Below are 57,671 nucleotides of genomic sequence, written 5' to 3' on the forward strand. Positions count from 1 at the left end.
TTAGAGAAAAGGTAATCGAATTCTTAGAAAGTCACTCTTGGAAAAATGAGGAATTCAAAAATATCCTAACAGATAATTTTCAAATTATTAAACCTAATTTTTCGGGATCCTATTTGTAATGAGTATATTAACAAATTAAAACAAGTGGCAGAAATCTCAAGCTCTGCAAATGATATGAGAGAAAATGTATTGATTGATTATTCTAAAACATTGCCACCAACAGAAACTGCTATTGCTTTTATCAAAAATGAAGTAAAAAAGTTATTGTAAAAAAAAGACTCCTAATAAGGAGTCTTTTCTTCTTTTTCAATGTGACTTTCCCAATTAAAAATTGAGTAACAACTCAATTTTATACTTTATAAACTTAATTAAAATATATTTTAGAAGCGCCTAAACCTACTGGTGAAGTATAAATTTCTTGCTTTGAAGACAAATCTGTAACAATTAATTTACTTAAAGAAGTAAAATTATAGCTTACTGTGTATAAGTTATTATCTTTTACTGCCATACCATAAATACTTCCTGTAGAAATACCATCCGTTGCAAGCATAGTGTCAGATTCATTGATCGAAAAAACAGTTTTTTCTGATCCCATATAATAATAAACGTTTCCATTATTATAAGAAAGCTGGGTGGCTCTCTCATTATCATTAAAAGTAATTTCTTTAGTTACCGTATTATCATTTACATTGATAAATGAAATTGAAGAAGTAGTACTTGTTAAGACAGCATAATCTGGAGCACCTCCATAGGATAAAGGTCTTCCTTCAGAAAGTACAATTAAGTTTCCTGCAACATCAAATAACAACTCATCTGGATTGTCTTTTACTATAATTTTTGCTACTGCATTATTTGCTGATACATCTACTACAGAAATAATGTTATTAGAAGTAAAAGCACCTTTATGAGAAACATATAACTTGCTATTTTTAGCAACAATTCGTTCTACTCCGTTATCTAAAGAAATCTTTGTACTTTCTATTGTGTTGGTTGATACATCAATCACAGCCAAATAATCATCTGTTGTATCTGAACCACTTCCCCAATTTGTTACATATCCTTTGCCATTCGCAAATGCCATATACCTAGGGTTGCTTAATCCAGTTCTAATCTCCGTTACCTTCTTAAAAGTAAATCTATCTACCACTACAATTGTGTTTACATCGTTTAAAACAACATACGCTTCTGTATCTGTAAAAGCGATAGATTGCACTAAACCACCCAATTGTGCATTGTTAACACCTGTATACATAAAATTTGTTGCCAGCCTGTTTAAATCATTATTTACATAAGAAATAGAGCCATCTTTATTACCAAAAGCACCTTCTGCGCTTACAATAAGACCGTTATCGTATCTACCAGATACTTCAGGTATTTCTGCTGTTTCATCATTACATGCAGTAAAAACTAAACTCAATAAGAATAGTTTAAAAATTGATTTTGTAATCTTCATTCGTTTTAAAATTTATAGTTTATGTTCATATTAAAATTGCTACCTGGCATAGGTCGTAAATTCGAAAAATAATACACTTCGTTAAAAATGTTATTTACTTTTATGCCGATTAGTAGTTTTTTGTGATTGTGCTGATAGACTTCAAAATCTGCACCTATATTGGTTACGCTTAAAGCGTTTAATGAATAAAAGTCAATATTAATTTCGTTTGTGTATACTTTACTTTGATATAAGTTTTGCACAAAAAAAGTTGCTTTCTTATAGGTATAATCTAAATTAAAGTTCATCAGCTGTTTAGGCGCAAAAGGTAAAAAGGTATCCGTTTCTTTGTTTTTTGCGAGTGTAAATGTGTAGTTCATTGTAAAATTAAAAAAATGCGCCCCAATTTCTTTTGATAAATTCATGAAAGTTTCAATTCCTTGATGCACAACATCACCAACATTTCTAGGTCTCCATAAATTTGATGCTGCAGTTGGTAACCATAAAATTTTATCGTTCAAATGAATATAAAAAAGAGAGGTTGTTATTTCTATATTTTTTTTCTTGTAGCTTGCTCCTATTTCCCCTTGAATAGAACTTTCTGGTTTTAAGTCTAAATTACCCACTATTGGCCAGTACAATTCATTAAAAGTAGGCACCCTATAATTGGTAGATATATTTGTTTTTAAAATAAGATTATCTGTAATTTCTTGCTCCGCAGCTGCAGATACTACTAAAGGTACTTTAAAATCTGAATTTAATTCTTTTCTAACACTCGTTGCAATTGTTAATCTCTCTGATGGCTTGTAGGTAACTTTTGCTAAAGCAGCAAAAAAGGTTCTTTCTCTGGCTATAATTTCATTGGTTGTTCCGTTATTACTGTCATAAATAAAGGATGAAGAAATTTTTAAGTAATTAGAAAAACGATATTTTAAATTATAATTTATGTTATAATTTTTAGATTTTCCGAATGTAAATTCTTCTGCATTTTTATCATCATAATACCGATACTCTTGCATTAAATAAGCTACATTTAATGTTTGTGTAAAATTGGAGAAAGAATATTTCCATTTTAATAAGTTTCTTTGATTAAAATCTTCATTTCTTTCGCTACCAGCCGCAGGGTTTGGTAATCCGTCAGAGAACAAACGATCTCCGTAATATCCTGTTGAATAAAAATAAAGCTTGTTTTTGTGAGAAAATTGGTACCCTAGGCTAAAGTTTAATCCGTAATTTTTATAAACACCATTATCGTTTTTTAATAAACTACCATCATTATTCTTATATCTCTGGTCTATAAACGTGTAATCATTATCAGAATAATTTACAGTAGAAGCAAATTTTAGAGCCCATTTACCTGTACCAATATTCGTTTTAAAAAAATTAGAGGTTGTATTAAAACTTCCATAAGATGAAAAAAGATGAAAATCTTTGTGTTCATTAAAAGTCAGATTATCTTTTAATTCTACAGTTCCGCCAATTGCTCCAGAACCAGATTCAACACTATCACCCCCACTGTTTACAATGATTTCATCAGAAATACTTGCAGACAAAGAATTAAAGTCCGTTTGCCCGCTACCGATAGCGTTTATAGAAATTCCGTTCCATAGAACAGCAGTATTAGATGCAGATGTTCCTCTAAAACGTGCAGTGCTTATGCCGCCGTTTCCATAATCTCTTAAAGCAATGGGACTGTTATATCTTAATAAATCTGTAAGGTTTGTAGGATTTTTAATAATTTGACTAGTGCCAATTTTTACCTGTTTTTTTCCAATAAAATTATGTTGTTGCTTTTTAGCACCAATAATGACTACTTCTTTTAATTGATTTGAAAGCGAATCTTTTTGAATCATTTTCTTCTGCGCAAAAACATTGTTTGCACAGAAAATAATAGACAAAATAAAGATGATAATATACCTCATAATCATATAAACTTTTTTCCCGAAAGTTTTATTAGATTTATAATTGAGGCAGGTCTCCTGGCTTGTTTTCTGTTATTAGACCTTCCCATTCTTACTAAACTTACTGTAGTAATTGAACAGTGGTAAAAGAATTAATAACAGCTCTTAAAAGAGGTTTCGAAAACATATCGAAACAAACTTACAGTTGCGGGAACAGCTTTGGTTTTTAACCAAATTCCCTTTTAATCTGTTCTAAAATAAAACAGAACCTTAATTATCGGCAAATGTAATTTTAAAAATTACTTTACGACTACTAATTCATTATAATTTGTGAATTTCTTATTTAAATCTTCAGAAACTTCAAAATAATCAGGATGAATCATTTTAGCCAAACATTCTATTCCGTTTACCAAAGTATCTGCAGAAGACTGTGTAAACATGTCAAAATCGGCAAGATACACTTGGCCGTTTTGAACTGCTTTTAAAGCGCTCCATTCTGGTTTTTCTTCTAGAAACTTCATATCTTCTAAAGTTCTAGAGATTTCATAACCACAGGGTGCAATAATCAATATTTCTGGATTGTATTTAACAATTTTATCCCAAGGAATTACAATACTATTGCCAGAAGGATGCGATAATAAATCAATACCACCCGCATATCCTATTTGATGAGGAATCCAATGACCACAGTTAAATAACGGATCAATCCACTCTAACATCAACACACTTTTAGGCTGAATTCTTTTGGCTCTCTGAATATCTATTATTGAATAAATTCGTGCTTTTAGGCTTTCTACGTAAGCAATCCCTACTTCTTTTTTTCCGAGTGCATCGGCTATCGTAATTGCATTCTCAAAAACATCTTCTAAAGAACTGGGTGTAATAGAAATTAACTTGGGTACTTTTGGCAATTTATACGCCGAAGTTGCTACACAAGCTGTATCAATTTGGCAAACATCACAAACATCTTGTGTAAAAATAACATCCGGAGCAATACTTTCTAAAACTGGCTCATCAATATAATAGAGAGTACCACCTTCTGCTTTTGTTTTAGAAAAAATAGTATTGATCTCTTCGCTTGTTAAAACTTGTCCTTCTAGTTTATAACGAACGGCAACCTGTTTTTCTGCCAAAGCAATTTTTGGGCATTCAAAAGTAATTCCGTGTAAATATTCTTGTAAACCCATATCATAAATCATTTGGGTTACTGCAGGCATAAAAGAAGAAACAATCATTTTAATTTATTTTGAATTGCAAATTTACATCCTTTTAAGATATTCTTTCCTTTTTAAAAAAATGTTTCTAATCTTTGTTCCTTATTTAAAAAGTTATGATTCATTATATTTCTGGAGGAGAAAGATCTGGTAAAAGTAGTTATGCGCAGAAAATAGCAGAAGCTATTTCTGAAAACCCTATTTATTTAGCAACTTCTAGAATTTGGGATGCTGATTTTCAGAAAAGAGTTGACAGACATATTTCTGATAGAGATGAGCGTTGGACGACGATTGAAGAGGAAAAAAATATCAGTGGTGTTATTTCTGATAAATCTACGGTAGTGATTGATTGCGTAACATTATGGATTACAAATTTCTTTGTAGATACAAAATATGACACAAAAATAGCTTTAGAATTAGCCAAAAAAGAGATAGAAAAGCTAATAAAGATTGACGCAAATATAATCATTATTTCAAACGAAATAGGAATGGGATTGCACGCAACAACAGAATCTGGAAGAAAGTTCACAGAACTACAAGGTTGGATCAATCAATTTATTGCAAAAAAAGCAGATAAAGCCACGTTTATGGTTTCTGGATTACCTCTAAAATTAAAATAAATATATGATTTCGAAAATCACTCCGTTAAATAAAAAATTAGAAGCAGCCCTTCAAAAAAAAATAGATTTTAAAACAAAACCTTTGGGTTCTTTAGGAATGCTAGAAACTATTGCAATACAAATTGGAAGGATTCAAAATACGTTATCACCAAAAATTATAGCACCAACAATTGTTGTTTTTGCAGGCGATCATGGTATTGTAAATTCTAAAGCTGTTAGTCCGTATCCGCAAAAAGTTACACAGCAAATGGTATTTAATTTTTTAAATGGCGGCGCTGCAATTAATGTTTTTTGTAAACAAAACAACATCAATTTAAAAATTGTAGATGCTGGCGTAAATGGCGATTTTGAAAAAAAAGAAAAATTAATTCAGGCTAAAATAGCAAAAGGAACAAAAGATTTTTATGTAAAAAAAGCAATGACACTTTTAGAGTGTACTTCTGCTCTAGAGAAAGGAAAAGAAATTGTGAAAACCCTGTTTGATAAAAAATGTAATACCATTGGTTTTGGCGAAATGGGGATTGGAAATACTTCTTCCGCAGCACTTTTAATGAGTTATTTTACCAATATTACGATTGAAGATTGTGTAGGGAAAGGAACTGGTTTAGATAATAAGGGACTAGAACAAAAAAAGTTAATTTTAAAAGAAGTGTATGAAAAACATATCATATCTATAAATTCTCCAAAAGATGCTTTAACTGCTTTTGGTGGTTTCGAAATTGTGATGATTACAGGTGCTATTTTAGAGGCTGCTGCTTTAAAAATGACGATTTTAATAGATGGTTTTATTGTAACTGCGGCATTGTTGGCTGCGAATGCTATGGATAAAAATGTATTAGATTATTGTATTTTTACACATACTTCTGGAGAACAAGGGCATCAAAAAATAATAAATTTTTTAAACGTACAACCCGTTTTAAATTTAGGTTTACGTTTAGGTGAAGGAACTGGTGCAGCAGTTGCATTACCTATTATACAATCTGCAACTCAATTTTTAAATGAAATGGCTACTTTTGAAAGTGCTAATGTAAGCGAGGCTTAACTCTATGAAAAAAGAAATTCATTATTTTTTAACAGCACTGTTATTCTTTACAAGAATACCATGCCCAAAATGGATAAATCATTCCGCTGAAATTTTAAATAAAAGCAATCGATATTTTTCTTTAATAGGTATTTTAGTAGGGGCTATTTCTGCGCTTGTTTACTATCTATCTGCGTTTATTTTTACGCTAGAAATTTCTATTATTTTAAGTATGATTGCTTCTGTTTTAACAACTGGTGCTTTTCATGAAGATGGTTTAGCAGATAGTTGTGATGGTTTTGGTGGCGGTTGGACTAAAGAAAAAATTCTATTTATCATGAAGGATTCTCGATTGGGAACTTTTGGTGTTATAGGATTATTTTCAATTCTTATTTTAAAATTTTCAGCTTTACAAACCCTCGCAATTTCAGATATAAATTTTCCGTTACTTCTAATTTCTGGTCACGCTATTAGTCGTTTTATTGCCACGATTCTGCTCTATACGCAACCTTATGTTAGAGACCTAGAGAGTTCTAAAATAAAACCAACAACAACTCAAATGAGTACAAAATCTTTGATCATTTCATTCATTTTTGGAGTTTTACCTCTTTTCTTTTTCCAAAATTATTGGGTATTTCTTTCTCTCATTCCTTTATTATTTACCTATTGGTATTTGGCTCGTTTTTTCAAAAAATGGATTGGCGGTCAAACAGGCGATTGTGCCGGCGCTTTGCAACAAGTTGCAGAAGTTATTTTTTATCTCTCTTTACTTATTTTATGGAAATTACATTAATTAGACACACCACACCCAAAATAGCAAAAGGAATTTGCTACGGGCAATCTGATATTGATATTATTGACACTTTTTTAGAAGAAATTAAACCTATTTTAAAAGAGGTTCCTATAAATAATTTAGAAACTACGTATTATAGTAGTCCGCTTTTGAGATGCAAAAAACTAGCAGAAAAACTTTCTGACACGGTTATTTATGATAATCGATTAAAAGAGTTAGATTTTGGTGATTGGGAATTAAAAAACTGGGATGCTATCAACAAAGTAGAATTAGATATTTGGATGACTGATTTTGTAAATGTTTCTGCCACAAATGGCGAATCTTATATAGGTTTACATGCAAGAACAACAGACTTTTTATCAGAAATAGTGGTACAAAACCATCAAAAAATAGTTATTGTAGCGCATGCAGGAGTTATTAGAAGTTTGAACGCTTTTATCAAAAAAATTCCGTTAGAAAAATCCTTTGATTTAAAACTACAATACGGTGAGATTTTAAAACTAAATTATTAAAATGAGATACTTTTTATCAACCTTAATTATTAGTGTTTTTTTTATTTCTTGTAAAGAAAAACCAACATCTAAAGAGCCTTTAATAGGAGGTAAAAGTTCGGTAAAATACGCCACTGGTTTTGATATCATTACCGAAGGAAATCAAAAGAAATTAATTATTAAAAAACCGTATCAAAACTCAGACAAATCTTTTGTGTATGTACTTGCGAATGCAACAGATGTACTTAATAATATAATTAAAGTTCCTGTAAAAAATATTGTAGTAACAAGTACCACGCACATTGCGATGCTTGAGCTTCTTGGGGCAGAAAATCTTTTAACGGGTTTTCCTCAAACTAGATTTATTTCTTCAGAAAAAACTAGAAAACGGGTTGATAATGGCGATATCATAGAACTAGGAAGCGAGCAAACAATGAACACCGAAAAACTGATAGAACTAGCCCCAGAACTTGTTATTGGCTTTAGTTTAAACGGAAATAATAAAGTGTATAATACGGTTGAAAGAACTGGAATTCCCGTTTTATATAACGGAGATTGGTTAGAAGAAACACCTTTAGGACGCGCTGAATGGATTAAGTTTTTCGGTGTTTTATTTAACAAAGAAAAAGAAGCAGACAGTATTTTCAAATCCATTGAAACTAGTTATTTGAAAGTAAAAGAATTGGCTTTGAAAGCAAAAAAAGTTCCGACAATTATTTCTGGCAATTTGTTTAAAGACGTTTGGTATATGCCGGCCGGAGAAAGTTTTATTGCCAATTATTTTAAAGACGCAAATACCAACTATATATGGAAAAACACCAAAGGAAATGGTAGTTTGCCTTTAAGTATAGAAAGTGTTTTAGATAAGGCACAAGATGCTACTTATTGGATTGGTTGCGGATTATTTGAGAACAAAGAAGACATGTTAAAATCGAATCAATATTATAATTCTTTTACAGCTTTTAATCAAAGTAACATTTATACCTACGCTACAAACAAGGGCAAAACTGGTGGACTTGTTTATTTTGAAAAATCACCAACAAGACCCGATTTAGTTTTAAAAGACATTATAAAAATTACAAATCCTGATTTGCTGCCTGATTATGAACTAGTGTTTTTTGAAAAAATGGAATAAAAAAACCTTCAGCTTAGAGCTGAAGGTTTCATATACTAAATTGGGGGAACTTATTTTATAATACAAAATTAAGTTTTATTTCACTTAAATGAAGGGTTGTAACGGGTAGTTTAAGGGTAGTTTTAAGCTTTTAGCTCCCTAATGAATAGATTCCTCTAGCTTTATAGCCTCTTTTCTACTTTTGATATCTAATTTTTCGTAAATATTTTTTACATGAAATTTAACGGTATTTACAGATATATTTAAAGTGTTGGCTATCTCTTTGTTTGATTCTTGTGAAGTGATAAAGTCGAAAACTTCTCTTTCCCTTATACTTAAATTTTTTAAGATATCTTTTTTTATTTCATCTTTGGTAACAATAGAAATTTGTGCTTGTTCGGTAGCGTATTTTATAATTTCATTTTTCATGAAATAATTAGCGTATCGCAATTCTTTTTCTCTACATAAAACAGCTATCGATATGACGATAATTTGAATCAATCCTCCTATTTTCATATTTGCCGGATTTGTTTCGAATAAGCTATATCCAAAATTTTTCAATACAAAAAAGTCAATTCCAGAAAATAATAACGTCACATAAGCAAATACAAATATTTTGGTATAAATATTATTTTTAAAAAGTAGAATTCCTGTAAACCAATAAATAAAAAGTATTAGAAACACTAAAACATTAATAAATATAAAAATAGTATGAATCCTTAAAAAGAAAAATAATATTGCAAGCAAAGCAAGTAGCAATACTAAAAGATACATGTACCGCTTTAGCTTTGGGTAATAATAATCTAATCTTAAAAAACTGCTTACAAATTTTGATGAAAAAAAAGCTAAAAAAATAATATTCAAAAGAATTATAAAATCAATTATTTGATCATTAATATTAAAAAAATGCCACATACCATCCATTACCGAAAAGCCTGACGATAAAACTGACAATAACAAAGCATAATACAGGTATGCATCGTCTTTAAAAAAATAAGAATAAAAAAAGCAATATATAATTACTAAAAAAGCAAAACCGTAATAAAAACTATTTATTATAAGCTGTATTTTTTCTGAATAATTAGCAACAGACTCTTTTTCTAAACTAAAAGGGTAATAAGCAGCAAATTCAGAATTTACACGAACATAAACTGGTGCGGTTCTATCTAATTTAAAAGCAACATATCTTTCGTTTGGCATTTCTTTGATCTCTTTTGAGTTTTGAAACGCTCTAGATTTATTAATTCTAATATTATTAATCCTAAAAATATACTTTAATTCTGTTTGATATGCAGGTATTTTAAACCAAAAAGTAGCATCAGTCTGTTTTTCTAGAATTACTTTTTCTACAAGTTTAAAATTAACACTTGCTATTGTACTTTCTGAATATTCGTTTTTTATGTCTTTAAAAAAATAGACTTCATTTTGAGCGTGTATAAATGTTGTAAGAAATAAAAAAAATAAGAGTAGTTTATAGCTCATCTAGTCTTTTTTCTAGAGCAACTTCTCTCATATATAAAAACAACGGAAATGTAAAAGCAATGGCAATTAAAAACGTAAACGGAATTAAAACCCACCAATATTTTATTTTTAAGCGTAAAGATTCAGGAATCATAAACGCAAAAAAAGTAAACACAACAACTGTTAAATCTGCTCCAAAAGATTTGCCTGCAAAATTAGATTGTGCATCATTCATAAAATTTAAAAATGAAGGATTCTCTGTAGTTTGAAACCATTGAATATTGTAATACCAAGTATAACAAATTCCTAAAATTGATAATGCTATGTATAGATATTTTAATTTCATAATTCTTTATATAGGTGCCTGCAAGGATAGCAATGCTGTGTTTACTTCAGTATTACTAACCTTGAGGAAGTTTATTTAAAATAGTTTCGTCTGGTTTTCATCATCTATTTTCTTCTGTTCTGCTTTCTTTTTCAAGATGGATTTATACAAAGCAATTTTAGCTTTTTCTTCGGCAGAAAGTTCTTCGTAAACTGGTTTCTTTATTTCTGAAGTTATTATTTCAGTGGGTAATTTATCTTCAATGACTTCTTCTTCTACCACTTCGATTTCTTCTACCGTTTCTTCTTTGGGGGGCAAAAACGGTAAAGACTCTAATAGGTTTACTTGTTTAATTTTTTCAGAAGTAAATTGATTTCCCAGCGCTTTTATTCCTTTAACCGCAATAAACTCCTCTAAATTAACTACTTCATTTTCTAAACTTCTTTTTGAAAATAGCACCTCTGCTATAGGTCTGTAATCGGTTGCTAGAATTACCAATCTACTTTTTGGATGTTCTGATATAAAAATCTCTTCTTTTTCTGTCGTTTCAATTAAAAAACGTTTTATATAATAGCGCTCTTTTTCACCCTCAAAATAAATCGCAGAAATCGGCTTATTTGGTTGCCATTTTTCTAAAACAATCATATCATCTTCAAAATGCATTGTTAAATTTGGTTTTACTGCTTTTACTTTTCCACTTTGTGCAATAATTAATAATTTATCTTCCGCTTTAAATTCTCCTAATAACGCACCTCTGCCATCAACATTTAGACGCTGCACAGCTTCATCAAACCAAATTTTACGTGGTTTTAAAGTTGAGACTCCTTCAGATTTAAAATCGACACTTCTAACTACATATTTCGTAATTATATTACCACGCACGGCTCTACCTTTTACGCCTAAATCTGCAAAATCAATATCCCATTTCAACTTTTTTATACTTCCTACAGAACGTAAATTAATCGTCACAACTTCTGCCTCTCCATTTAAATTTGCAGAAAAATAATGCACCAAAGAACCTTTATTTCCGTTTGTTAAATCGTATTCTTTATCTCTTGTAACAGAGGTAACGTTAAAACGCTTCATATAACTTGGTCCTTTTACACCATCTCGATAGATATAATTGTAAACCGTACGCCTATCTTTCTTTTTAAACACGGCAACATATAAAATATCTTTACCTACAAAAGTTTTAGAATCAATTTTTGAAACCATCATCACTCCATCTTTTCTAAAAATAATAATATCATCTATATCAGAACAATCGGTCACAAACTCATCTCTTTTTAAAGAAGTTCCAATAAAACCTTCTGCCCTATTTACATATAACTTTGCATTATTCATAGCCACTTTTGATGCCTCAATGTCATCAAAAATTCTAATTTCCGTTTTACGCTCTTTTCCTTTTCCGTAGGTTTCTTTTAGACGCTTAAAATAATCAATTGCATATTCAATTAATTTTGACAAATGCTCTTTAACAATCGCTATTTTGGCTTCTAAACCTTCAATAAATTGTTTGGCTTTATCAATATCAAATTTTGATATTTTTTTAATTCTAATTTCTGTTAATCGTGCAATATCTTCATCTGTCACTGCACGTTTTAAATGTTTTATGTGTGGTTGCAAACCTAAATCAATGGCTCTAATTACGCCTTCCCAAGTTTCTTGTTCTTCAATATCTCGATAGATTCTGTTTTCAATAAAAATTCTTTCTAAAGATGAAAAATGCCATTGTTCTTCTAATTCGTTTAACTGAATTTCTAATTCCTTTTTCAGCAAATCGACCGTTAAATCAGTAGAGTGTTTCAACATTTCTGAAACGCCAACAAAAACTGGTTTGTTATTTTCAATGGTACACGCTAAGGGAGAAATTGAATTTTCACAATTTGTAAACGCATATAAAGCATCAATACTTTTATCTGGCGAGACATTTGGTGGCAAATGCACTAAAATTTCTACCTCGGCAGCAGTATTGTCTTCAATCTTTTTAATCTTTATTTTTCCTTTTTCATTCGCTTTTATAATGCTATCAATTAACGATGTTGTGGTTGTTCCAAAAGGAATTTCATTAATAACTAATGTTTTTTTATCAAGTTGTGCAATTTTTGCTCTCACACGCACTTTTCCTCCACGCTTTCCATCTTTATAACCTGTGAAATCTGCAATTCCGCCTGTTAAAAAATCTGGAAAAATAGTAAAACTTCTTCCTTTTAAATACTTGATAGAAGCATCAATCAGTTCAATAAAATTATGCGGTACTATTTTTGTTGATAAACCAACGGCAATTCCCTCTGCACCTTGAGCCAGCAACAATGGGAATTTTACGGGTAAATCTATGGGTTCTTTTCTTCTGCCATCATAAGACATTTTCCAATCTGTTGTTTTCGGATTAAAAACAACATCCAACGCAAATTTAGATAAGCGAGCTTCAATATAACGAGAAGCCGCAGCACGATCTCCTGTTAGGATATTTCCCCAGTTTCCTTGCATATCAATCAGCAATTCTTTCTGACCAATTTGCACCATCGCATCGGCAATAGAGGCATCTCCATGCGGATGGTATTGCATGGTATGCCCAACAATATTCGCTACTTTATTGTAACGACCATCATCTAAATCTTTCATAGAATGCATAATTCTACGTTGTACAGGTTTTAATCCGTCTTCTAAAGAGGGCACTGCTCTTTCTAAAATTACATAAGAAGCATAATCTAAAAACCACTCCTTATACATTCCTGTAACTTTGGTAATGGTTTCTACAGAATCTATCTCATGATTTAACTCATCTGATTGTTCCTCTTGATTATTTAATTCCTCTTCGTGCTCGTTATCGTTTATTTCTTCACTCATTATTGTTAAACGTTTATTCGTTTAAGAGTTTATTGGTTCATTCTAATAAAATCAATTCTAATCGTTCTTTTTTTTGGGCGTTACTTTATCCTGAAGGCATTCAGGGCCAAGTCGGGCTTTCCGTGATATCTTTTTTTCTACCGATAAAAAATCGGAAGAAAAAAAGGATGCCACTCCAATCCCTAACGCAGACATACTTATTAACTATTTTCGTTAATTATGATCATTTTAATATCCTATTTTATTTCTGTCTGTTAAGTTTTCTTTCTTCTCAACCAATTCATCTAAATAAGAAAACACCAGCTCTATATTTTTATCGTGATTATTTAGCTTCTTTTTAATCTCTTCTACCTCCAATCGTAAGCTCAAATTATCACTTAATAAATCTCGCATTTTAGTAAATATTCTAATAATTTTAATATTTACTGCAATTGCGCTGTCACTGTTTAATACACTTGATAACATAGCAACTCCTTGTTCGGTAAAGACCATTGGTGCATAACGTAAACCCATAGTTTCAGAATTGGAGGTGCCAAATTGGCTCCTCCAATTTTGTAATTCGTTTTCAGTCATTTCAAACATAAAATCAGTTGGAAATCTTTCTATATTTCTGCGAACTTGACGTTTTAATTGTTTTGTTTCAACTTTATACAAATCCGCTAAATCCCTATCTAATAGTACCTTTTGATTTCGAATCAAATAAATTTTGTTTGATATAGTTTCATCTGGAATTATACTTTTCTCTTCTTCTTTCATTTTTTATACTCTTGAGAAGATAAATTAAAACCTCAAGATTTTCTTTTTTCAGATCTCATAGGTTTTTAAAACCTGTGAGATCTATATTCAAATCCAATTTTTTTTCATAAACTTTCTAAAAGTCATTTCGAAAACTTGTATTAAGCCTTACCAAATCAAAAGATTTAGGATACGCTTTCTTCCTCTTCTAAAGTATCCAACTCAACCTTTAAATTCTCAATAATAAACTTCTGTCTATCGGGTGTGTTTTTCCCCATATAAAACTGCAACATATTTTCTATAGACATTTCTTTGTCTAACATTATAGGATCTAAACGAATATCATCGCCAATAAAATGCACAAATTCATTTGGCGAAATCTCACCCAAACCTTTAAATCGAGTTATTTCTGGTTTCCCTCTTAATTTACCAATCGCGTCTTGTTTTTCTTCTTGAGAGTAACAATAATAGGTTTCTTTTTTATTACGAACTCTAAATAGCGGCGTTTCTAAAATATATAAATGTCCTTCTTTGATCAACTCTGGAAAAAATTGCAGGAAAAATGTGATTAGTAAAAGTCTAATATGCATCCCGTCTACATCGGCATCTGTTGCAATTACGATGTTGTTATACCGCAAATCTTCTAAACCATCTTCTATATTTAAAGCAGCTTGTAATAAATTAAATTCCTCATTTTCGTACACAATTTTTTTACTCAACCCAAAAGAGTTTAAAGGCTTTCCTTTTAAGCTAAAAACAGCTTGAGTATTTACATTTCGAGATTTTGTAATAGAACCAGAAGCGGAGTCTCCCTCTGTAATAAATAACGTAGACTCTAAATAATTATCTTTTTTAACATCTCCTAGATGAACTCTACAATCCCGTAATTTTTTGTTATGTAAACTAGATTTCTTTGCTCTATCTCTCGCTAATTTTCTAATGCCAGAAAGCTCTTTTCGTTCTTTTTCTGCCTGAACAATTTTTTTCTGAAGCTTGTCTGCAACGTCTGTATTTCTATGTAAAAAATTATCTAATTTTGTTTTTACAAAATCATTAATGTAGGTTCTAACGGTAGATAATTCGCCACCCATTTCTGTAGATCCTAATTTTGTCTTTGTCTGACTCTCAAAAATAGGTTCCATTACTTTAATAGCAATTGCAGAAATAATTGATTTCCGAACATCAGAAGCTTCAAAGTTTTTTCCGTAAAAATCACGAATTGTTTTTACAATAGCTTCTCTAAATGCCGATTGATGCGTTCCTCCTTGCGTTGTGTATTGTCCGTTAACAAAAGAATGATATTCTTCTGAATATTGCGTTTTACTATGTGTAATAGCAATTTCAATATCGTTGCCTTTTAAGTGAATAATAGGATATAACATATCTTCTATATTGTTATTATCTTCTAACAGATCTTTCAATCCATTTTCTGAAAAAAACTTTTCACCGTTAAAAATAATCGTTAAACCGGGGTTTAAATACACGTAATATTTGAGCATTTTTGCTACATACTCATTTCTATATTTGTATTTCTTAAAGATTTCCTCATCCGGTATAAAAGAAACTTTAGTTCCTTTTCTACGAGAAGTTTCTTCTAAAAAATCTTGATTTTCTAAATTTCCTTGGCTAAATTCTGCGGATGCTGATTTACCATCTCTAGAAGATTCAACTCTAAAAAAAGAAGAAAGTGCATTGACTGCTTTGGTACCAACGCCGTTTAAACCAACAGATTTCTTAAACGCTTTAGAGTCATATTTACCACCAGTATTCATTTTAGAAACTACATCCACCACTTTTCCTAAAGGAATTCCACGTCCATAATCTCGAACGGTAACTTTACTTCCTTGAATAGAAATTTCGATGGTTTTTCCGGCACCCATCACATACTCATCGATAGAATTGTCAAGAACTTCTTTTACCAAAATATAAATTCCGTCATCAGCTGAAGAGCCATCACCCAATTTACCGATATACATTCCTGGCCGCATTCTAATATGCTCTTTCCAGTCTAATGACCTGATATTATCCTCTGTATATTTAGTTTCTTGCGTCATGTAATATCTTACTGTAAGTAGGTTAGAATACCTCACAAGATAGTATTATCATCAGAAAAAAGAAATGACTATTGCAATTAGTTATTAACAGGATTTCAACGATTTTTTTTGGCGTTTAGCTTTTCGCTGTTTACTTTTAACTAGTGGCTACTAGCAAAAAGCAACTAACAAAAACACAAAAATCACAATAAAAATCAATTTGTTATATTTTACAACAAATCCATTTTTATTAAACAAATTAACTACTTTTGGTATCTAAATAACAAACAAATCGTGGAAAGAGCACAACTTACAGCATTAGCACATAAATACGGAAGTCCTTTGTATGTATACGATACAGCTAAAATTGAATCGCAATACAACAGATTAACAGATGCGTTTAGCAGCGTCAAAAATTTAAAGTTGAATTATGCTGTAAAAGCACTTTCGAACATTAATATTTTAAAATTTTTTAAAAATTTAGGAGCAGGTTTAGACACGGTTTCTATTCAAGAAGTTCATTTAGGATTGACCACAGGAATTGATCCGAAGAAAATAATTTTTACACCCAACGGTGTTTCTTTAACGGAAATTGAAGAAGTCGCAAAATTAGGCGTTCAGATAAATATCGATAATCTTTCTATTTTAGAATTATTCGGACAAAAACATCCAGAGATTCCTGTTTGTATCCGTATCAATCCACATATTATGGCGGGCGGGAATTCTAAAATTTCGGTAGGTCATATTGATTCTAAATTCGGAATTTCAATTCACCAAGTTCCACATATTAAACGTGTTGTAGAAAATACCGGCATGAATGTTAACGGAATTCATATGCACACAGGTTCTGACATTTTAGATATTGACACTTTTTTACGAGCTACAGAAATTTTGTTTGATGTTGCAAAACAATTTGAAAATATTGATTTTATTGATTTCGGTAGTGGCTTTAAAGTACCTTATAAAGAAGGCGATATTTCTACGGATATTGAGCAATTAGGGTTACAATTATCAGAAAGATTCAATGAATTTTGTGTTGAATACGGAAAAGAAATTACCTTAATGTTTGAGCCAGGAAAATTTTTAGTTTCTGAAGCTGGCGTTTTTTTAGCAAAAGTAAATGTAGTAAAACAAACAACTTCTACTGTTTTTGCACATGTAGATTCTGGTTTTAACCATTTGGTAAGACCTATGATGTATGATTCCTATCATCATATTACCAACATTTCAAACACCACAGGAAGAGATCGTTATTACTCTGTTGTAGGTTATATCTGCGAAACAGATACGTTTGGTTCTAACAGAAGAATTTCAGAAATCTCTGAAGAAGATGTGCTTTGTTTCCATAATGCGGGCGCGTATTGTTTTTCTATGGCTTCAAATTATAACTCGCGTTACCAACCAGCAGAAGTAATGATTCATGAAGGAAAAGATTACTTAATTAGAAAAAGACAAACCATTAAAGATATTTTACATAATCAAGAAGTGGTAGAGTTTTCAACAAATAAGAAAATAAAAAAAGAAGCAATTACCGCTTAAAAGCTTCTAAAAATAAATTATTTTAGCCACGAGTTCACAACTATTTTTTGTGAGTTCGTGGCTAAACTTTTTAAAATACTTTTTGATGAAAATTAGACTTTCTACTTCGGATGATATTCCGAATATTATATCCATTATTGATGATGCAAAAGAATATTTGGCATCTCAAAAAATTAATCAATGGCAAAACGGATATCCAAATAAGGAACAAATTGAGAATGATATCAAAAACGGAGAAAGTTATGTGGTTTTAAATTATGAACACCAAGTGATGGCAACTTCGATGTTTACCACAAACCCAGAACCAACCTATAAAATTATTGATGGCAATTGGATCATCGATGAAACCATAAAATACGGGGTAATTCATAGAATGGCAATTAAAAAAGAATTTCGAAAATTAGGCTTGGCAACGATTTTGTTTGATGAGTTTCATCAACAGTTAAAAAACCAAAACATACAAAGTTTAAAGATTGATACGCATGAAGAAAATATAGGCATGCAGTCTTTAATTAAAAAATTGGGTTATAGCTACTGTGGAATAATTTACACGAGTTATGGAGATAAAAGATTCGCTTTTGAAAAAGTAATTTTGTGAAAAATTGAAACAAATTAATAAATAACTTATTGAAGCTTCTCGATACAATCCCGCCCAAAAGCGGAATCACTCGAAGTGACAGCGTGTTCTTACTTATGCTCGAATTTTACACATGTTGTCACATCGAGTGAAATTCTTTTTTCAAGAATTTTGTATCGAGATGTTTTACATACCTATTTTGTTTAATTCGTTAATTCGTGGCTACCATTTTATAAATATTCCACCGTTAAACAGAACATAAAATGCAACAACGTCAATATATAATTCAACAAACACAACTTTCTTCAAAATTTGTAGAAAAGACAATTAGCTAATAAAATAAAAAGTGATAATACATGCTAAAATATAGATTAAAATATGAGTAACATATCAGTAAGAACAGCATGTCACTTCGAGTGATCTCGCTTTTGGGCGAGATTGTATCGAGAAGTTTTTAGTTAAAAATTCCTAGTTCCTATTTTAAAATATTTCATCCAATTCAAAACATAAAAATGCAACAACTCCAATATATAATTTAACAAACATAATTTTCTTCAAAATCTGTAGAAAAGACAATTAGCTTATTAAATAAAAAGTGACAATACATGCTAAAATATAGATTAAAATATGCGCAACATATCAGTAAGAACAACATGTCACTTCGAGTGATCTCGCTTTTGGGCGAGATTGTATCGAGAAGTTTTTAGCGAAGAGCCAAAATTTCTAGTTTCTATTTTAAAATATTTCATCTAATTCAGAACAAAAAATGTAACTACTCCAATGTATAATTCAACAAACACAACTTTCTTCAAAATCTATAGAAAAGACAATTAGCTTATTAAATAAAAAGTGATAATACATGCTAAAATATAAATTAAAATATGCACAACATATAAGTAAGACCACAATGTCACTTCGAGTGATCTCGCTTTTAGGCGAGATTGTATCGAGAAGTTTTTAGTTAAAAATTCCTAGTTCCTGTTTTAAAATACTCCATCTAAATCCAAAACCAAAAATGCAAATACTCCAATATATAATTCAACAAACACAACTTTCTTTAAAATCTGCAGAAAAGACAATTAGTTTATTAAATGAAAAGTGACAACGCGTGCTAAAATATAAATTAAAATATGCACAACATATGAGTAAGAACATCGTGTCCCTTCGAGTGATCTCGCTTTTGGGCGAGATTGTATCGAGAAGTTTTAACTCAAAATTCCTAGTTCCTGTTTTAAAATACTCCATCTAAATCCAAAACCAAAAATGCAAATACTCCAATATATAATTCAACCAACACAACTTTCTTTAAAATCTGCAGAAAAGACAATTAGTTTATTGAATGAAAAGTGACAACGCGTGCTAAAATATAGATTAAAATATGAGTAACATATCAGTAAGAACAGCATGTCCCTTCGAGTGATCTCGCTTTTGGGTAAGATTGTATCGAGAAGTTTTTAGTTAAAAATTCCTAGTTCCTATTTTAAAATATTTCATCCAATTCAAAACATAAAAATGCAACAACTCCAATATATAATTTAACAAACATAATTTTCTTCAAAATCTGTAGAAAAGACAATTAGCTTATTAAATAAAAAGTGACAATACATGCTAAAATATAGATTAAAATATGCGCAACATATCAGTAAGAACAACATGTCACTTCGAGTGATCTCGCTTTTGGGCGAGATTGTATCGAGAAGTTTTTAGCGAAGAGCCAAAATTTCTAGTTCCTATTTTAAAATACTCCATCTAAATCCAAAACCAAAAATGCAAATACTCCAATATATAATTCAACAAACACAACTTTCTTTAAAATCTGCAGAAAAGACAATTAGTTTATTGAATGAAAAGTGACAGCGCGTGCTAAAATATAAATTAAAATATGCACAACATATGAGTAAGAACAACATGTCACTTCGAGTGATCTCGCTTTTGGGCGAGATTGTATCGAGAAGTTTTTAGCGAAGAGCCAAAATTTCTAGTTCCTATTTTAAAATATTTCATCTAATTCAGAACAAAAAATGTAACTACTCCAATATATAATTCAACAAACACAACTTTCTTCAAAATCTATAGAAAAGACAATTAGCTTATTAAATAAAAAGTGACAATACATGCTAAAATATAGATTAAAATATGCGCAACATATCAGTAAGAACAACATGTCACTTCGAGTGATCTCGCTTTTGGGCGAGATTGTATCGAGAAGTTTTTAGCGAAGAGCCAAAATTTCTAGTTCCTATTTTAAAATACTCCATCTAAATCCAAAACCAAAAATGCAAATACTCCAATATATAATTCAACAAACACAACTTTCTTCAAAATCTATAGAAAAGACAATTAGCTTATTAAATAAAAAGTGATAATACATGCTAAAATATAAATTAAAATATGCACAACATATGAGTAAGAACATCGTGTCCCTTCGAGTGATCTCGCTTTTGGGCGAGATTGTATCGAGAAGTTTTAATTAAAAATTCCTAGTTCCTATTTTAAAAATACTCCATCTAAATCAAAACAAAAAATGCAACTACTCCAATATATAATTCAACCAACACAACTTTTTTCAAAATCTGTAGAAAACACGATTACTTAATTGAATGAAAAGTGACAACGCGTGCTAAAATATAAATTAAAATATGTGCTACATATGATTAAGAACATCGTGTCTCTTCGAGTGATCTCGCTTTTGGGCGAGATTGTATCGAGAAGTTTTAATTAAAAATTCCTAGTTCCTATTTTAAAAATACTCCATCTAATTCAAAACAAAAAATGCAACTACTCCAATATATAATTCAACAAACACAACTTTCTTCAAAATCTATAGAAAACACGATTACTTTATTAAATGAAGACGCTACAATCCCCTTTATATCAAGATATAGAAAGGAAATAACAGGCAATTTAGATGAAGTTCAAATTGGTGATATTGTAAAGTTTAAAGAACTTTTTGAAGCGTTAGAAAAGCGTAAAGCGAGGATTTTAAAAGCCTTGGAAGAACAAAATGTTTTAACGCCGGCTTTAGAAGAACAGGTAAAAATTACCAAAGATTTAATTTCTTTAGAAGATTTATATCTACCCTTTAAGAAAAAACGAAAAACGAAAGCAGAAACTGCGCGTTTACAAGGTCTAGAACCGTTGGCAAAACTGATGATGAGTCAGCGTGTAAATGATTTAGAACATACAGCCTCAACATACACAACCAACGAAGTTGAAACTATTGAAGACGCTTTAGAGGGAGCACGTTTTATTATTGCAGAATGGATCAATGAACGCACAGATATTAGAAATAATATCCGACGTGAATTAGAACGACATACTACAATTGCATCCAAAGTCATAAAAACTAAAATTGAAGACGAAAAAGCACAAAAATTTAAAGATTATTTTGACTGGCAAGAGTCTTTAAATAGAATTCCATCTCATAGATTATTAGCAATTTTAAGAGCAGAAAATGAAGGTTTTATCCGCGTTAAAATTGCCATTGATTCAGAGAGAATTTTAGAGAGAATAAAAAATAGAATTATCAAAACTCAAAATGAATGTTCGCCTCAAATTGAATTGGCTATTCAAGATGCTTTTAAACGCTTATTATTCCCTTCTTTGTCAAACGAAGCACTGTCAATTGCCAAAGAAAAAGCAGATGAAAATGCCATTACCGTTTTTGCGAAAAACCTACAGCAACTATTACTAGGCGCGCCTTTAGGAGGAAAAAGAGTTTTAGCAATCGACCCTGGTTTTAGATCGGGTTGTAAAGTTGTTTGTTTAAATGAGCAAGGAGATTTAGTGCACAACGACAATATCTATCCGCATGCCCCACAAAATAAAGCTGCAGAGGCTATAGACAAGATTAGTTCTTTAGTTGATCAATATAAAATTGATGCAATTGCCATTGGAAACGGAACCGCTTCAAGAGAAACAGAACAACTAATTAAAAAGATTCAGTTCAAAAATAACGTAGAAATTTTTGTCGTTAGTGAAGCTGGCGCGTCTATTTATTCAGCGTCAAAAATTGCAAGAGATGAATTCCCTGATTATGATGTTACGGTTCGTGGATCGGTTTCTATCGGAAGACGACTGCAAGATCCTTTGGCAGAATTAGTGAAAATTGATGCAAAATCGATTGGCGTTGGGCAATATCAGCATGATGTAGATCAATCAAAATTAAAGAAATCTTTAGACATCACTGTAGAAAGTTGTGTAAATACTGTGGGTGTAAATATCAATACCGCCAGTGAATCTTTGTTGAGTTATGTATCCGGAATCGGACCAAAATTAGCGGAGAATATTGTAAATTATAGAAATGAAAACGGTTCTTTTGCTTCAAGAACTGCCATTAAAAAAGTGCCTCGTTTAGGTGGAAAAGCATTTGAACAAGCTGGTGGTTTTTTAAGAATTAAAAACGGAAAAAATCCTTTAGATGATTCTGGCGTGCATCCAGAAAGTTATGGGTTGGTTGATGCAATGGCCAAGAACTTGCAAAAAAAGGTTTCCGACTTAATCGGAAATAAAGAGTTGCTTCAAAAAATAAATTTAAAAAATTATATTTCATCCACCATCGGATTGCCAACTTTAGAAGATATTATTAAAGAATTAGAAAAACCCGGTGTAGACCCAAGAGCAAAAGCGAAAGCATTTTCTTTTGATCAAAATTTGAATTCAATTTCGGATGTAAGCGCAGGGCAAATTTTACCAGGAATTGTAAATAATATTACCAATTTTGGATGTTTTGTAGATCTTGGAATTAAAGAAAGTGGCTTAATTCACGTTTCTAATTTGTCTGATACTTTTGTAAAAGATGTCAATGCCATTGTTACTTTGCAACAACAAATTACTGTAAAAGTTTTAGAAGTTGATGCGGTAAGGAAGAGAATTCAACTGGCTTTGGTGAAGTAGAACATTAATTTTATTATCTTTAAGAAAGAAAAAGAAAATGATTATTGTGATGACTTAAGTGTTTCTGAACAAGATTAAATTCAACTAGAAATTAAAGAATTAAATGCGGGTAAAATAGTTTCTTGGGAGCAGTTTTAAAAGAACTTTCACAATTAAAATGAAGTTCGATCAATTTTGATGAAACAATGATCAGAAAAAAATAGTATATTTATAAAAAAGAAAAAATGGATATTCAAACTGCAAAAATAGAATTAGTAAAAGAAATTTTAAATATTGATGCTCCTGAATTGATAGAAAAAGTAGCAAATCTTCTAAAAAAAGAGAAAAAAGATTTTTGGGATGATCTAATTCCTTACCAACAAGAAGAAATTACAAAAGCGGATTTGGAAATTCTTAATGAAGAAACTTTCGACTACGAAACTTTAATGGCTTCTCATAGAAATAGGAAATTAAACTTCATAAAAGATTTTATAAATTTAGAGAACGAAGAAACAATTTCTAAACTTGAAAATATACTTTGGAAAAATAAAGATTTTTGGAATGAATTAAGTCTTTCTGAAAAAGAAGAAATTCAACAAGGAATTAAAGAATTAGATGAAGGTAAAAAAGTTTCTTTTGAAGATTTTTTAAGTAAAGTTTCCTAATGAAAGTTAGTCTTTCTAATCGTGCCGAATATAAATTACTACAAATCTCTAATTACCTTTTAGAGAATTGGAGTTTGCAGTCTAAAAATGATTTCATAAAAAATCTTTACGAAAAAGTAGAGCAAATAAAAAAGTATCCTTATAGCTGTATTGAATCTTTTGAATATAAAGGTTTGTATAAATGTGTTGTTTCAAAACAAACTACTTTTTATTATAGAGTTTTAAAAGATAAAGATGAAATAGAAATAATTTCCGTTTTTGATACAAGACAAAATCCTGATAAGTTAAATAGAGATTTATAAAACTTCTCGAATATTTCCTTACTTTCGACTTCGCAAAATTAACCAATGAAAGTCTGTATTGCAGAAAAACCAAGTGTAGCAAGAGAAATCGCTAATATTCTAGGAGCCAACACAAAACGTGATGGTTTCTATGAAGGAAACGGCTACGCGGTAACCTATACTTTCGGACATTTATGTACACTTCTAGAACCTAAAGATTACAAACCTCATTGGAAAAGTTGGGATTTGAACAATCTGCCAATGTTGCCAGAACGTTTTGATACAAAAGTTACTGGCGATGCAGGGATCAGAAAACAATTTAATATTGTAAAATCTTTGTTCGACAAAGCAAGTGTTGTCATCAATTGTGGGGATGCAGGAACCGAAGGAGAACTCATTCAGCGTTGGGTAATTAATCAATGTGGTTATAAAGGCGAAGTGCAACGTCTATGGATTTCATCGTTAACGGAAGAAGCCATTAAAGAAGGGTTTAATAATTTAGAATCTTCTGAAAAATATGATAACTTGTATTATGCAGGCTATTCTAGAGCTATTGGAGATTGGCTTTTGGGGCTAAATGCTACACGTTTATACACCATAAAATTCGGAGGATACAAGCAAGTTTTGTCGGTTGGTAGAGTGCAAACTCCTACCCTAGCGATGCTTGTAAATCGGTATTTAGAAATTCAGAATTTTAAACCAGAACCTTATTGGGAATTACAAACTACCTATAGAAATACACTTTTTAATTACGAAGATGGTCGTTTTTTAAAAGAAGAAGACGGACAAGTTTTAGCAAACAAAGTAAAGGAATCTGACTTTGAAATTGTTTCTGTAACCAAAAAGAAAGGAAAAGAATATGCTCCCAAATTATTCGATTTAACAGGTTTGCAAGTGTATTGCAATAATAAATTTGGATTTTCTGCGGACGAAACCCTGAAAATGGTTCAGAAATTATATGAAATGAAAGTAGTGACCTACCCAAGAGTTGATACTACTTTTTTACCAAATGATGTATATCCGAAAATTCCGGGCATTTTATCTAAATTAACAAATTATAGCGCGCTAACGCAACCTCTTCTAGAAAAGAAAATAAAGAAAACGAAACGTATTTTTGATGATACTAAAGTAACAGATCACCATGCCATAATTCCGACAGGAATTCAAGGAAATTTGCAATACAATCAACAAAGAGTGTACGATATCATTACCCGCAGATTTATTGGAGCTTTTTATCCAGATTCGGATGTTTCGAACACTTCGGTAATTGGCAAAGCTGCAGAGGTTCCTTTTAAAACAACTGGCAAAGAAATTTTAACCAAAGGTTGGCGAGTTGCATTTGAAACTGAAGAGAGCAAGGCTAAAAAGGAATTAAATGAACAAGCAACCTTACCATCCTTTGTAAAAGGAGAAAAAGGAGCGCATGAACCTTCATTTTTACAAAAAGAGACAAAACCGCCAAGAAATTTCACAGAAGCAAGTTTGCTGCGTGCCATGGAAACTGCAGGAAAGCAAGTAGATGACGACAATTTGCGCGAACTCATGAAAGAAAACGGAATTGGAAGACCCTCTACCAGAGCAAGTATTATTGAAACCTTATTCCGAAGAAAATATATAGAACGGAAGAAAAAGCTTGTTTTACCAACTCAAACAGGTATCGATTTAATAAATATAATTGACAACGAACTTTTAAAATCGGCTGAACTAACGGGTCGTTGGGAAAAACGTTTAAAAGAAATTGAACGTGGAGAGTTCAATGCAGGAACTTTTATCAACAACATGAAAAAAATGGTGGATGAATTGGTATATGAAGTTCGTTCAAATACCTCTAAAAAAAGAATTTCTTCAAATTCAGATGTCATTGCGAATGACGCAGGAATGAAGCAATCTGTAAATTCAAACGCTAATAATTCAGCTAAAAAAGTTCCAACAAAATCAAAACAAGTAGCAGGAAAAATTTGTCCGAAATGTGATAAAGGGCAACTTTTAAAAGGCTCTTCGGCTTATGGATGCTCTGAATATAAAAACAACTGCAATTTTAAAATTCCGTTTGAAATCTATGGAAAAAAGGTTTCAGAAAATCAGTTGATAAGATTGATTGGTAAAAATTGTACCACCAATTTAAAAGGCTTTAAAGAAAACGGAAATTCTGTTGAAGGTTTGATTCGTTTTGACGAAGATTTTAATTTAAAATTAGAACCTAAAAAAGCAGTTATTGCGAAAGAAGAAGGATTAAAGCAATCTTTAAATTCAAATAAAATTGCTTCGCCAAAAACCAGTAATGACAAAGATAAGATTCCGTGTCCTAAATGTAAAAAAGGGAACATTTTAAAAGGAAAAACTGCTTATGGTTGTTCGGATTACAAAAATGGTTGTGATTTTGTTTTTAAGTTCGATGAAATTAAAAAACGAGCTAATGGTAAATCATTAACAAAAGAATTAGTTATCGAAATTATATCAAACTAATTTTTCACCAGCTAAAGACCTCACAGGTTTTAAAAACCTGTGAGGTCTGAAATTAATGCGTAAACCGATTCTAGCCTTGATGGAAGCATTTTTTTGAGCTCTTTTTTATTTTTCAAAAAAAAGCGAGCGCCTTTTGACTTTGCTCAAGATAAACTACAAGCAGGAAATAGCTTCAAAAAAAAATCTAATCAATCATGTTTTTTAAATAAAACTGTTCTACTTTTTCTCTTGCCCAAGGCGTAGTTCTTAAAAATTTTAAACTCGATTTATAGGTAGGGTTATTTTTAAAAGCATTGATATTTAAAGTATCTCCTAAATCTTCCCAACCATATTCTAGAAACAATTGTTCTAACATGGTTGCTAATTTTATTCCGTGTAAAGGATTATTGGGTTGTTCTGTGCTCATTTATTTTTTTGAATTCGCTATTTTTTCTATTTCATCTGAACTGAAAACAGACTGATTTTTGTGATTATTAGCTAGTTTTTGCATGCAACTCGCTATTTTTTCTGGATGAATCATTTTATACTTTTCTAAACCACCTTTCATAAATGGGTTCATGAGACTCATAAAACCTTTTCCTATATTTTCACCCAATCTAAATTCATTGCGATTGCCCCCAATTAAAGAGGGTCTTAAAATATAGGTGTTTTTGATTTTCTGATTTAAAACATCACGTTCCATTTCACCTTTTGTTTTGCTATAAAAAACCGAGCTAGCAGCATCTGCTCCCATGGAAGACATTACTACAAAGGTATCCATATTGTTTTCTTTTGCAAGTTTTGCTGCAGCAACAGGAATTCCGTAATCAATTTGTTTGTATTTAGAACTGTCTTTTGTTTTGGCAGCGGTTGTGCCGATGCAACAAAAAACTTCATCTGCTGTAAAATCTTCTTTATAATTTTCTAATTGCAATACATCGATTATATGCTCCTGAATTTTATCTGATTTAATTTTCGTTGCACTTCTAGAAAATAATTTAATTTTTGTGTAAGTTGTATCTTCAATTAGTTTTTGTAACAAAAGACTTCCTGTTAACCCGGTTGCGCCTAAAAGAATCGCTGTTTTACTCATTATTCATCTAAATTTGGTAAGTTAAAATCATTTAAAACAGATTTTTTTGCCATCATTTTTTCAATAGCTTCTGTTGTTCTTGGTGCTTCTCCTGATAAATTTATCGGCCCGTTTTTAGTCACTAAAATATCATCTTCTATTCTAATTCCGATTCCCCAATACTTTTCATCACAAGGACTTCCATCAGGAATATAAATTCCGGGTTCCATGGTAACTACCATATTCTCTTCGAAATTTTTATAATTACCCGGATCGTGCACATCTAAACCAATATGATGTGAAGTTCCGTGTGGAAAATAATTATGTTTTTCATCCACAGTTTTTATAATCCCTAGTTTAAACAATCCTTCATTTATAATTTTGATAGCAATTTGCCTTGGCGCTGCAAAACTTGCACCAATTGTATATAAAGCGATTCCTGCTTCTTGCGCCTCATAGACCAAATCGTAAATTTCTTTTTGTGTTTTGGTGAATTTTCCGTTTGCCGGAATTGTTCTCGTTACATCGGCAGTATAGCCTCTATATTCCGCCCCTAAATCCATTAAAACCAATTCATTTCCTACTTTGGTTTTATTGTTTTCTATATAATGTAAAATACAACCATTATTACCCGCTCCGACTATTGATGGATATCCTTCATACTCTGCTCCATACTTTTTATACACAAACTCGTGAATTCCTTGTAATTCTGTTTCCGACATGTGAGGCTTCATGGCTTTCATCACTTCTATTTGCCCTACAGCTGAAATACGCACCGCTTTGGTTAATAATTTTAATTCTTCAGCTGTTTTCACCTCACGCATTGTTGCCAATTTAGCTGCTAAAAAAGTTAAATCGATATTCGTTTTTGGTTTTAAAACCAGAGTTATTTTCTGCTGAAATTCCTTTTTTAAAGCATCCGTTTTTGCAGCTTTATATCCTTTAATTAAATCATCCTCCTTTATTTCAGCAGAGCTTGTTGCCAACCTATCAATAATATTAATAACGTTTGCATTACTTTCTACCGGAGTTTCTGAAATACTTGTATACACATCTTTTTTGTTTTTAGATAAATTTACAAGCGGATCATACCCTATTTTTATTTTAAAACTCTTTACAAGGTTAAAAATATCGGCGCCTCCTAAATCTCTATAGTCGTCGTTAAACTTTTTAATAAAAACTTTATCAAACTTTTTAAAATCGATGGTTGATTTTAAAAATTCATCTGCGTTCATTGCCATTTTAAAGCCTAATTCTTTTTTTGCTCCTTCCGTTCCTAAACGTATTCCGTTCCATTGCTCTGCTCTTTTATCCCGTTTTTGAACATATAAAATTTCATCAAACGTATTGTCTTCATCATCTGTTTGCTCATCAGAAAACAAAACTAAAACTCCGTTTGGTTCTCTATACCCTGTTAAATAATAGAAATTAGGATCTTGATGAAAGATATAATCTACATCATTTGCTCTGTTTCTTAAGGGGTTTGCAAAAACAACAGTTACCGAATTTTTAGGCATTTTAGCGCGTAGAATGGCGCGTCTTTCTTTATGAAATTCTTTCGATAAATAATCTTTAGGTGTCTGCGAAACAAGATTTGTTGTTATCAACAAAAAGGTAATTACTACTAATTTAAAAAACTTCATGCTACTATTTTTTGAATGTATCTTCAAATGTAATATTATTTCTTTTTTCATGAATACATATTAACAGAATTTTAGTAATTGTTTATTATGAATTTTTCAATAATTTAGCACAAATTTAAAGAATCTATACATGAAAAACATCGCTTTACATCAAGTTCACGAAAATTTAGGAGCAAAAATGGTGCCTTTTGCAGGGTATAATATGCCAGTATCGTATGAAGGTGTTACCGCCGAACATCTTACTGTTAGAAAATCAATAGGTGTTTTTGATGTAAGCCACATGGGTGAGTTTTTAGTTTCTGGAGAAAATGCATTAGCTTTAATTCAGAAAGTATGTTCTAACGATGCCTCTAAATTAGAAATTGGTGATGCACAGTATAGTTGTTTCCCGAATGAAGATAACGGAATTGTAGATGATTTACTTTGTTATCGAATGAAGGAGCAGCAATATTTATTAGTTGTAAATGCGTCTAATATTGAAAAAGATTGGAATTGGATTTCTAAATACAATGAAAATTTTAATGCAGATTTAAAAGATCTATCCGAAGAATATTCTTTGCTAGCAATACAAGGACCTAAAGCAGTTGTAGCAATGCAATCTTTAACCCCTTTAAATTTAGCCGCGATTTCTTTCTATAAATTTAACGTAGGAGAATTCGCAGGAGTTGAAAATGTAATTATTTCTGCAACGGGTTATACCGGCTCTGGCGGATTTGAAATTTACTGTAAAAACGCTGACGCTGAAAAAATTTGGAACAAAGTTTTTGACGCCGGTGCGGCATACGATATTAAACCAATTGGTTTAGCGGCAAGAGATACGTTGCGTTTAGAGATGGGCTATTGTTTGTATGGAAATGATCTTAATGATACAACTTCACCTATTGAAGCAGGTTTAGGTTGGATTACGAAGTTTACCAAAGACTTTGTAAATCATGAAGCTTTAGCAAAACAAAAAGAAGAAAAACCAGAAAGAAAACTAATAGCCTTTGAGATGAATGAAAGAGGCATTCCAAGACAAGGTTATGATATTGTTGATAATATTGGAAATGTATTGGGCACTGTTACTTCTGGCACAATGAGTCCGAGTTTATCTAAAGGAATTGGAATGGGATATGTAACAAGATTATTCTCTAAATTTGGAACTCAAATTTATATTCAAGTTCGTAAAAAAGCAATTCCTGCCACGATTATTAAGTTGCCATTTTATAAAGGCTAAAAATTTAGTTTTAAAAATAAAATCAAAAAAAACGGCATTACCAGAGACTCGGTAGTGAGGTTTCTGTGTTTAAAAGACGTATTTTTACTAACGGAAATTATAACAAAATAATACCTCACTAAAAACAAAAACAATGAGCTTTTTAAAGGCAGAATGGCGAAAGTTAGCATTTGCTAACTATGAAGTTGATCCGAAGATTCTAGCAGCCTATGTTCCGCCAGGAACTGAACTCGATTTATGGGAAGGTAAATGCTTTGTAAGCTTAATTGGTTTTATATTTTTAGACACTAAAATACTAGGAATAAAAATACCTTTTCATGCTACTGTAGAAGAAGTTAACCTGCGCTTTTACGTAAGAAGGTTAGAAAACAATACATGGAAACGTGGTGCTGTTTTTATAAAAGAAATTGTGTCTAAACCGATGCTAACTTTTGTAGCAAATACTGTTTATAAAGAGCACTATGAAACAATGCCCATGAAATACGAATGGGAAGAAAATGATGCCAATAGAAGTGTAGCTTATCATTGGAGAAAAAAGAAGATTTGGCAATCTTTTAAAGTTACGGCAGCGCTTAAAACATCAGAAATTGAACAAAATAGTGAAACCGAATTTATTACAGAACATTATTGGGGTTATGCTAAAGTAACAAATACCGTTACCAATGAATACCAAGTGACACACCCAAGATGGCAACAATACAAAGTAGAAAGTTTTGACATAAAAGTAGATTATGAACTTGTATATGGTAAAGAATTTGAGTTTTTAAACCACATAAAACCCACTTCGGTAATGCTTATTGAAGGTTCTAAAATTACTATTGAAGGTAAAAAAACCTTAAAAACAAAAGCGTTATAAAGTTATAGGTGCCTAAATTGAATACAATAGAACTTTAGAGAACATTTCTTTTTAACGCAAAAATCCCTTATAAAAAATAGCACTTATAGAGGCTTCGAGAGTGCTATTTTTAATTTTAAAAGGGGTATGTTTACGTGCTGAATCAAACGTAAATTATAAGTATGAATTGTCTATTAACTGGTGGTGGAGGAATTGTTGGAAGTCATATTATTTTTGAATGGATACACAAAGCCATTGTTGAAAAAACAGTAGATCATCTTTTTGTAATTATAAGAGATAACGAAAAATCTGCCGAACAACGTTTGCTTGATATTCTGCAAGATGCTTCTCGTCCTGAATTTTTAAATAAATTTACGCTAAAAGACTGTTTAAAAAAAGTAACGTTAATTTCTGGTAATTTGGCTGAAATTAATAAAGATACATTAGAAGCGTATGATTTTGACACGATTATACATTGTGCCGGATCTACTAGTTTACTGCATACTACCGACTCTAAAGAAATGGTACACACGCAAAACTATCTAATTACAAAGCACCTTTTAAATGAGTTACCAGAAACTGTTACTCGTTTTATTTATATTAGTACGGCATATTCTTTTGGTATTCAACATGAAAAAGTAAATGATACAATTAAAAATTATGATGTTACTGATTTTAGAAATCCATACGAGAAATCTAAATATGAAAGTGAATTGTATGTGAGAGAAATGTGTGAGCTAAAGAAAATAAATTCACAGATTTTAAGACCTAGTATTATTTGCGGTAGACTTATCGATCGGCCTTTTTATGAAACGCCGAAATTTGATGTTTTTTACTCTTGGGCCATGTTTTTAGATAAATACGCCAATAAAGCAAAAGAAAACTTTAGAATTTGGATCGATAAGAAAAGTGGTTTAAATATAGTACCCGTAGATTTTGTTTCTAAAGCTATTTTATACGCCTTTTTAAATCCTGATATCAAAGAACTGAACATTGTAAACCCTGAACAAATATTGCATACAGAATACGTTAGCGATGTATTAGATGCTTTTAAGGTAAATGATTATGAATATGTAGAAGAAAGACCAGAGAACCTAAATGCTTTTGAGCAATTGTACTATAAAACGATTGGAGTAATTTTTGAGAAATATATTTCAGTGCCTGATTTACAGTTTAAACCCGAGCTAATTTTAAAACTAATAGCAGATTTAAAACTAGAAAATACTTTAGGTGTTCATAAAAATTTTATGAACCTCATTAATTTTTCAGTAGATAAAAAATTTAGAAAGAGTTATTAATAATTTGCTCATTTAAATGGAATTATTCTTATGATTTTTTAAATTTTTAATAAAATATAGCATAATTAAAATCAACACTTTATTAATTGCCTCCCTCTTTTGTAAAACTTGAACCACACGATTTTTTTGGTTGATTTTCTCCGCAAAATTTTTAGCTTTGTGAGGTGTTAATTTAAACCGTTTAAATTATATTTTAAGCTTCATAAATTACATTTAACTAAAAAAGAAAAAGATGGACGAAATTAAATGTTTAAAATGTGGCTCTGAAAAAATTATTAAAAACACGACGATTACAGATTTTAGTCACGGAAATATCGAAAAAAACTTATCAGTCTATATTCAAAAAACAGATAGAGCATTCTTTAACAAATCAGTACAAGGAGAAATTAACGCTCAAATATGCGGGGATTGTGGAAACATGGATTTAAAAGTTAAAAATCCAAAGGAATTATGGAAAGCCTATTTAAAATCTCAAGAATAAGAGGTATTTATTTCTTTTATACTTGCAATATTCATAATCCGATTGCACAAAACTAATTCTTACCACTATTTAAAATTATCTTTGCATCAAACATAATTTCATTCATTGGATTCATTAACACAAATTATTTTAGGGGCTGCCGTTGGCGAAGCTGTTTTAGGAAAAAAAATTGGTAATAAAGCCATGTTATATGGCGCTATAGCCGGTACAATTCCTGATTTAGATGTCATTGCCTCCTTTTTTACGGATACGGTTAGTGCGCTAGAAATTCATAGAGGTTTTACTCATTCTATTTTTTTCTCTGTGCTATTTGCACCAATTTTTGCGTTTATTGTTACCAGATTTGAACATTACAAAAATCTAAAAGATTGGTCTTGGCTTTTCTTTTGGACTTTTATTACACATCCTATTTTAGATGCACAAACAACTTGGGGAACACAGCTTTTTTGGCCTTTAGACATTAGATTGGCATTTAAAAACGTCTTTGTCATAGATCCTTTATATACACTTCCGTTTTTGGTGTTTTTAATTTTAGCGATGCGTCAAAAAAAAGATACTAAAAAAAGAAGATTTTATAACAATTTAGGCTTAATCGTAAGCTGCAGCTATTTAGTATTTACGCTTGTTTTAAAAGGTTTCGCTTATCAAAAATTCAGCAAAGAACTTACCACACAAAATATTCATTATAAAACATTTGACACAAAACCAACTCCGCTAAACACTATTTTATGGAGTGCAAATATAGAAACAGAAAATTCTTTTTTAATTGGTTACTCTTCTTTTTTAGATACAAATCCCATTCAATTTTCTAGGTATCCAAAAAATCATCATTTATTAGGCGATTTAGCAAATCATCCGAAGATAAAAAGAATGATTGCAATTTCTAAAGGCTGGTACACCATCAACAAAAAAAATAACACCTTATATTTTAATGATTTACGATTTGGTTTATTAAGTATTCAACCGAATGCAGAAAATTTTGTTTTTAAATATAAAATTGAAGTTGATAAAAACGGAACACCTTTTTTAACGGAAGAACCCAAAGAAAAAAAAGATGGTAAGAAATTACTATCTGATTTATGGCTCAGGATTAAAGGAAATTAACAAGCGTAAAATCTAGTTGAATTTTTAGCTATGTTAACTATAAAAAGTAAACTTTATAATTTGAGTACCCAGTTATTCTAGTTCTTTCTGTACAAGTGAAAAATAGCAGAATTCGAATATCAAATCGAAATATAAGTCTAAAGTGTAGCTTTAAAACATTCAAAAATAAAAATAAAATTTTAGACGAACCTAAAAGCTGCAATTATCATTTAATGAATATATTTAAATAAGAACTACTGCTATTCTTTAGAACTGAAGCTCTTTCTTAAAAAAGCTAAAAACCGTTTTAAAAAAATAATTGCTTAATGAGATATCGATTTTATAGTACTCGCTTTTACTCCGATATTTTTTAACTTTTTTGCTCTATCTAGCACATGGTTTACAGCTACAAAAATAAAAAAGAAAACTAATATTAAAACTGTGTACTCAAAAAATTGTAGTGCAAAAGTTTTTAAAAGAACAAGATTAAAAGATTGAATCAACATGGCTATTTGTTTTAGATATTCAAAAATACTCTTTAAACTTTATGCCTTTATTATTATTTTATGAACGACACATACCTATAGTTGAAATGAATATTTAAGGAGTTAAGCTCATTTAAAAGAATTTATAAAGTTACTTTAATGGCTTTTTTGCTTGAAGTTAGCAAACGAGCAAAAAAAATCGCCTAAAAATTAATTTTAGACGATTTAAATGTTAAAAATTAAGACTTTTAATTTCTAAACCTATTTCTAGTAATAATAGATTTTAATTTTTGTTTTAAATCGTTGCCAGTATCGTAAATCATTTCTTCGTTGGTAGGAAAAGCAATCGCTTTTAAAATCAATAAATCTAATAGAGATTCTTCTAAAGCTCTTTTATCGCCATCAAATCTTGCATACAAATGTTCAAATACAAATTCACTTTGTATAGGATATACCTGTACCGTTTGTTTTGAAACCAAGTCTACATATTTTACTTGACCAGAAACTTTGGCTGCTTTAAATTGTGTAAACTGATAAAATTCGCAACGAACATTTAATAATTTATCAACTTTAATCTTTTTACCTAAACTATCTTTTACTTGATTGCCATTATCATCTAACAAATATTTAAATCCGTTTACGATCTGTTTTTCTTTGATAATTTGTTTTTCTCTAACTTGCTCTGGAGAAACTTCTATGCTTCTTAAATTTAATTCCAAACCAAAATCATAGGTAATTTTAGCATCTTTTTTACTGTGATAAATGGTCCATAAATCATTTAAACCATACGTATCAAAATTTAATAAATCTTCTTCTAATCTTGTCGGAATCACTTTTTCAGTTTCATTTTTCATAGAAACAAAAACAAAATCTACGCCTCTTTGTTGGGCGAGAACCATTAGATTTCGCACATCTTTAAAATTAGCATTTATTTTTTCTAAATACGCTAATTCATCATATGCTTTTCGGTACTCAAACTTATCATTAAAACTAAATAATTTCTTTGCTTTTACATATAAAAAATCTGACAACTTATTTTTAGTGCTAATAATTTCTTCGTCGTAATTGCTAAATTGAAACTTTGCGTTTTTATTCTTCTTTAAAATGGGCAAAGGCAACAAAGGTTTTATAATTTCTTGTCTATTTTTTAAAGTTTCATACAAACCAAAAATTTCTTCTAAATTTTCTGGATTCTTATCCTTTTTCAAAAAATTAATACGACTTAAATCTTTAACGGTTACTTTGGCAAAAGCATCTTGCAACATGAAAACATAGGGCTGATTTCCTTTTTTAGCTTTGTTCTTTTTTAAATTATCAAGTGCAATATTTATTGCGCGCTCATAATTTCCGTTATTAATGGCTTCTTGTGTTTTTTTAACACTACTGCAAGCACTCATTAAAAAAATTGAGACAATAAAAAGTAACGTTTTTTTCATGATTTGGTTGGTTTCTTTTGATAAAGCAATGTATGTGCCAAAAATAATTAAAAAAAATACTTGCTCAAGTTAAATTTCTGAAATTGATTCAACGTGAGCAAGTTTTAGTATTACTGTAATTTTTATAATAATAAGAATCTAAATAAATAAAATCAATGCAACCTTTGACTAAACATTAAATCTAAAGTGCATTACATCGCCATCTTTTACAATGTACTCCTTACCTTCTACTCTCATTTTACCAGCTTCTTTTACTTTTGCTTCAGAACCATAAGTCACATAGTCTTCATAAGCAATAGTTTCGGCTCTAATAAATCCTTTTTCAAAATCGGTATGAATTACACCTGCCGCTTGTGGTGCAGTCGATCCAACCGGAATTGTCCAAGCTCTTACTTCTTTAACACCTGCTGTAAAATAGGTTTGTAAATTTAATAGTTTGTACGCAGAACGAACCAATCTAGCTACACCCGCTTCTTCTAAACCAATATCGGCTAAAAACATCTGGCGTTCTTCATAATCATCTAACTCAGTAATATCTGCTTCTGTGCCAACTGCTAAAACAATTACTTCTGCATTTTCATCTTTTACGGCTGCTCTTACTTTTTCTACGTACGCATTTCCTGAAACAGCAGAATCTTCATCAACATTACAAACATATAACACTGGTTTTGCTGTAATAAATTGCAAAGGTTGCACAAATTCCATTTCTTTTTCAGAAAAATCTAACGCCCTTATAGAAATCCCTTTTAGTAAAGTTTCTTCAATTTTTAATAAAACAACCAATTCTGCTTGCGCTTCTTTATTGCCAGTTTTTGCGGTCCTTTTAACTCTTTCAAGTCTTTTTTCAACAGTTTCTAAATCCTTTAATTGCAACTCAATATCAATTGTTTCTTTATCTCTAACAGGATCTACAGATTCATCTACATGAATTATATTATCGTTATCAAAACAACGAATTACATGTAAAATAGCATCTGTTTCTCTAATATTTGCTAAAAACTGATTTCCTAAACCTTCGCCTTTACTTGCTCCTTTTACCAAGCCAGCAATATCTACAATCTCTACAGTAGCAGGCATTACACGCTCTGGATTTACTAATTCTTCTAATTTTTCAATTCTTTTGTCTGGTACATTTACAACGCCTAAATTCGGTTCTATGGTACAAAAAGGGAAGTTGGCACTTTGCGCTTTTGCGTTCGATAAACAGTTAAATAAAGTCGATTTTCCTACGTTTGGTAATCCTACAATTCCAGCTTTCATTTTGTATGTGTATTAAGATTATGACATTTATTAACTTATTTTAAGAGAATTATCATAATTTTTTCAGAATGCAAATATAATACTTTGTTAAAAGTAAATGTTCTTTTATTCAGAATTCTCAAATTGTTATACATTACCCAAAAAATTGAACCAAATGCTTCAAAAAATACAATTTACTTTTCTTCTTTTCTTCGGATGTTTAACATTGCAATCTCAAATAGTTAACGGCAAAATAATAAATGCTTCTTCCTCTAAACCCATACAAGACGTTGCCATTCTTACAGATTTAAATAAAGGAAGTATTTCTGATGAAAATGGTCGATTTAGTGTTTCTACTACCAATCTAAAAACGATTACTTTTTCTATTTTAGGTTTTGAAACCACAACTCTAAAAATTGAGGATTTAAAAAGACTAAAATACATTGTTTCACTTGTCGAAAAAGTGAATGAGTTGAATGAAATTCAGTTAAATTTAGCGAAAATTTCTTTAGATTCTTTGTTGATAAAGACGCAAAAAAATATGGATGAAAATTTTATTGCTGGTCCTTTAAAGCATCAATTTTTTGTGCGAGAAAACACTGTTGTAGATTTTCAAAAATTAGCATTAGATTTAGAAAGAAGTTCTTTATTGAGTAAGAAAAACAGAAAGCTAGCAGAACAAGAATTAACAGCATATTCTAAAGAATTAAAAAGTAGTACTCCTGAATTTTCATCAGAATTTACAGGCATTTTATTATCAAAAAAAATAATATCCGAAAAAGAAAAAAAGAATGTGGATTTAAATAAAATGGATAGTATTAGCGGATACCGAGTTTTTACAGGTAAAAAGAACATCACTCTAAAAGAAGCCCAAAATGATTTTCAAAATATTATTTTAAAACATTTAAATAGAGATAAAACCTATAAAATTAGTTCTGGTTTATTTACCATTGAAGATTCTTTATCCATAAAAAAAATACTTCAAAAAAGGGATTCTGTGCAAGCCGACAATTCATTTAAAGAATTTGAACCCATGTATTTATATACAACTGCAAATAAAAAATCAAAATTTTTTAGAGAGCAAAATGAAGATAACTTTTTTGATCGAAGATATTACAATCATACTTTACAAGAAAAAGAAATTTTAGGTACTACAATGCTTTATGTAATAGGTTTTTCGCCAAGAAAATCTAAATCTAAATACCGCGGACGTATTTTTATAAATCCGAAAGATTTTACAATTGCTAAAATTGAATACGAATTTGCAGAAGGAAAAAGAGGAATGCACGTAAATTTGAAATGGGTTCTTGGATTAAAAGTTTCATTAGACCTAAAAAAAGTAACCCTATTTTATGAGAAGAATAAAGAAGAGAAAGTTTACAACTCCTATTATAAAGAAACGTCAGAAACCTACGCTTATGTGCATAGACCTATAAAATTTAAAGAAAATTCTAAAACAAGAAATAAGGTTAAATTTGATATTAAAGTAGAATTAAACACTGAAGAAACTATAGAAGTTTTATTATTAAATGCCATTAATATTGATGAATCTCTAATACAACCTATGAAAAAAGGAGATGTAACAAAGAGTATTTATTACACTTCTTTAGAAGATTATAACAATACAACGTGGAAGAATAGGCAGCTTATTATCGAGTATCTTAAAAAATATGAATAAAAAAACCTCGAGATTAATCTCGAGGTTTTTTTATTTATATTTTAATGCTATTTACAAAACTCTATTATTAAATCTTGTCTTTTTTATCTCTTGTCTCTTGTTTCTAAAAGTCAAAGAAATCTAATCAACATGCATAAACTTCTGCTTTGCAGTTAACTCTTCTTGAGTTTCTACGTTATCATCATCTGGAACGCAACAATCTACTGGGCAAACTGCCGCACATTGTGGTTCTTCATGAAAACCAACACATTCTGTACATTTATCTGCTACAATAAAATAAATTTCATCAGAAACAGGTTCTTGATCTTCATCTGCATTTACAGATTTACCATTCGGTAACACTGCTTTACCAGATAAATCAGTTCCGTCTGCGTATTTCCAATCTTCAGCCCCTTCATAAATTGCTGTGTTCGGACATTCTGGTTCACATGCTCCACAATTTATACACTCATCTGTTATTATAATTGCCATAATTTTCTTTTCTGTTTTTGTACCTTTGCAATTGCAAAAATAAAGCCAAAATCATAGACAACCAAAATAAATGGATAGTATTCAAAATAGAATTAACGCTTTCGTTAAATTAGGTGCTTTTTTAAGTCAGTTTTCCAATAATAAGATTGAAAAACTTGCTCATATAGAGCAAAATGATCTTTTTTTTGATGGTTTTTTACATCAAATTAAATTAGCCCAAGAAAAAAATTCTTGGTTTACAAAAGATAATATTTTATTTTCTTTAGAAAGCTGGAGCAAAGCTTTAACAGAAAGTAATTTAAACGATTTTGTAAAAGATTTAGACACAAAGCCTAAAACGCCTAAAAAAGTAGCCATCATTATGGCGGGAAATATTCCGTTGGTTGGTTTTCATGATTTTTTAGCTGTTTTAATTTCGGGTAATGCTGTTTTGGTAAAACAATCTTCTAGCGATAAACATTTATTGCCTTTTTTGGCTAAATATTTAGAGTTCGTAGAAGAAGACTTTAAAGGTAAAATTGTTTTTACGGAAGAGAAATTAACGGCTTTTGATGCGGTTATTGCAACAGGAAGTTCTAATACAGCCCGTTATTTTGAGTTTTATTTTAAAGGAAAACCAAATATCATCAGAAAAAGCAGAAATTCTGTGGCTGTAATTACAGGCAAAGAATCGGAAGATGATTTTGCAAAATTATCTGACGATGTTTTTCAATATTTTGGTTTAGGATGCAGAAGTGTTTCTAAAATCTATGTTCCTAGAGATTTCGATTTTGAACCTTTTTTTACAGGAATGTACGCAAAAAAAGACTTTATCTATAACGCTAAATACGCGAATAATTACGATTACAACAAAGCTGTATATTTAATGAGCGAATTCCATTTGTTAGAAAATGGTTTTTTGATGATTAAAGAAGATGAGAGTTACTCCTCTCCTATTGCAACTGTTTTTTATGAATATTATGAGAATGAAATCGATTTAAAAATAAAATTACACGTAGATAGAGAAAAAATACAATGTATAGTTGCCAAGGATTTTATAGAAAATGAAGTTGGTTTTGGGCAAACACAACATCCAAAATTAACAGAGTATGCAGATGGTGTAAATACGTTAGAATTTTTATCGAAAATATAGTAAGATGGTTTTAGTGGATAGTTTTTGGTTGATGGTAAATAAAAATAGAAATGAAAAAACATAATTTTAGTGCGGGACCGTGTATTTTACCGCAAGAAGTTTTAAAAAAAGCATCTGAAGCAATTCTCAATTTTAATGATGACGATTTGTCTTTGATAGAAATTTCTCATAGAAGTAAATCTTTTGTTGCGGTAATGGAAAAAGCACGCTCTTTAGCTTTAGAATTGCTAGGATTAGAGAACAAAGGTTACAAAGCTGTGTTTTTACACGGTGGCGCTAGTTTAGAATTTTTAATGGTAGCTTATAATTTATTAAATAAAAAAGCGGCGTATTTAAATACAGGAACTTGGGCAGACAATGCTATTAACGAGGCCAAAGCTTTCGGTAAAGTTATAGAAGTGGGGTCTTCTAAAGATAAAGGATTCACATACATTCCTAAAGGATACTCAATTCCAGAAGATGCAGATTATTTTCACTGCACAAGCAACAATACTATTTTTGGTACTCAAATGAAATCGTTTCCAGAAACCAATGTTTCTTTGGTATGTGATATGAGTTCAGATATTTTTTCTCGTCAATTAGATTTTGAAAAATTCGACTTAATTTATGCTGGCGCACAAAAAAATATGGGTCCGGCAGGCACAACTTTAGTCATTATTAAAGAAGATATTTTAGGCAAGGTAGAAAGACACATTCCGTCTATGCTAAATTATCAAATGCATATTGATAAAGATAGTATGTTTAACACACCCTCTGTTTTTGCCATTTATGTTTCGATGCTTACCTTACAATGGTTAAAAGATTTAGGTGGCATTCCGTTTATTGAAGAAGTAAACAATAAAAAAGCAGAACTTTTGTATAATGAAATTGATAGAAATCCGCTTTTTAAAGGTGTTGTAGCCAAAGAAGACAGAAGTACAATGAATGCAACCTTTGTGCTAACCGATACATCTTTCACTGAAAAATTTGATACGATGTGCAAAGAGGCAGGTATTAACGGTTTAAATGGACACAGAAGTGTTGGCGGTTATAGAGCAAGTATGTACAATGCATTGCCATTATACAGTGTTCAGGTTTTGGTAGATGTAATGCAGAGTCTCTCCTAGCCTCTCCGAAGGCGAGGAACTCTCACTGTTGATAAAAACTCACTGTTGAGAATGAATTAAACATATAGAAAAAAATACTTTTTGAACTTATAAAGTTTGAAGGAAAACAACATATAATTAAATATAAATAAAACTCCTTCCCTTTGGGAAGGTTAAGATGGGCTAATGAAGATATTAATAAACGACGGAATTTCACAAAGCGGAATAGACGCTTTAGAAAAAGGAGGATTTGAAGTAATGAATACAAAAGTTGCTCAAAATCAGTTAGAAAATTACATTAACGAACATAATATTGATGCAATTCTAGTAGGAGATACAACACAGGTTCGCCAAGAATTGATAGAAGCGTGTCCGAGTTTAAAGTTAATTGGGCGTGGTGGCATTGGCATGGACAATATTGATGTTGAATATGCAATCGATAATGGTTTGCAAGTAATTAATACGCCCGAAGCCTCCACAAATTCTGTGGCAGAATTGGTTTTTTCTCATTTATTTGGCATGGTGCGTTTTCTGCATTCATCAAACAGAGAAATGCCATTAGAAGGAGATTCTCGTTTTCAAGAATTGAAAAGAGCCTATGGACAAGGAGTTGAATTAAGAGGAAAAACACTTGGAATTATTGGTTTTGGAAAAATAGGGCAAGAAGTTGCAAAAATTGCCATTGGTTTAGGAATGCATGTTTTAGCAACAGATGAAGTTATAGAAAGCGCTTCTATAACGTTAGATTTTTTCAATGGTCAAAAAGCCATTTTTAATATTGGTACTGTCGATAAAGAAGAAGTGTATAAAGAATCAGATTTTATCACCTTACATGTTCCTGCACAAGAAGATTTTTTAATTACAGCAACAGATTTCGATAAAATGAAAGACGGTGTTGGTCTTATAAATACAGCAGCAGGTGGCGTTATAAATGAAGTAGATTTAATAAAAGCTATCGAAGAAGGTAAAGTACAATTTGCTGGTTTAGATGTTTTTGACACCGAACCAACACCCGCGGTTCAGGTTTTAATGAATCCAGAGATTTCATTAACGCCTCATATTGGCGCATCAACCAAAGAAGCATTTGATAGAGTTGGTTTAGAATTGGCTTCGCAAATAATTAGTTTATTAAAATAGTTTTAGATTTTACAAAGAATTAAAATTAAAGCCCAATCACCCTTTTTATATGGCAATCGTAAATCCTTTTAAAGCAGTAAGACCAAGCAGAGACAAGGTTGCTTTGGTATCTTCAAAATCGTATGAAGCGTATACGCATGCTGAATTAGGTGCTAAATTAGATTTTAATCCGTATTCTTTTTTACACATTGTAAATCCTGATTATAAATTTTTACAAGAGGTTTCTACCGAAAGACGATTTCTATCGGTACATAATAGATATGAAGATTTTAAAAGGAATCAAATTTTTATAAAAGATAAAATTCCTGCATTTTACATTTATGAAAGAATAGATGCACAGCATTCTTTTTGCGGAATTATCGGAGCCACAAGTATTGCTGATTATTTGAATGGTGATATTAAAAAACATGAAGGTACCATCAGTAAAAGAGAGCGTCTTTTTCAAAAATATCTAAAAATAATCGGCTTTAATGCAGAACCTATTTTATTAACTTTTAAGGATGATGAAACGATCGCAGAAATCATCACCCAAGAAAAAAAAAAAAGACCAGAATATGAATTCTCTACAACAGATAAAAAATTACATAAACTTTGGTTGGTCACAGATGAGAACATCACCCAAAAAATAAGAAAAGCTTTTGCAAAAATAAAAACGTTATATATTGCTGATGGTCATCACAGAACTGCATCTTCTGCTTTGTTAGCAAAAGATTTAGCGTCAGAAAACGAAAATCACACAGGAAATGAAGCATATAACTTTTTTATGAGTTATCTTATCCCTGAATCGCAATTGGATATTGCCGAATTTAACCGATTTGTAAAAGATTTAAACGGATTATCGCTTACTGAATTTTTAGGAAAATTAAGTGTTTCTTTTACAATTACAAATCATGGTCAACAAGTATATTTTCCTGATAAAAAACATCATTTTAGCATGTATGTACATGGTGAATTTTACTCTTTGTATTTAAAAGAAGACGTTTATAAATTTACAGATTCTTTGAGTGCATTAGATGCAGAAATTTTATATAGAACAGTTTTAAATCCTATTTTAGGTATTGAAGATTTATCAAATAATGATAGAACTGGTCATTCTGATACTAAAAAAGATATCGTTTCTATAAAAACAAAAGTTGATTTAGGTTTGTATACCGTTGGTTTTAGTTTAACGCCTGTAACCGTTCATGAAATGAAAGAAATTGCAGATGCTAACTTAAAAATGCCACCAAAAACAACCTATATTCAGCCAAAATTAAGAAGTGGTTTAACCATTTATGAGTTCTAATACTTTAAAAGTTTAGTGAGGTAAAAATTAATGAAGTACGTTTATTGCTGCTAATAGTCGCAAAAATTTAACAAGAAAGGAACATAAAAACATGGATTTTGTTAATTTTGTATCTTGGTAGTAATTTGATAACATCGTCAAATATAAAAAACGTTAAATACAGCTTACTTCAGCGTTTCATCCTAAAATATTCTAAAAATGATTACAGAAAATATAAACGAATTTTTATCAAAAATACCAAAAAGTGTAACTTTAGTTGCTGTTTCTAAAACCAAACCTATCGAAGATTTACAAGAAGCTTACGATGCTGGGCAGCGAGTTTTTGGTGAAAATAAAATTCAAGAAATGGCTAATAAATATGATGCCTTGCCAAAAGATATTCAATGGCATATGATTGGTCATTTACAAAGCAATAAGGTAAAATACATGGCTCATTTTGTGAATTTAATTCATGGAGTTGATAAATTTAGTACTTTAAAAGAAATTAACAAGCAAGCAAAAAAGCACGATCGCGTAATTAATTGTTTGTTGCAGGCAAAAATTGCCAAAGAAGATTCAAAATTCGGACTTGCTTTTCATGACATAGAAGAAATTTTAAAATCTACAGAACTAGCAGCGCTTACTCATATAAAAATTGTAGGTTTTATGGGGATGGCTACTTTTACCGATGATCAAGAGCAATTAAATGAAGAGTTTTTATCCTTAAAAACTTTTTATGATGCACAAAAATCGCAAACCGATCTTAAAAATTGTGAAATAGAAGTTTTATCGATGGGGATGAGTGGAGATTATCAACTAGCCATCGAAAACGGAAGTACAATGATTAGAGTAGGTAGCTCTATATTTGGTGCACGATAATTAAATTAGTAAACTTTATAAAAAAGGAAAGAAATTGTACGTTATTTTAGACATTGAAACTACAGGAGGTAAATTTAATGAAGAAGGTATTACTGAAATAGCCATCTATAAATTTGATGGTCATGATGTTGTCGATCAGTTTATATCACTTGTAAACCCAGAGAAACCGATTCAAGAATTTGTTGTAAAACTAACAGGCATTAACAATAAAATGTTACGAAATGCCCCAAAATTTTATGAAGTTGCAAAACGTATTGTAGAAATAACCAAAGATTGTATTGTGGTAGCCCATAATGCTGCTTTTGATTATCGAATTTTAAGAACAGAATTTGAGCGTTTAGGGTTTGACTTTTACAGAAATACATTGTGTACTGTAGAATTAAGTCAGAATTTAATAGAAAACCAGCCTTCTTATAGTTTAGGAAAGCTTACAAAGTCTTTAGGAATACCTATTACCGACAGACACAGAGCAACTGGAGATGCGCTTGCAACCGTGCAACTTTTTAAGTTACTTTTAGAAAAAGATACTGAAAAAACTATTATTCAGAATTCAGTTAAGTATTTTGATAGAAGATTAGAAAAAGAAAAACTAAAAAATTTAATTGATGAAATACCTGATACGTTAGGGGTCTATTATGTTCACGATAGTACCGGGAAAGTAATTTTTATAGGCAAAGGCAAAAATATAAAAGCTGAACTAAATAATCTCTTTATTAAAACATCTAGGCGTGCAGTTAAAATTCAAGAAAGAGCAAGTACTGTTTCTTTTAATAAAACAGGTAATGAACTTTTTACTCGCTTAAAGTATTATTTACAGTTAGATAAAATTTCACCGAAATTTAATTTTAAAAAGAAACTTAAAATTAATGAAGAAAACTTTAACAACGATAATTTTATAATTTTTGATAAAGGTAGAGAGGTTGAAGAACATGCCGTAATACTGATCGAAAACAATATCGTAACTAGCTATGGTTATATCAATTTAGCACACCAAGAAAATAATTTAGAAATTCTAAAATCTGTTTTAACAAAAATTGAAAATAAAGAGATTTCTAAAACCATTATTAAAAACTACTTAAAGCGAAGTAAGGTTCAAAAAATCATTAGATTCTAAAACATTCTTGTCAGATAAAAGACTCAAGATTGCTCCGTTTTTATTAGACAAGATTGCTCCGTTTTTATTAGACAAGATTGCTTTTAATAATGTGTTTACTAAAATATTGATAGATAGTAAAGAGTATTATTTAGAAGCAACCGATAAGTTTTTCCTTTTGGGTAGGTACCTGTTAAAACACTAAATGGGCAAGCAAGAATCATCAACTATAAAAAAGAAAGTAATTGGGTTTATGTAAGTTTGAAAATTAAATCTTCAAAAAATGTTACTGCTAATTTAGTTTTAAATAAAAAAGCTGAACTCACTAAACACTTATTAATTAAAAGGCTAGGCTATGCTACTCAAATACAAAGGAACTAATTAAAGGTATTAGGTTTTGAAAACTATCTATAAAAATTTACAGCAGATAATCAGGATATTGAAGCAAAAGATTGCATAATTCGTTTTCAAGATAAATTAAACAAAGCATTGCAAAAAGTTTTCAAAATAAATGTAATGATGACCAATGACTTCATCAAGAAAACAAGAATTACTCCTTCCTTTTTTGATCAACTAAAAGAAATAAATAATACTGTAGCTTTTGGTTTTGACAAAAAAATAGCTTTGCTTTAAGTTTGGAAATTGCACCCCCCTATTAAAGAACCCTACTCCCAAAAGAAATCGCAAATTCTTTGCCTAATAAAGGAGGCCGGTTATTCTTAAAGTAGACAACAAAGGTAAATTATTTCCTATTTACTAAAGAATGTCGCTTAATCAGAAGGCTTACAATTCTGAAGAATATTTTGCTTTAAAGAAATTTTTAACAAGTTGTCATTGCAAAAAACTCATATCTAACTTTAGAAAAAAATAACAGCGAATAAATATCCCTTATCAAATGAATTATTAGAATAGAAAAACAATACATTTGATTATATTACTTTATATTCGCCGAGTACATATGGTAAATCAAGAACTTTTAATTTCGCAGTTTCAGAAGAAAGATGTGAAAGCATACGAAAAACTATACAATCTTTATTGTAATAGTATTTCTGGAGTAGTAAATAATATTGTTAAAAATAATGATGTTGCACAAGAAATAACCCAAGATGTTTTTATAAAAGCTTGGAACAATGCAGAAAGTTACTCTTCAAAAAAAGGTCGCTTTTTTACATGGATTCTAAATATAGCAAGGAATTCTGCTATAGATTACACGCGCTCTAAAAAATTTAAAGAATCTAAACAAAACCTTAATGCCGATTTTCTCGTAGATATATTAGAAACCAGTAGTAGTTTAGATAGCACAACGAACACCATTGGCTTAAAAGAATTTGTAACCAAACTAGGTGACTCTTGTAAATCTGTTATAGAATTATTATATTTTAAAGGATTTACACAAAAAGAAGCATCAGAAGAATTAAGCATGCCTATTGGAACGATTAAAACCAAAAATAGAACGTGCATTGGCGAATTACGAACAATGTTAGGAGTATAAAAAATGGACAATAAAGAATACATAGCATCTGGAATTTTAGAACTGTACGTCGCAGGCTCGCTTTCTGAAAAAGAAAATGAAGAAGTGTCTGCCCTAATTCAAGAAAATCCAGAACTACTTGCGGAAGTAATATCTATAGAAAAAGCAATTGTACAATTAACAGCTGCTGCAAAAAAGGACGCTACCTATTCTTTTAACGATATTAAAAATCAGTTAAAAGATACGGAAACGAAAGTAATAACATTTCCAAAACCAAACAGAAAACAATATATTGGTTGGGCCGCTGCTTTTATTTTAGGATCTACATTACTTTTATCGGTACTTCAAAACAATAGTTTAAAAGAGCAATTAAGCGCAGAAAAACAACAATTAGAAGAACAAATAAATAAATCTTCTAATAGTTTAGCAGACGCAGAAAAGTTAATTGAGGTTTTTAGAGATAAAGATATTATTTCAATTCCTTTGGCAGGTCAAACTGTTTCGCCAACTTCGTATGCAAAAGTATATTGGGATAAAAAAACAAATTCTATTTATTTAGATGCTAAAGGTTTACCAGAACCTCCAGAAGGAAAAGTATATCAAGTTTGGTCTTTAACTTTAGACCCTTTAACACCAACAAGTTTGGGTGTTTTAGATACTTTTACTGCAGATGTTAATAAGATTTTTACCATCAGCAATGCAAATCAATCTGAAGCATTTGGTATTACTTTAGAACCTGCAGGTGGTAGTCTTTCTCCTAATTTAGAGCAATTATATACTTTGGGTGCAGTTGCCTCTTAAAGATTAAGTTATACTTTTTTTGAGTAAAGCTCAATTTTTTAAAATATTATAAATTGAAATAATCCCGCTTTATCTGCTGAACTTGCTTCAGTATTTAGCGGGATTTTGGTTTTAATTTATTTGATGAATAAAAATATACAGCCTGCTTAGTAAAAGATACGGTCTTAATTCTCAACGATGAAATAGTAAACAATCAGCATAAAATAAAACCTATTAATTAGTTTACTAACTCTCTTTTTTCAAAACCAAAAATGCCAAAACAAACTTTATAAAGTGTTTGAAATCTGATAAAAAAAGGAATTCCGTTCGTTTATAAACTTCTATAAAGTGAATTTCCCTTTCATTTTATTGCACACATAAACAGCCAATAAAATCCAAAAAAATGCTCAAACCATAAAGCTTGCGCATTTATATTTTATTCTAGAAAACTTACTTTCCAAAAAGACCACTAACATACCTCTAAATCCTTTAGATTCTTTTTTATCGCCCCTTAAAAACATTCCTGCAACATCATCAACAAGACTTACATCGCCAACTGCATCTAACATTTTTTCAAGAAAACTTGCTCACCTGCTTCACTGCTACCGCCAAACAAACCTCCAAGAAGTCCCGTTAAATCTCCTGAATGATCTAAATTCTGTTCTTTAGTTTGTTTTGCAAAAAACGCATTAAAATAGGAGCTGATACTTTTAAAATATTCGCAACAGAACTTGCATCTAAACCTGCTTTTTGACCAATAATTTGCTCAACACCTTGTTGCTTGCTCCCTAAAATATGACTTAAAATTCCCGCGCCATCTTGTTTAAGGGCATCTTTTACTCCGCCGCCAAATAAACCATCAAGATTGTCTAAAATACTACCGTCGTGTTTCCCAGACAAGGCATTCATTAAGCCTGCTGCTCTTTCTGGTGTCTTTGCATTTCTTTCCATTGCTTTCATAAGCACAGGTAAAGCCATGGTTAAAACACTACTTGTTTTATTAGAATCATTTCCTGTAGAATCTATTACACCAGCTATTATTGATTTTCCTAAATCACTATCTAATAAGTCTAAAATTCCTGTCACTTTATATTTTTTATAATTAATTGATGTTGTTGCCAAATTTATGACACAATATAGCAATAAAGTCACGCTACTTTTAAATATTTTTTTATCTTTCAGCTTCTTAATTAAATTTTAAGTAACCACATGAAAAAACTCGCATTACATTGGAAAATTTTAATAGGAATGGTTTTAGGAATCGTTTTTGGTTTTATAATGAATTCTATAGACGGTGGTAAAGGATTTGTAACCGATTGGGTAAAACCTTTTGGAACTATTTTTATCAATCTTTTAAAATTAATTGCAGTACCCTTAATATTGGCTTCTTTAATTAAAGGAATTTCTGATTTAAAAGATATTTCTAAAATTAAAAAAATGGGCTTAAGAACAATGGTTATTTATATGATGACTACGGTAGTTGCTATTATTATTGGTTTAGGAATTGTAAATCTCGTGAAACCTGGTGCAGGAATGTCTGCTGATACCATAGAAAAAATAAAGGCGAAATATGAAACATCTACCGATGTTGTTGATAAATTAACCAAGGCCTCTACGCAGAAACAATCGGGTCCTTTGCAAGCTTTAGTTGATATTTTTCCAAGTAATATTTTTACTGCTTTGGGTGATGCTAATATGTTACAGATTATCTTTTTCGCTTTATTTATTGGTATTTCTTTGTTGTTAATTCCAGAAAAAAAAGCAAAACCTTTAATGAAATTCTTTGATTCTTTAAATGAAGTAGTCATGAAAATGGTCGATTTAATTATGCTATTTGCGCCTTATGCTGTTTTTGCGTTATTAGCAAACGTTATTATTGCTTTTGATGATATCGAAATTCTTCTTAAACTTTTAGTATACTCTGCTTGCGTTGTTGGTGGTTTATTATTGATGATTAGTTTCTATTTGATGTTGGTTTATGTGTATACAAAAAAATCACCTTTATGGTTTTTAAAGCAAATAAGTCCGGCTCAATTATTGGCTTTCTCTACAAGTTCTAGTGCGGCAACTTTACCAGTAACCATGGAGAGGGTTGAAGAGCATTTAGGCGTAGATAAAGAAGTTTCAGGCTTTGTATTACCCGTTGGCGCAACCATAAATATGGACGGCACAAGCTTATACCAAGCCATTGCAGCGGTATTTATTATGCAAGTAGTTTGGCCAGAAGGGTTAACATTTTCTAATCAATTAATTATTGTGGCAACCGCATTATTAGCCTCTATTGGTTCGGCAGCCGTGCCAAGTGCAGGTATGGTTATGTTGGTTATTGTACTAGAATCTATTGGCTTTCCGCCAGAATTATTACCAATTGGTTTAGCATTAATTTTTGCAGTTGATAGACCTTTAGACATGTGCAGAACTACCGTAAATGTTACAGGAGATGCTACAGTTTCTATGATTGTTGCAAAATCTTTAGGTAAATTACGAGATCCTAAACCAAAAGAATGGGATGACAACTATAAAAAAGAAAAATAAATTTGTAACATATTATTTTTAATAAAATGTTCTTAAAAATTGAGAATCCTTTAGTATCTGCAGATTGGCTTTATAAGCACTTAAATAGCAAAAACCTTATTGTTTTAGATGCTACAATTCTGAATGTTACAGATAAAAAACAGCAAGAAATCAACACGAAAAAGCAAGTTAAGGGCGCAGTATTTTTTGATATTAAAAATATTTTTTCTGACACAAAAAGTCCCTTACCTAATACTGTTTTAACACCAAAAGAATTTGAAGAAAAAGCACAGATTTTTGGAATTCAAAAAAATAGTGCACTTGTAGTTTATGATGATTTAGGCATCTACGCATCGCCAAGAGTTTGGTGGATGTTTACCTTAATGGGTTTTACGAACATTGCTATTTTAGATGGAGGTTTCCCTGCATGGAAAGCTCAAAATTACCCCATAGAAAGCCCTAAACAACGTTCTTTACCAAAAGGAGATTTCGTTGTCAATTATCAATCAGAAAAATTAAAATATACGCAAGATGTTTTAAAATCAATAGAAAACAACAATTCTATAATCGCAGATGCGCGCTCAAAAGGTCGTTTTTATGCAACAGAACCTGAACCAAGACAAGATTTAAAAACAGGTCATATACCCACTGCTTTTAGTTTGCCACATTCTGAAATTCTAGAAAATGGTTTTATGAAAACTAAAGACCAATTAAAAACAATTTACGATACTATAAATCCGACAAAAAAAGATTTTATTTTCACTTGTGGATCAGGTATTACGGCCTCTGTTTTAGCTTTTGGAGCGGCTTTAATAGATATAAATAATTACGCTGTTTACGATGGTTCTTGGACAGAATGGGGCTCTACAAATCATTTACCAATAGAAAAATAAAAAACTAATTTAATTGACTTCATTCTTGTCCGATAAAAGACTCAAGATCCCTTCGCTTTTAGAACCAAGACTTGTTTCTAACTATCTGACAAACATATTTAATTTGAAATAAATTTATCTGCTTTATATTCATTAAATTATTTTCAAAAAAGCAAGAAGTCATTTAAAAAATTCGCAAAACCTTTCATTTTAACAAGGTTTATTACACTAAAAATATTTGTAATCAGACACTAATGAATCTAAATAATAGTTTAAAACTTTTATCTTTTTATAAGCCATACATGGCGATTATTTTGAAGATAAAAGAATAGAACTTCATTTTATCCAAAGTAAATAGAACAACAACATATCATCAAATTCATCGTAATTGCTAATTCTGATGAAAATAATTTGTGTAAAGTTAAAAAGTGTATCAATGAAAATAAATTTAACCGACTATAGAAACATGCATTTATTAAAGAACTAAAATATATTCTTTGCTATTGATTTTTTAGAAACACTCAAAAAAAATATTTACAAAATTTTTTACAAATTCTTGCGATTTACTTCTACCACTCTTTTTAGCGCATAAAACAAATACAGACTAACATAAAAAGGAGAGTAAGCGTTTCTGTAATACAAATTAATTTTAAAAACGGGCCATAATAGTTAAAACTCAAAATGCCTTTTTAATTTTGTCTGAAAATAAAGTAATGCAGTTTAAAAATCTTCGAAAAGTAAATAGTATCAAAATTTTAAACCAACTCACATTGGCAATAGATGGATTGCAATCAAAATTATACTGGTTAAACGACAAGGAATAACTAAATTAGTTTTGCTTATTTTGATCTTTTTATTATTTAGAATTTCAAGCTTCGATTAGAGCAATCAATGTATCAAGTGAAAAAAGACTTTTTTTTTGTTTGATGAAAACCTAGATTTTTAAACTTTCCTTTTAACTACCGATGTAGAGCATCAGAAAATTATAACAATTAGAATAAAAACAGTTCTGTATAAACTACATGTAATAAACTGATATAAAACGGAGAACGATATTATTTTAAAATAAAAATTCTTTATATATTTCAGACTTTAATAGTAGCTGAAGTAAAATCGCCGTAAAAAAATAATATGCAAATAATTTTAGGAGCAAACGGAATAATTGGAGAAGAATTAGCAAGCGAGTTAAGAGTTAATTATACAGATAAAATAAAATTAGTGGGCAGAAATCCAAAAAAAGTAAACACCGATGATCTCTTATTTCAAGGCGACTTATTAAAACCCGAAGATGTTAACAATGCTTTAAAACACTGCGAAATTGCCTATTTAACAGTTGGGCTTCCTTATAATTCAGCCGTATGGTTAAGAGATTGGCCAAAAATTATGCACAATGTAATCGCAGGATGTAAAGCTAACAATTGCAAACTTGTTTATTTTGATAATACCTATGCCTATCCGCAAGGCAGCAAGATTCAAAAAGAAAATACCCCCTTAAAATCGGAAGGAAAAAAAGGCAAAGCTAAAAAAATAGCGGCTCAACTGTTATTACTAGCAATTAAAGAAAAAAAGATTGATGCCGTTATATGCAGAGCACCCGAATTTTATGGGCCCGGTAAAACAAAAGGAATTACAAATACACTTATATTTAAAAAGCTAAAAATAACTAAAAAACCAAAATTATTTTTAAAAGATAATGTTTTAAGAACTTTAATTTATGCACCTGACGCTAGTAAGGCGATGGCTTTAATTGGAAATACACCTGATGCTTTCGGCCAAACTTGGCATCTTCCTTGTGATGATTATCGACTAACTTACAAAGAAATACTAGAAGAAATCTCTAAACAACTAGGTCGCACAATACAATACGACATACTAAATTCGGTTACTTTAAAAATAGCTTCATTCTTTAATAATGATATTAAAGAAACACAAGAACTACTCCCGCGTTATAAAATCGATAATCTATTCTATTCTTCAAAATTTAAGAAAAAATTTCCTGATTTTAATATAACTACGTATCAACAAGGAATTAAGAATATCCTTGAAGATTACCAAATAAAATAGCAAAAACAACAAAATATATAATACATAAACTGTTGTAGTACATCACTAAATCTATGTAATTGCTAAAACTACAACAACTCTATAATCAAATTGTGTGCACTGTAATTAGCCACTTACAAAAAAAAGGTACACAAAAACCTAGTAAAATATAAAAACCTAAACAAGCATCAATTTCTCAATGATGTCCTCACCTATTTCTTCATTCATCATTTTAACAATTTTTTCTTTGCCATAACTCAACTCTTCTCGCAAAACCGACGATGTTAATTGAATAATTAATGTTTTATTTTGCAATCTTACAGAAGTTGTATGGGTCGTAACTCCTGGACCCATCATTTTAATCCAAGTTTCTTCTACCTTTATTTTTTGCATGCCTTTACTCAAATTATTTTCTTTGATAAAACTCTGCATTAAGTCTTCTATAGAAAAAGAATCGTTTTCTCTTTTTGCCATTTTTAGTTCGCTTTTCGCTTTTTATTGTTTGCCTTTTACTGATCAAATACTCCTTAAAATTGTAGTTTGCTTAAAACAGTTTACGCTGAACCTACTCTTTTAATTTAAAAATCTGATATTTTTTATCGCCTTTCTTTAAAATATTCTCTGTTCTATCTGCATGTGTGTCGGTGATAAATATTTGTCCGAAATCATCATTATTCACCAAATCTATAATATGTGAAACTCTGTTCTCATCTAATTTATCAAAAATATCATCCAATAATAAAATAGGCAATATATTGGTTTGTTGTTTGATAAAATCGAACTGTGCCAATTTTAGTGCAATTAAATACGATTTTTGCTGCCCTTGAGACCCAAATTTTTTAATAGGATACTCTCCAATCTCAAAACTTAAATCGTCTTTATGAATACCTGCAGTTGTATATTGAATCATCTTATCTTTCGCTAAAGACTTTTTCAACAAATCTTTCATTAAAAAATCGTTGAGCTGACTCTTATAATTAAGGTTTACTTTTTCTTTATCCCCAGAAATTATTTGATATTTCTCATTAAAGATAGGAATAAATGCTGCTAAAAACGCTTTTCTAACCTCATAAATTCTTGCTCCATATTCAGAAAGTTGATCGTCATAGACACTCAAGTTTAAAGCATCAAAAGTTCTATTTGCTGCAAAATATTTTAACAAAGCATTTCTTTGCGTTAACACTTTATTATAAGCCATTAAATCTTTTAAATACAATTTATTTTGCTGCGAAATTACGCCATCAATAAATTTTCTTCTAGTATCACTGCCTTCTGTCACTAAATCTCTATCCGCCGGTGACACAATGACCAACGGAAATTGACCAATATGATCGGCAAACTTGTCATATATTTTAGCATTCCTTTTTAAGACCTTTTTTTGTCCTTTTTTTAAACTACACACTATTTTCTCTTCTCTATGGTTTAAAAGGTACGTTCCTTCTACCATAAAAAAGCCTTCTCCGTGTCTAATATTCTGAAGCGCTATAGAATTAAAGTAACTTTTTGTAAAAGATAAATAGTAAATGGCGTCTAAAACATTGGTTTTACCAATGCCATTATTACCCACAAAACAATTTATTTTCTCTTGAAAATCAAAAGATTGTGACGCAATATTCTTAAAATTAACAAGCGAAATTTTCTGTAAATACATGAATAATGAAGAGTATTAAATAGGAATTGCAAATTATTGAAAATTTAGCGAAATAACCTCTTTTTAAATCCAATTAAAAAAACTATTTTTGTCGCCAATAATTTTAAGAAAACTATGGCTACATACAAGAAAAAATATAAACCAGAAGGTAAAAAAGAAGCACAAGAAGTTGATGAAACTGAATTTGAAACAGCTGGAGTTTTAAACACTTTAGACGAAACTGCTTCTAGATCTGAAAAATGGATCGAAAAAAACAGCAAACCTTTATTTGCTTCTTTAATAGGTGTTGTCGTTATTTTTCTTGCTTTTTTAGCTTACAATAATTACGTTACAAAACCAAATGAATTAGAAGCTTCTAACGAGTTAGCTTTTCCTAGAAAATATTTTGATGAAGCTGCAACTGCTGGTTCTGGTATCGATTCTTTATTAAATTTAGGATTAGAAGGTGCAAACGGTAGATATGGTTTTTTAGATATTGCGGAATCTTTTAGTGGCACAAATGCAGGAAATATAGCAAATTATTATGCTGGTATTTCTTACTTACAAATGAAGCAATACGAAAAAGGAATTGAATATTTAAGTAAATTTAATTCTGATAATGCAACTTTAAACGCTGTTTCTTTTGGCGCAGTAGGAGATGCTTTTTCTGACATCGATCAGCAAGAAGATGCTTTAGACTATTATGAAAAAGCTGCAAATGCAAATGCAAACGACTTTACAACACCGTTGTTTTTATACAAAGCAGGACAAACCGCTATGTTATTAAAAAAATACGATAAAGCTGAATCTTTATTTACCAAAATAAAAGAAAAATATTCAGCATCAGATCAAGGAAAAGATGTTGAAAAATTTATCAACGCAGCAAAATATGCTGAACAATAGTATTTAGCAATTAGGTTTTTAGTGATTGGTAAAAACTTAACTACTAAAAACCAAATTCTAAAAACTAAAAATATGGCAACAAATAATTTATCATATTACGATAAAGAAACAATCCCAAATGCGAAATCTTTTCGATTTGGGATTGTTGTTTCAGAATGGAATCCTGAAATTACAAGAAATTTACAAAAAGGTGCAATAGAAACTTTAATAGATTGCGGAGCAACAAAAGAAAATATTATTTCTTGGGATGTTCCTGGAAGTTTTGAACTTGTTTTTGGTTGTAAAAAAATGGTTCAATCTCAAAAGTTAGACGCTATTATTGCCATTGGGAATGTAATTCAAGGAGAAACAAAACATTTCGATTTTGTTTGTGAAGGTGTTACCCAAGGTATTATAGATTTAAATGTTCACTATGATGTTCCTGTAATTTTTTGTGTTTTAACAGATAATACAAAACAACAGTCTTTAGATAGATCTGGCGGAAAACTTGGTAATAAAGGAATTGAATGTGCTGTTGCAGCCGTAAAAATGGCTGCTATTATAAACTTTAATAGAACTTCTGAAAGTATCGGTTTTTAAAAAAATATGTTTTCCTGCAAGGTTTTTTCTCGACCTTGTGGGTATTTATGTATCAAACTATACGTTTAATTAAACCTAAAAGGTTCTAAAAGCCTTGCAGGTTTATTGTATAATTTTAAGAATACTTTTCGCAACATTTCTTGACGCATTGCTTTTAATTCTTTAAATTTGATATGCCTAAAATTGGTATAAAAATTGATTTACTTTACATCAGTACACATCAATTATTTTTAAAGTTATGGGATTTCTAAAAAGAACAAATAAAAAATTTGATTATCAACCTCGGTATTATAAAGGAGAAGGAAATCCTTTTAAAATTGAGCATAAACTAGATAAGTTTAGAACAACTACCGGAAAAAGTAAAGGCCTAAAATCTACTTTTTCAGAGGCGGTTAAAGACCTTAATGGTGGCGATAAAAGTGGAAACAAAACCATTATTTACATTGTTGTCATACTCGTTTTAATTTTCTTATTTATCATTGATTTTGATCTCTCTATATTCTACTCTAAATAATGTCAGATATTATACAGCTTTTACCAGATCATGTAGCAAATCAAATTGCCGCAGGAGAAGTAGTACAAAGACCTGCTTCTGTAGTGAAAGAGCTACTAGAAAATGCAATTGATGCTGGTGCAACAAATATTAAGTTACTATTAAAAGATGCGGGTAAAACACTAATTCAAGTAATAGATGATGGTAAAGGCATGAGTGCCACCGACGCTAGAATGAGTTTTGAGCGCCATGCAACTTCAAAAATTCAAAAAGCAGAAGATTTATTTAATTTATGTACCAAAGGGTTTAGAGGTGAAGCTTTGGCATCTATTGCTGCCATTTCTCATGTTGAGTTAAAAACGAAACAAGAAAATGAAGAATTAGGTACTTCTATTAAAATAGAAGGAAGTAAAATAGTTTCTCAAGACTTTATTAGTACTTCAGAGGGCACAAGTATGGCAGTAAAAAACTTATTTTACAACATTCC

51 protein-coding genes and 1 riboswitch (1 of these 52 running past the window's edge) are annotated in these 57,671 nt (G+C 30.5%); of the genes, 33 read left to right on the forward strand and 18 right to left on the reverse strand.

The annotated features are described in order from the left end of the window. Positions 1-144 precede the first annotated feature (144 nt). On the forward strand, positions 145-270 hold the full coding sequence (locus tag ES044_RS19230) for a hypothetical protein (protein WP_262712453.1): 126 nt from the start codon (positions 145-147) through the stop codon (positions 268-270). A gap of 94 nt (positions 271-364) precedes the next feature. Here the strand turns inward: ES044_RS19230 and ES044_RS07240 are convergent, their stop codons facing one another. From ES044_RS07240 to ES044_RS07250, 3 genes are all read right to left on the reverse strand, one after another. Beyond that, positions 365-1,453 (reverse strand): YncE family protein, encoded by a 1,089-nt coding sequence (locus ES044_RS07240; protein WP_147118815.1) that lies wholly within the window; start codon positions 1,451-1,453, stop codon positions 365-367. Positions 1,454-1,458: 5 nt separating this feature from the next. Beyond that, entirely contained in the window at positions 1,459-3,354 is a 1,896-nt protein-coding gene (locus ES044_RS07245) for a TonB-dependent receptor plug domain-containing protein (protein ID WP_189663235.1), read from the reverse strand. 29 nt (positions 3,355-3,383) lie between these two features. Beyond that, a riboswitch (cobalamin riboswitch) is annotated at positions 3,384-3,621 on the reverse strand. An 11-nt stretch (positions 3,622-3,632) separates the two neighbouring features. Further along, positions 3,633-4,568, reverse strand: coding sequence for an ABC transporter substrate-binding protein (locus ES044_RS07250; protein ID WP_223269157.1), 936 nt, complete (start codon positions 4,566-4,568; stop codon positions 3,633-3,635). Positions 4,569-4,663: 95 nt separating this feature from the next. On the opposite strand from ES044_RS07250, the gene ES044_RS07255 reads away from it, so the two are divergent. Genes ES044_RS07255 through ES044_RS07275 form a run of 5 tightly spaced genes read left to right on the forward strand, consistent with a single transcriptional unit; the run spans position 4,664 to position 8,607 of the window. Further along, positions 4,664-5,167 (forward strand): bifunctional adenosylcobinamide kinase/adenosylcobinamide-phosphate guanylyltransferase, encoded by a 504-nt coding sequence (locus ES044_RS07255; RefSeq protein ID WP_147118818.1) that lies wholly within the window; start codon positions 4,664-4,666, stop codon positions 5,165-5,167. Positions 5,168-5,171: 4 nt separating this feature from the next. Next, the gene (gene cobT, locus ES044_RS07260; RefSeq protein WP_147118819.1) at positions 5,172-6,209 is read left to right on the forward strand and encodes a nicotinate-nucleotide--dimethylbenzimidazole phosphoribosyltransferase; all 1,038 of its coding nucleotides are present in this window, start codon (positions 5,172-5,174) and stop codon (positions 6,207-6,209) included. A gap of 4 nt (positions 6,210-6,213) precedes the next feature. Next, entirely contained in the window at positions 6,214-6,981 is a 768-nt protein-coding gene (locus tag ES044_RS07265) for an adenosylcobinamide-GDP ribazoletransferase (RefSeq protein WP_147118820.1), read from the forward strand. Next, entirely contained in the window at positions 6,966-7,493 is a 528-nt protein-coding gene (gene cobC, locus ES044_RS07270; RefSeq protein ID WP_189663236.1) for an alpha-ribazole phosphatase family protein, read from the forward strand. Before ES044_RS07265 ends, cobC begins: the two co-directional genes overlap by 16 nt. Position 7,494: 1 nt before the next feature. Continuing rightward, complete coding sequence (locus tag ES044_RS07275) at positions 7,495-8,607, forward strand: ABC transporter substrate-binding protein (RefSeq protein WP_147118822.1); 1,113 nt, start codon at positions 7,495-7,497, stop codon at positions 8,605-8,607. 138 nt (positions 8,608-8,745) lie between these two features. Here the strand turns inward: ES044_RS07275 and ES044_RS07280 are convergent, their stop codons facing one another. The 5 genes from ES044_RS07280 to ES044_RS07300 all read right to left on the reverse strand — a co-directional run bounded on the left by ES044_RS07280 (position 8,746) and on the right by ES044_RS07300 (position 16,011). Then, the gene (locus ES044_RS07280) at positions 8,746-10,068 is read right to left on the reverse strand and encodes a LuxR C-terminal-related transcriptional regulator (RefSeq protein ID WP_147118823.1); all 1,323 of its coding nucleotides are present in this window, start codon (positions 10,066-10,068) and stop codon (positions 8,746-8,748) included. Beyond that, the gene (locus ES044_RS07285; RefSeq protein WP_147118824.1) at positions 10,058-10,393 is read right to left on the reverse strand and encodes a DUF2834 domain-containing protein; all 336 of its coding nucleotides are present in this window, start codon (positions 10,391-10,393) and stop codon (positions 10,058-10,060) included. The genes ES044_RS07280 and ES044_RS07285 overlap by 11 nt, the downstream gene beginning before the upstream one ends. A 75-nt stretch (positions 10,394-10,468) precedes the next feature. Further along, positions 10,469-13,222 (reverse strand): DNA gyrase/topoisomerase IV subunit A, encoded by a 2,754-nt coding sequence (locus ES044_RS07290; protein ID WP_147118825.1) that lies wholly within the window; start codon positions 13,220-13,222, stop codon positions 10,469-10,471. Between the two features lie 228 nt (positions 13,223-13,450). Next, positions 13,451-13,978, reverse strand: a complete 528-nt coding sequence (locus ES044_RS07295; RefSeq protein WP_147118826.1) for an ORF6N domain-containing protein — start codon at positions 13,976-13,978, stop codon at positions 13,451-13,453. Between the two features lie 164 nt (positions 13,979-14,142). Further along, positions 14,143-16,011 carry a DNA topoisomerase IV subunit B gene (locus tag ES044_RS07300; RefSeq protein ID WP_147118827.1) on the reverse strand — a complete coding sequence of 623 codons (1,869 nt, stop codon included), beginning with the start codon at positions 16,009-16,011 and terminating at the stop codon, positions 14,143-14,145. Positions 16,012-16,284: 273 nt separating this feature from the next. On the opposite strand from ES044_RS07300, the gene lysA reads away from it, so the two are divergent. The 6 genes from lysA (at position 16,285) to ES044_RS07330 (ending at position 26,393) form a co-directional block, all read left to right on the forward strand. Continuing rightward, a complete protein-coding gene (lysA, locus tag ES044_RS07305; protein WP_147118828.1) occupies positions 16,285-17,529 on the forward strand; it encodes a diaminopimelate decarboxylase in 1,245 nt (414 codons plus the stop codon). 85 nt (positions 17,530-17,614) lie between these two features. Then, positions 17,615-18,127, forward strand: coding sequence for a GNAT family N-acetyltransferase (locus ES044_RS07310; RefSeq protein WP_147118829.1), 513 nt, complete (start codon positions 17,615-17,617; stop codon positions 18,125-18,127). Positions 18,128-20,878: 2,751 nt separating this feature from the next. Further along, on the forward strand, positions 20,879-23,002 hold the full coding sequence (locus ES044_RS07315; RefSeq protein WP_189663237.1) for a Tex family protein: 2,124 nt from the start codon (positions 20,879-20,881) through the stop codon (positions 23,000-23,002). Between the two features lie 224 nt (positions 23,003-23,226). After that, on the forward strand, positions 23,227-23,646 hold the full coding sequence (locus ES044_RS07320; protein WP_147118830.1) for a hypothetical protein: 420 nt from the start codon (positions 23,227-23,229) through the stop codon (positions 23,644-23,646). Further along, the gene (locus ES044_RS07325) at positions 23,646-23,948 is read left to right on the forward strand and encodes a type II toxin-antitoxin system RelE/ParE family toxin (protein WP_147118831.1); all 303 of its coding nucleotides are present in this window, start codon (positions 23,646-23,648) and stop codon (positions 23,946-23,948) included. The genes ES044_RS07320 and ES044_RS07325 overlap by 1 nt, the downstream gene beginning before the upstream one ends. Positions 23,949-23,993: 45 nt before the next feature. Beyond that, positions 23,994-26,393 carry a type IA DNA topoisomerase gene (locus ES044_RS07330; protein ID WP_147118832.1) on the forward strand — a complete coding sequence of 800 codons (2,400 nt, stop codon included), beginning with the start codon at positions 23,994-23,996 and terminating at the stop codon, positions 26,391-26,393. A 184-nt stretch (positions 26,394-26,577) separates the two neighbouring features. Here the strand turns inward: ES044_RS07330 and ES044_RS07335 are convergent, their stop codons facing one another. From ES044_RS07335 to ES044_RS07345, 3 genes are read right to left on the reverse strand one after another with little or no spacing between them, the layout of a single operon-like run. After that, positions 26,578-26,799, reverse strand: a complete 222-nt coding sequence (locus ES044_RS07335; protein ID WP_018942226.1) for a VF530 family DNA-binding protein — start codon at positions 26,797-26,799, stop codon at positions 26,578-26,580. Beyond that, a complete protein-coding gene (locus ES044_RS07340; RefSeq protein ID WP_147118833.1) occupies positions 26,800-27,465 on the reverse strand; it encodes an NAD(P)H-binding protein in 666 nt (221 codons plus the stop codon). It abuts the gene before it with no gap. Further along, complete coding sequence (locus ES044_RS07345) at positions 27,465-29,087, reverse strand: aminopeptidase P N-terminal domain-containing protein (protein ID WP_147118834.1); 1,623 nt, start codon at positions 29,085-29,087, stop codon at positions 27,465-27,467. The genes ES044_RS07340 and ES044_RS07345 overlap by 1 nt, the downstream gene beginning before the upstream one ends. A 130-nt stretch (positions 29,088-29,217) precedes the next feature. Between ES044_RS07345 and gcvT the strand changes: the two genes are divergently transcribed. The 5 genes from gcvT to ES044_RS07370 all read left to right on the forward strand — a co-directional run bounded on the left by gcvT (position 29,218) and on the right by ES044_RS07370 (position 34,021). Further along, on the forward strand, positions 29,218-30,303 hold the full coding sequence (gene gcvT, locus ES044_RS07350) for a glycine cleavage system aminomethyltransferase GcvT (protein WP_147118835.1): 1,086 nt from the start codon (positions 29,218-29,220) through the stop codon (positions 30,301-30,303). Between the two features lie 133 nt (positions 30,304-30,436). Continuing rightward, complete coding sequence (locus tag ES044_RS07355; protein ID WP_147118836.1) at positions 30,437-31,159, forward strand: YqjF family protein; 723 nt, start codon at positions 30,437-30,439, stop codon at positions 31,157-31,159. Positions 31,160-31,320: 161 nt separating this feature from the next. After that, positions 31,321-32,436, forward strand: coding sequence for an SDR family oxidoreductase (locus ES044_RS07360; RefSeq protein WP_147118837.1), 1,116 nt, complete (start codon positions 31,321-31,323; stop codon positions 32,434-32,436). 232 nt (positions 32,437-32,668) lie between these two features. Continuing rightward, positions 32,669-32,917, forward strand: coding sequence for a hypothetical protein (locus tag ES044_RS07365; RefSeq protein WP_147118838.1), 249 nt, complete (start codon positions 32,669-32,671; stop codon positions 32,915-32,917). A 105-nt stretch (positions 32,918-33,022) separates the two neighbouring features. Further along, entirely contained in the window at positions 33,023-34,021 is a 999-nt protein-coding gene (locus ES044_RS07370) for a metal-dependent hydrolase (RefSeq protein WP_147118839.1), read from the forward strand. A 712-nt stretch (positions 34,022-34,733) separates the two neighbouring features. Here ES044_RS07370 and ES044_RS07375 read toward each other — a convergent pair. Both ES044_RS07375 and ychF read right to left on the reverse strand, forming a co-directional pair. Further along, complete coding sequence (locus tag ES044_RS07375) at positions 34,734-35,921, reverse strand: hypothetical protein (RefSeq protein WP_189663238.1); 1,188 nt, start codon at positions 35,919-35,921, stop codon at positions 34,734-34,736. A gap of 168 nt (positions 35,922-36,089) precedes the next feature. Continuing rightward, complete coding sequence (gene ychF / locus ES044_RS07380; protein WP_147118840.1) at positions 36,090-37,181, reverse strand: redox-regulated ATPase YchF; 1,092 nt, start codon at positions 37,179-37,181, stop codon at positions 36,090-36,092. A gap of 154 nt (positions 37,182-37,335) precedes the next feature. Here ychF and ES044_RS07385 point away from each other — a divergent pair, with 154 nt between their 5' ends. After that, positions 37,336-38,838, forward strand: coding sequence for a carboxypeptidase-like regulatory domain-containing protein (locus ES044_RS07385; RefSeq protein ID WP_147118841.1), 1,503 nt, complete (start codon positions 37,336-37,338; stop codon positions 38,836-38,838). A 120-nt stretch (positions 38,839-38,958) separates the two neighbouring features. Here ES044_RS07385 and ES044_RS07390 read toward each other — a convergent pair whose 3' ends face one another. After that, a complete protein-coding gene (locus ES044_RS07390; protein WP_147118842.1) occupies positions 38,959-39,309 on the reverse strand; it encodes a 4Fe-4S binding protein in 351 nt (116 codons plus the stop codon). A gap of 70 nt (positions 39,310-39,379) precedes the next feature. Here ES044_RS07390 and ES044_RS07395 point away from each other — a divergent pair, with 70 nt between their 5' ends. From ES044_RS07395 to ES044_RS07430, 8 genes are all read left to right on the forward strand, one after another. Then, positions 39,380-40,441, forward strand: a complete 1,062-nt coding sequence (locus tag ES044_RS07395) for an acyl-CoA reductase (protein WP_147118843.1) — start codon at positions 39,380-39,382, stop codon at positions 40,439-40,441. A gap of 50 nt (positions 40,442-40,491) precedes the next feature. Beyond that, entirely contained in the window at positions 40,492-41,547 is a 1,056-nt protein-coding gene (serC, locus tag ES044_RS07400) for a 3-phosphoserine/phosphohydroxythreonine transaminase (RefSeq protein ID WP_147118844.1), read from the forward strand. A gap of 165 nt (positions 41,548-41,712) precedes the next feature. Next, a complete protein-coding gene (locus ES044_RS07405; RefSeq protein WP_147118845.1) occupies positions 41,713-42,663 on the forward strand; it encodes a D-2-hydroxyacid dehydrogenase in 951 nt (316 codons plus the stop codon). A gap of 49 nt (positions 42,664-42,712) precedes the next feature. Beyond that, a complete protein-coding gene (locus ES044_RS07410) occupies positions 42,713-43,948 on the forward strand; it encodes a DUF1015 domain-containing protein (protein WP_147118846.1) in 1,236 nt (411 codons plus the stop codon). Between the two features lie 198 nt (positions 43,949-44,146). Next, positions 44,147-44,806 (forward strand): YggS family pyridoxal phosphate-dependent enzyme, encoded by a 660-nt coding sequence (locus tag ES044_RS07415; RefSeq protein ID WP_147118847.1) that lies wholly within the window; start codon positions 44,147-44,149, stop codon positions 44,804-44,806. 34 nt (positions 44,807-44,840) lie between these two features. Further along, positions 44,841-45,920 (forward strand): exonuclease domain-containing protein, encoded by a 1,080-nt coding sequence (locus tag ES044_RS07420; RefSeq protein ID WP_147118848.1) that lies wholly within the window; start codon positions 44,841-44,843, stop codon positions 45,918-45,920. A 937-nt stretch (positions 45,921-46,857) separates the two neighbouring features. Beyond that, complete coding sequence (locus ES044_RS07425; protein WP_147118879.1) at positions 46,858-47,391, forward strand: RNA polymerase sigma factor; 534 nt, start codon at positions 46,858-46,860, stop codon at positions 47,389-47,391. A 3-nt stretch (positions 47,392-47,394) separates the two neighbouring features. Then, entirely contained in the window at positions 47,395-48,171 is a 777-nt protein-coding gene (locus ES044_RS07430; protein ID WP_147118849.1) for an anti-sigma factor domain-containing protein, read from the forward strand. A gap of 386 nt (positions 48,172-48,557) precedes the next feature. Here the strand turns inward: ES044_RS07430 and ES044_RS19350 are convergent, their stop codons facing one another. Further along, positions 48,558-48,719 (reverse strand): hypothetical protein, encoded by a 162-nt coding sequence (locus tag ES044_RS19350; protein WP_317131222.1) that lies wholly within the window; start codon positions 48,717-48,719, stop codon positions 48,558-48,560. A gap of 82 nt (positions 48,720-48,801) precedes the next feature. Next, positions 48,802-49,272: a DUF937 domain-containing protein gene (locus ES044_RS07435; RefSeq protein WP_317131223.1), complete on the reverse strand. Its 471-nt coding sequence runs from the start codon at positions 49,270-49,272 to the stop codon at positions 48,802-48,804. An 87-nt stretch (positions 49,273-49,359) separates the two neighbouring features. Between ES044_RS07435 and ES044_RS07440 the strand changes: the two genes are divergently transcribed. From ES044_RS07440 to ES044_RS07450, 3 genes are all read left to right on the forward strand, one after another. Further along, positions 49,360-50,685, forward strand: coding sequence for a dicarboxylate/amino acid:cation symporter (locus tag ES044_RS07440; RefSeq protein ID WP_147118850.1), 1,326 nt, complete (start codon positions 49,360-49,362; stop codon positions 50,683-50,685). Positions 50,686-50,711: 26 nt separating this feature from the next. Then, entirely contained in the window at positions 50,712-51,557 is an 846-nt protein-coding gene (locus ES044_RS07445; RefSeq protein WP_147118851.1) for a sulfurtransferase, read from the forward strand. Between the two features lie 1,110 nt (positions 51,558-52,667). Then, positions 52,668-53,600 (forward strand): NAD-dependent epimerase/dehydratase family protein, encoded by a 933-nt coding sequence (locus ES044_RS07450; RefSeq protein WP_147118852.1) that lies wholly within the window; start codon positions 52,668-52,670, stop codon positions 53,598-53,600. Between the two features lie 156 nt (positions 53,601-53,756). Here ES044_RS07450 and ES044_RS07455 read toward each other — a convergent pair whose 3' ends face one another. Both ES044_RS07455 and recF read right to left on the reverse strand, forming a co-directional pair. Further along, positions 53,757-54,053 carry a DUF721 domain-containing protein gene (locus tag ES044_RS07455; RefSeq protein ID WP_147118853.1) on the reverse strand — a complete coding sequence of 99 codons (297 nt, stop codon included), beginning with the start codon at positions 54,051-54,053 and terminating at the stop codon, positions 53,757-53,759. A 91-nt stretch (positions 54,054-54,144) separates the two neighbouring features. Then, a complete protein-coding gene (gene recF, locus ES044_RS07460; protein WP_147118854.1) occupies positions 54,145-55,230 on the reverse strand; it encodes a DNA replication/repair protein RecF in 1,086 nt (361 codons plus the stop codon). Positions 55,231-55,344: 114 nt separating this feature from the next. Here recF and ES044_RS07465 point away from each other — a divergent pair, with 114 nt between their 5' ends. From ES044_RS07465 to mutL, 4 genes are all read left to right on the forward strand, one after another. Continuing rightward, positions 55,345-56,112: a tetratricopeptide repeat protein gene (locus ES044_RS07465; protein ID WP_147118855.1), complete on the forward strand. Its 768-nt coding sequence runs from the start codon at positions 55,345-55,347 to the stop codon at positions 56,110-56,112. 72 nt (positions 56,113-56,184) lie between these two features. Beyond that, positions 56,185-56,691, forward strand: coding sequence for a 6,7-dimethyl-8-ribityllumazine synthase (gene ribH / locus ES044_RS07470; protein ID WP_147118856.1), 507 nt, complete (start codon positions 56,185-56,187; stop codon positions 56,689-56,691). Positions 56,692-56,929: 238 nt separating this feature from the next. Beyond that, positions 56,930-57,205, forward strand: coding sequence for a riboflavin synthase subunit beta (locus ES044_RS07475; RefSeq protein WP_147118857.1), 276 nt, complete (start codon positions 56,930-56,932; stop codon positions 57,203-57,205). Next, positions 57,205-57,671, forward strand: partial view of a DNA mismatch repair endonuclease MutL gene (gene mutL, locus ES044_RS07480; RefSeq protein ID WP_147118858.1) — the start only. It continues 1,348 nt past the right edge of the window; only the first 467 of its 1,815 coding nucleotides appear in the window; it begins with the start codon at positions 57,205-57,207; its stop codon lies beyond the right edge, outside the window. The genes ES044_RS07475 and mutL overlap by 1 nt, the downstream gene beginning before the upstream one ends.

Origin of the sequence: Polaribacter sp. IC066 (assembly GCF_007997085.1) — a bacterium.
GTDB lineage: Bacteria > Bacteroidota > Bacteroidia > Flavobacteriales > Flavobacteriaceae > Polaribacter.

Excerpts from the sequence above, each read along its gene's own strand:
- ES044_RS07345 (WP_147118834.1), bottom strand. The coding sequence starts at position 29,087 with ATGAAGTTTTTTAAATTAGTAGTAATTACCTTTTTGTTGATAACAACA.
- ES044_RS07390 (WP_147118842.1), bottom strand. The coding sequence starts at position 39,309 with ATGGCAATTATAATAACAGATGAGTGTATAAATTGTGGAGCATGTGAA.
- ES044_RS07325 (WP_147118831.1), top strand. The coding sequence starts at position 23,646 with ATGAAAGTTAGTCTTTCTAATCGTGCCGAATATAAATTACTACAAATC.
- ES044_RS07405 (WP_147118845.1), top strand. The coding sequence starts at position 41,713 with ATGAAGATATTAATAAACGACGGAATTTCACAAAGCGGAATAGACGCT.
- ES044_RS07310 (WP_147118829.1), top strand. The coding sequence starts at position 17,615 with ATGAAAATTAGACTTTCTACTTCGGATGATATTCCGAATATTATATCC.
- ES044_RS07285 (WP_147118824.1), bottom strand. The coding sequence starts at position 10,393 with ATGAAATTAAAATATCTATACATAGCATTATCAATTTTAGGAATTTGT.
- ES044_RS07355 (WP_147118836.1), top strand. The coding sequence starts at position 30,437 with ATGAGCTTTTTAAAGGCAGAATGGCGAAAGTTAGCATTTGCTAACTAT.
- ES044_RS07245 (WP_189663235.1), bottom strand. The coding sequence starts at position 3,354 with ATGAGGTATATTATCATCTTTATTTTGTCTATTATTTTCTGTGCAAAC.
- gcvT (WP_147118835.1), top strand. The coding sequence starts at position 29,218 with ATGAAAAACATCGCTTTACATCAAGTTCACGAAAATTTAGGAGCAAAA.
- ES044_RS07475 (WP_147118857.1), top strand. The coding sequence starts at position 56,930 with ATGGGATTTCTAAAAAGAACAAATAAAAAATTTGATTATCAACCTCGG.
- ES044_RS07365 (WP_147118838.1), top strand. The coding sequence starts at position 32,669 with ATGGACGAAATTAAATGTTTAAAATGTGGCTCTGAAAAAATTATTAAA.
- ES044_RS07430 (WP_147118849.1), top strand. The coding sequence starts at position 47,395 with ATGGACAATAAAGAATACATAGCATCTGGAATTTTAGAACTGTACGTC.
- ES044_RS07410 (WP_147118846.1), top strand. The coding sequence starts at position 42,713 with ATGGCAATCGTAAATCCTTTTAAAGCAGTAAGACCAAGCAGAGACAAG.
- ES044_RS07240 (WP_147118815.1), bottom strand. The coding sequence starts at position 1,453 with ATGAAGATTACAAAATCAATTTTTAAACTATTCTTATTGAGTTTAGTT.
- ES044_RS07315 (WP_189663237.1), top strand. The coding sequence starts at position 20,879 with ATGCAACTACTCCAATATATAATTCAACAAACACAACTTTCTTCAAAA.
- ES044_RS07375 (WP_189663238.1), bottom strand. The coding sequence starts at position 35,921 with ATGAAAAAAACGTTACTTTTTATTGTCTCAATTTTTTTAATGAGTGCT.
- ES044_RS07280 (WP_147118823.1), bottom strand. The coding sequence starts at position 10,068 with ATGAGCTATAAACTACTCTTATTTTTTTTATTTCTTACAACATTTATA.
- serC (WP_147118844.1), top strand. The coding sequence starts at position 40,492 with ATGAAAAAACATAATTTTAGTGCGGGACCGTGTATTTTACCGCAAGAA.
- ES044_RS07275 (WP_147118822.1), top strand. The coding sequence starts at position 7,495 with ATGAGATACTTTTTATCAACCTTAATTATTAGTGTTTTTTTTATTTCT.
- ES044_RS07255 (WP_147118818.1), top strand. The coding sequence starts at position 4,664 with ATGATTCATTATATTTCTGGAGGAGAAAGATCTGGTAAAAGTAGTTAT.
- ES044_RS07360 (WP_147118837.1), top strand. The coding sequence starts at position 31,321 with ATGAATTGTCTATTAACTGGTGGTGGAGGAATTGTTGGAAGTCATATT.
- cobC (WP_189663236.1), top strand. The coding sequence starts at position 6,966 with ATGGAAATTACATTAATTAGACACACCACACCCAAAATAGCAAAAGGA.
- ES044_RS07395 (WP_147118843.1), top strand. The coding sequence starts at position 39,380 with ATGGATAGTATTCAAAATAGAATTAACGCTTTCGTTAAATTAGGTGCT.
- ES044_RS07250 (WP_223269157.1), bottom strand. The coding sequence starts at position 4,568 with ATGATTGTTTCTTCTTTTATGCCTGCAGTAACCCAAATGATTTATGAT.
- ES044_RS19350 (WP_317131222.1), bottom strand. The coding sequence starts at position 48,719 with ATGTTAGATGCAGTTGGCGATGTAAGTCTTGTTGATGATGTTGCAGGA.
- ES044_RS07330 (WP_147118832.1), top strand. The coding sequence starts at position 23,994 with ATGAAAGTCTGTATTGCAGAAAAACCAAGTGTAGCAAGAGAAATCGCT.
- cobT (WP_147118819.1), top strand. The coding sequence starts at position 5,172 with ATGATTTCGAAAATCACTCCGTTAAATAAAAAATTAGAAGCAGCCCTT.
- ES044_RS07265 (WP_147118820.1), top strand. The coding sequence starts at position 6,214 with ATGAAAAAAGAAATTCATTATTTTTTAACAGCACTGTTATTCTTTACA.
- ES044_RS07385 (WP_147118841.1), top strand. The coding sequence starts at position 37,336 with ATGCTTCAAAAAATACAATTTACTTTTCTTCTTTTCTTCGGATGTTTA.
- ES044_RS07335 (WP_018942226.1), bottom strand. The coding sequence starts at position 26,799 with ATGAGCACAGAACAACCCAATAATCCTTTACACGGAATAAAATTAGCA.
- ES044_RS07455 (WP_147118853.1), bottom strand. The coding sequence starts at position 54,053 with ATGGCAAAAAGAGAAAACGATTCTTTTTCTATAGAAGACTTAATGCAG.
- ES044_RS07425 (WP_147118879.1), top strand. The coding sequence starts at position 46,858 with ATGGTAAATCAAGAACTTTTAATTTCGCAGTTTCAGAAGAAAGATGTG.
- ES044_RS07445 (WP_147118851.1), top strand. The coding sequence starts at position 50,712 with ATGTTCTTAAAAATTGAGAATCCTTTAGTATCTGCAGATTGGCTTTAT.
- ychF (WP_147118840.1), bottom strand. The coding sequence starts at position 37,181 with ATGAAAGCTGGAATTGTAGGATTACCAAACGTAGGAAAATCGACTTTA.
- recF (WP_147118854.1), bottom strand. The coding sequence starts at position 55,230 with ATGTATTTACAGAAAATTTCGCTTGTTAATTTTAAGAATATTGCGTCA.
- ES044_RS07300 (WP_147118827.1), bottom strand. The coding sequence starts at position 16,011 with ATGACGCAAGAAACTAAATATACAGAGGATAATATCAGGTCATTAGAC.
- ES044_RS07320 (WP_147118830.1), top strand. The coding sequence starts at position 23,227 with ATGGATATTCAAACTGCAAAAATAGAATTAGTAAAAGAAATTTTAAAT.
- ES044_RS07415 (WP_147118847.1), top strand. The coding sequence starts at position 44,147 with ATGATTACAGAAAATATAAACGAATTTTTATCAAAAATACCAAAAAGT.
- ES044_RS07340 (WP_147118833.1), bottom strand. The coding sequence starts at position 27,465 with ATGAGTAAAACAGCGATTCTTTTAGGCGCAACCGGGTTAACAGGAAGT.
- ribH (WP_147118856.1), top strand. The coding sequence starts at position 56,185 with ATGGCAACAAATAATTTATCATATTACGATAAAGAAACAATCCCAAAT.
- ES044_RS07465 (WP_147118855.1), top strand. The coding sequence starts at position 55,345 with ATGGCTACATACAAGAAAAAATATAAACCAGAAGGTAAAAAAGAAGCA.
- ES044_RS07295 (WP_147118826.1), bottom strand. The coding sequence starts at position 13,978 with ATGAAAGAAGAAGAGAAAAGTATAATTCCAGATGAAACTATATCAAAC.
- ES044_RS07440 (WP_147118850.1), top strand. The coding sequence starts at position 49,360 with ATGAAAAAACTCGCATTACATTGGAAAATTTTAATAGGAATGGTTTTA.
- ES044_RS07450 (WP_147118852.1), top strand. The coding sequence starts at position 52,668 with ATGCAAATAATTTTAGGAGCAAACGGAATAATTGGAGAAGAATTAGCA.
- ES044_RS07290 (WP_147118825.1), bottom strand. The coding sequence starts at position 13,222 with ATGAGTGAAGAAATAAACGATAACGAGCACGAAGAGGAATTAAATAAT.